The sequence below is a fragment of the Finegoldia magna genome (assembly GCF_002243175.1).
Classification (GTDB): Bacteria; Bacillota; Clostridia; order Tissierellales; family Peptoniphilaceae; genus Finegoldia; species Finegoldia magna_J.
This window is the reverse complement of record NZ_NDYF01000013.1, coordinates 1-57,671: the sequence shown is the minus strand read 5'-3', so window position 1 is coordinate 57,671 and position 57,671 is coordinate 1. Positions and strand designations below refer to the sequence as shown.

Below are 57,671 nucleotides of genomic sequence, written 5' to 3'. Positions count from 1 at the left end.
ATTGATATTTTGATTCCACAATTAAAAAACACGTTGATTTCTGTGTTTTTCCTAACATTTATTCGCTCAATCGCAGATTTTGGAACTCCTGCAATTATAGGTGGAAAGTTTAACGTATTGGCAAGTGAAGGTTACATGGCTGTCATTAGCAAAGGGGATATTAAAACTGCGGCAGTTATAAACATAATGATTTTGATTCCTTCTGTTATTATGTTTATCATTTATTCGAAATCTATGAGAAAAAGCAATGTTAATTCTAATTCGTCAGGCACACCAATTATCGATAAAAAGTCTGCTGTGTTTTATTTCTTGTGTGCAACCAGTGTTTTTTTGTTGAGTTGGCTTGTAATTCAATATGCGTCAATTATTTTATCAGCATTTACAAAAATGAAAAACAACGAACTTACATTTACTTTGGAAAACTTCAGAAATTCCAAATCGTACATTACAAACACAATCACAAGAAGTATCGTGTACTCTTTGATTAGTGCATTTTTCGGAAGTATGATTGGTTTGTTGATGGCTTATTATTCGATAATAAAAAAGAGCAAGGTAATTAAAATTGCAGATTATATATCTAATTTGCCTTATATTTTGCCGGGAACATTCTTTGGTTTAGGTTATTTGTTAGCGTTTAATCACAAACCATTGATGCTTGTTGGAACTAGCGCAATTGTAGTGTTGAATGTTTTGTTCAAACAAATGCCTTTTTCGACAAAAGTTATGAACAGCCACGTTTTGTCAATTAGCGAAGATGAAATCAATTCTGCACAGGATTTGGGGGCAAATTTCATTTATGTATTTAAAGACATCGTTCTTCCACTAACTAAGAAGGGATTCACAGTCACATTCATCAATGCATTCACTGCGACGATGACGACAATTGGATCGATTATTTTCTTGGTTTATCCAGGGCAAAAAGTTTTAACGCTAGTGATGTTTGATGTTATAAACAGTGGTAATTATAATATTGGTTCAGTAATTGCGTTAATAATAATTTTGATATGTCTTGTTGTAAATGGTGGATATTATTTGGCGACAAAAATAGGAGATAGAAAATGATTTTAAGTGTAAAAAATCTTACGAAAATTTACGAAGATAAAACCGTAGTAGATAATGTTGAATTTGAATTGGAAAAAGGAAAAATGTTGTGTATTTTGGGACCTTCTGGTTGTGGTAAAAGTACGATTTTGAATATGATTGGTGGTTTTGTGAAGCCTAATTCAGGGCAAATTATTTTGGATGGGGAAGATATCACACACTTAACCGCTGAAAAAAGAGACATCACCACTGTGTTCCAATCGTACGGGCTTTTCTATCACATGAATGTGTTCAATAATGTCGCCTATGGTTTGAAATTCAAAAACATGGACAAAGCTACAATTGAGAACAAAGTCAATGAAATGATTGATCTTGTTGGCTTAAAAGGTCATGAGAAAAAAATGATTGACGAATTATCTGGGGGACAAAGACAAAGAGTTGCCCTTGCAAGGTCTTTGGTTTTGAGTCCAAAACTTTTATTACTTGATGAACCTCTTAGCAATTTGGATCAAAAATTGAGAGTTAGCATGAGATTATTAATCAAAAATATTCAAAAAAATCTAGGAACTACGATGATTTTCGTAACACACGACCAAAACGAAGCTTTTGAGTTGGCAGATGATATTATTCTGATGAACAAAGGCAAAATCGAACAACATTCCTATCCTTTAGATATCTACAAAAATCCGAAAAATAATTTCGTGTTGAATTTTATCGGAGAAAAAAATATTTTTGAAGGATATTACGTTAGGCCAGAGGATGTGAAAATTTCAGACCAAGGAGAAGATGGAGTTATCAAGGATATTGTATTCCAAGGATCAAGCGTTAAAGTGGTTATTCAATTGGAAGATAAAACTATCGATTCATATATGCTCAACAATGATTTTACAAATGAAATTGGAGATGAAGTAAAAGTAATATATTCTAAAAGAAAATTGCCGACAAATTAGAGTAAAGCGCTTGAATTTTGGGTAAAATATAGTATAGAGATATTTTTAGGAGGTAACATGGGTAGAAAAAAAGTTTCTGAATATCCTTATACTATTCAAGAATTGAAAGAGATTACGATTCGCCAATTACAAGAAAGAGGCGTTGTGATAGAAGATATTTCAAAAATAGTGTTCACTTTACAAGAAAAATACTATCCGAATTTGACGATGGAATTGTGCACTGAAAATGTGGAGAGAGTTTTAGAAAAGCGTGAAGTGTTGCAATGTGTATTAACGGGGATTGCAATCGACAAAGCTTGTGATAAAAAGTTATTCGATGATCCTATTCAAAAAATTATCGAATCAGATGAAGGACTTTATGGAATTGATGAAGTGTTGGCTTTGTCAATAATCAATGTGTACGGGTCAATCGGATTTACTAATTTTGGGTATTTGGATAAGGAAAAGATCGGAATTATCAAAGAATTAGACGTAGAAAAAACAGATTGTGTTAACACATTTTTGGATGATATAGTGGCTGCGATTGCAGCGGCTGCGGCAAGTAGGTTGTCTCATTCGAGATTTAAATAGGAGATTTTATGTATACGATAGATAACATAAACAAAAAAAGAAGATTGAAAAAAATTGACCTGGATTGTAGCCTTGAAATAGAAGAAGGTTACATATATTTGTTTACAGGTCACGACAAAAACATTGATGAATTGTTTGATATTTTGGGATCTTTTACAACTAAATACAATGGAGAATTCTTGTATGGTTTTGAAGAAAAAGAAAACGTCCTAAAGGATCCAAAGCTAACAAACGAAGTTGAGTTTTCAACATTTTTACAAGATTACAATTCATCTATGAAGGTTAAGAAGTATCTTAAATTAAAAAAGAAGTTGAATCCTTATTTCGACGAAGAATTTGTGGATTCTGTGCTAAAAGGATTTGCAATTGATGAATTCGCAAGACTTGAAGATTTGAAGGAAGATTACTGCAACATCGTGCTTATGACTGCGGCACTTGCTACGAACAAAAAGATAGTATTACTTAAAAATTTTGAAATAGCAGACAGAAAGCTTTCTTTGGAATTTATAGATATAATGAAAAAGCGTCAAGAATTAATCAGAAATACGATATTGATTTCAGCTCCAATTGTGGAGGAAGTATTTTTTGATTATTTGGTGTTGATGCAAGATGGTAGAATTAAATTCAAGGATTCTAAGCACAACATACTTACCAAAGCAAACGTAGTTCGTGGACCTAAGGAAATCATCACTGCTATGAATTACAAGAGGATTTTGACGAGAACTTCTGATGGATTAGAGGATGAAATCAAAATGTTCGATGATATCAACGAAGACGAACGAATTTTACTTGAAAATAACGGCTGTGTAATCAAACAATTACCATTAGACGAATTAATTACAATGATTGAGGAGGGAAATTATGAAAAGACTGTTAAAACAGAAGTTGTCGAATAGTTTTGCGTACGCATTCTACACTCTTCTTGTATCTGTTGTGATATTAGCAATCATTGGAGGACTTTCCTACTTTAATATATGGAAATTCGATTTTGGTAAATTGCCACTATTCACATACGTTGTGCCGATGTTTTTATTCAATACTTTTTACTTTTTATTGGTAGCAAGTAAAGATTATTTCCAAGATTTTGGAATGAACATAGAATCATCTTACCACAGAAAACAAATCAAAAAAGCTACGATTTTTGAAAGAATTTTCAACGTCGTGTTGGTATTCGCAATTATAATTGGTGTAATTTATTTGACAAGAGTTTTGTCGGGATTCTTACACGCTAGACAAATCGAAATTTATTATGACAAGATCGGAGTGTTCACAAAAGGCTCATTGTTATCTTATATGCCAATAGTTTTTGTAATCACATCGGTGTGCAGCCTTGCATTTAATTCGTTGATATTCTTAGCGTATAAACTAGGTGCTGTGAAAATATTCATATTATTTACTGCAATTATTATCGCTATAAATGTATTCTTCTCAGAATATTTAATATCAGCATTCAAATTATTTAGTGGACTTAATATGTATATTTATTTGGGAGCTGGGGTAATAGCGCTTGTATTATCGATATTATTTACCAACTTCATCAAAGGCTTAAATGTAAAATAAAGGAGATAGCTCGGAGCAATCCGAGCTTTTTTATATGAGAGAAATTTACAAATCAAAAATAGGAAATATTCTTATAGAAAGTGACGGAGAAAATATAATAAAATGTGAATTTGTAGATTATTTTGTAGAACAGGGGACTGATGAAATAATTGAAAAATGTAAGAAATATTTGAACGATTATTTTTCGGGGAAAATTACTGGACAGTTTGACGATATACTAATCGACAAATCAGATTATGCAACTAAGATATTGAAATTAGTGTGTGAAATTCCGTATGGAACGACTACGACATACACTGACATCAAAGAAAAATATGAAAAAATTTACAACCTCAAAACATCAGCAAGAGCAGTTGGTAGAGCTGTTGGCTCAAATGATTTGATGATTTTAGTACCTTGTCACAGAGTGATCGGAAAAAGCAATGAGCTCACTGGATATAAATTTGGCATAGAAAAGAAAAAGTATTTATTAGATTTGGAACAAAATCACAAACCTTCTGTAAATATTTGAGCAATGTTTACGAAATTGCAACAAATGTTTTCAAGCGATTTTTAAGATATTTATCGTGATATAATATAGAAAAGCAGGAGGAAATTATGAGGTTAGATATTTTTAAATCGAAACTAAAAAACTTACAGAAAACAATAAAGCTATATCCAATGGTATTGTTTTCAATATTTGTTGCTACGATATTTGCAATTATGGGGATATGGTATATCGAAATAGGTGCATTAAATAGCACTTTGACAGCGGATTTACTTATTTCTTCGCTTTATTTTGCGATGAGCTATATGATTGTAAAGCTGATAATTACAGACAAAAACATAGAAATCACAAAGGGCAAAAAAGCTTTGGTGTATTTAATTGTTTCAGTGATTATGGGGTTAGTGTGCTATTTTCTAATAAAAAGAGTAGATAAGTCCTTCGTCCTTAGAAATGAAATCACGCAAATGGGATGGGATTATTTGTGACACTTTTTGTAGGAATGTTTGTAGCAGGTCACTTTAATAAGAGAAATGATTATGCCGACTACGCAGTAAAAATTGTTTTGTCGATAATAGAATCGTTAATTTATTGCGTGACGATTTTTATCGGAATTGTTGCAATTTTGTTTACGACAAAAGAACTATTTAAGCTACAATTTAATCTTAGTAATGTAATAGTATCATGCGCAGCGGTAATTTTCCTACTGCTCAACGCATCCATAATTTTATCCAAATTCCCGTTGAAATATAGTGACGAAAATCTGAAAATCAAATGGCTTTTGCCTTTTAAGTTCTTGTTTACCAGAATTATCGCACCGATATTTTTGATATACGGATCGATTTTACTTCTATATATAATAAAGGTAGTAGTTCTGAAGACAATACCTAACAATATCATCACAAATCTTATTTTGTGGTACGGATTGCTTTCGGTCGTGGTATTGTTTATATCAAAAACTGTGGAAGATAAGTTCATAAATGTTTACAACAAAATTCAACCTATAATATTGTTGATACTTTCAGTAATGATGTTCTACTCAATAGGCATCAGAATTTCGTATTATGGAGTTACAGAAGAAAGATATCTTGTAGTAGTTGGTGGAGTGTTTATTGTTATATCAATGATTTACTATTTGTTTTTCAACAAGAAGACATACATCACGATACCGACAACATTTTTGATATTGGCATTGATTTCTTCGGTGGGACCTATTTCTGCATATAACATCAGTAGAATAGATCAAAAAGCCAAATTAGAAAAAATGTTAGTTGAAGAAAATCTGCTTGTAGATGGAAAAATAAAATCTCAAAGCAATGTAAATCCAGCTAAAATAAAGGAAATAAAAGACAAACTTGACTATTTTGTAGTCAAACACAACATAAAAGAACTCCCTTATTTAGATGACAAATTTACAACTTCGCAAGAGGATATGAATCGTCTATTTGGATTCAGAGGAGATGAATTTGAGTCACTATACGGACAAATACGATCTTTTGTCAATGATAGGTTAGAAATTGATACCACAAACTACGATCGACTACTTGAAAATATTCAATTCCAGTATGATTCAAACACACAAAATATCGAAAATTTGGGAAATCAAAACGTTACGTTTTCCAAAAATTCAAATATTGTTGTTATAAAATACAAAAATGAAATAATTGGCAAATTCAACATAGACACATTTAATAACAGATTAGAAGAATTATGGAATCTACAAGGACCTGATATTAATACAGAAGACCCTGAACTTTTGATAAAAGATGAGGGCGTAATTAACAGTCATAAATACAAGACGATACTTGAAAGAGCAGAATGTATTTATGATAATGGACAAAAAATGACTTACTACATCAAATGCTTATACACAAAATAGGTGAATAATATTCTTTACAAAAAATTATCAAGTGTTATAATAAATCTGTATTTTAACAAATTAATTATTGTCAATTGAGGAGAAAAATTATGTATAATTTTAACTGTGATTATCTAGAAGGAGTTCACCCAAATATTATAAAAGCACTTGAAGAGACCAATATGGTTCAACAACAAGGCTATTGCAACGATGGATACACTCACCAAGCAAAAGAACTTATCAGAAAAAAGATTTCAGATCAAGACGTTTACTTCTTACATGGTTCTACAGCTTGTAACAAACTTGTTATTAAAACATCTTTGAGACCTTTTGAAAGTGTAATTGCATGTGATAATGCACACATTAACACATTAGAAACAGGCGCTATTGAAGATATTGGACACAAAATAGAAATTGTAGAAGATGAAGATGGACTTTTAATTCCAGAAGTAATAGACAAATTCGTCTCAGAAAGAATGAATGATCCAGCTTATTTTCATAAACCAATCCCTAAAATGGTTTACATAACCAACTCATCAGAATCTGGAACAATCTACACCAAACAAAGACTTTTGGAAATAAAAAAAGTTTGCGACAAGCACGGATTGTATTTGTTTATGGATGGCGCAAGACTTGCGTATGCATTAGCTGCAAAAAATAATGATTTAACATTAAAAGAAATTTGCGATATTGTCGATGCGACATACGTCGGCGGAACAAAATGTGGTGCGATGTTTGGAGAAGCGTTGATATTAAATAACGACGACTTCAAGCTACATTTTAAAAACTACATCAAAGGCTCTGGAATGTTGATTGCCAAATCAAGATTTTTGGGAATTCAATTTAGAGAATTATTTACTGACGATTTGATCTTCGAATTAGCTGAAAAGGCAGATGAACAAGCAGATAGAATTAGACAAAGATTAAAAGAACAAAATTATGTTCTGGCTACTCAATCTACAACCAACACAATATTCGTAAATATGGATTACGAAAGATATCACAGATTAAAACACAAATATAATTTTTGCGAAAACTATAAAACAGATGATTACATCAATGTAAGAATTTGCACATCATGGTCAACTCAAGATCACATGGTAGATGAATTGATAAATGATTTATAAATTTGCGACCTTAATTGGTCGCTTTTTTGATGGCAATTAAAAAAATAAAAAAATATTACAAAAAAGTTACAATGATTTACGAAAAATCACCAAATACTTTTGTGGTATAAATTCCTAAAATATCTAATCTTTTATTTGTTTAAATCCATGTATTAAATTTTTCAAACAAAAAACACAAAAATTTCGTGAAAAAATGTAAAAATATTTCACTGAGAACATATATGATAACTAATATCAAATGATAAATTTATGAAAACAATATTTCAATAAAATAGCGATTATTACGAAATATATACAATCGTGCAAAGATAAATTAAAACGAAAAATTTTATAAAAAAACAGAACAAGACAATTTAATAACAATTTAATATTAAAATATTTTGAAAAAACGTTGTTTATGTTATCATTTTCATAAATTCATGTTATAATGAAATTACGAAAAACGTGAAGACTAGAACTTATATATTTTCAAATATGTATTCACGATTAATTCGGATTTTCTCATATGATTAAAATATTTAAGGAGGAATTGTAAATGAGAAACAAGAAAAGGTTTGTTGCCTTGATGTTAGCCGGCCTTATGGTTGCTGGTACAGCATGTGGAAATGGAGGATCAAAAGACGGAGGAGCTAAGGGAGAAAACACAGTATACAATACTTTCGTAGCGGCTGATCCTGAATCTATCGATGCTCAAAAAGGTAGTGACGCTTATGGTAATACAATCGTAAATAATGTATATGAACCACTTATCAGATTAGTTCAAAACGACGATTTAACATTGAAACCAGAAGCAGCAGCAGCATCAGAATGGAAAGTTTCTGAAGATGCTATGACTTATACATTCACAATACGTGACGGCTTGAAATGGGATGATGGTCAACCATTAACAGCTAAAGATTTCGAATATGGTATTAAAAGAACTGCAGACCCTAAGACAGGTTCAGGTTCTTCATTCTTATTAGCTGATATCGCTAACTTCCAAGAAGTTAACTCAGGAAAAGCTCCATTAGACAAATTGGGAGTTAAAGCTCTTGATGACAAAACATTGGAAATCAAATTAGGTGCTCCAGCACAATACTTCATTAATATCGTACCTTTCAGAGTATGTTTCCCACAAAGAAAAGACATAGTTGAAAAACAAGGTGAACAATTCGGTTCAGAAGCTAACACAATCGTAGGTTGCGGACCATTCAAATTAACTGAATGGAGTCACAACTCTAAATTAGTTCTTGAAAAGAACCCAGACTACTGGAACAAAGATAAAGTTAAATTAGAAAAAGTAAACATCAGAGTTTTAACAGATGAAAACACTAGAATGAATGCTTTCCAATCTGGAGAAATTATGAGTGTAGGTACTAATAAACCAGAATGGACTTCTAAGTTCGATAAGAGAGAAGGAACTAAGACACAAAAAGTTGACCTTCCAGCTATAGACTATTTTGCAGTTAACCACCAAGATAAGTTATTCAAGAACAAAAAAGTTAGACAAGCATTCAACATCGCTTTAGACAGAGAAGGCTTCAACAATACAGTTCTTAAAGGTAAATCAGAACCTGCTTATTTCTGGGTACCAAAAGCTATTTCAATTAACGAATTGAAATACAGAGAAATGGCAGGTAATCCTGTTAAAGAAATGGCTGACAAATTAGGCGATCCTAAAGCTTTATTATCTGAAGGTCTTAAAGAATTGGGAATGGATCCAGATCCTTCAAAATTAGAAGTAAGCTTGATTATGACTAACTCTCCAGAATTAAAGAAAAGAGGTGAATATTTCCAACAAAACTTCCAAAACAAACTTGGTGTAAAAGTTAAATTGGAAATGATGGAATGGGCTATCCTTTCTGGTAAAATCAATAAAGGTAATTACCAAATGGGTTATTTAGCATGGACTGCTGACTACAACCACCCATCAGCAATGATGTCTCTATTCACTTCAAGTGCTAACGCAGTTAGAACTGGATGGAAGAGCGAAGAATATGATAAATTAATCAGAGACGCTGCCAAGGAAAAAGACGAAAACAAACAAGTTGAATTGTATAAGAAAGCTGAACAAATCTTAGCTGATGAAACAGTTATTATTCCAATTATATCTGGTTCTACTAATATTTATTACCAAGATTATGTAAAGAAAATTAACTTAAACCAATTCTCAACAGCAGGATACAAAGACACTTATTTAGAAAAAAAATAAAATAACTAGTAGCAAATGGCAGGCTGTTACAAATTATTTGTAACAGCCTACTAATTGTATATAGGAGGACTCATGTTAAAATATCTTATAAAGAGAATCTTGTACATGTTGCTAACTTTATTTATAATAACAACAGCAACATTCTTCTTGATGCATAACATTCAAGGGGATCCATTGTCTGCTATGGGTAAAACTCTTCCAGAGCAAACAATCAAAAACTACAAAGCTAGATACGGTTTGGATAAGCCAGTATCAACACAATATGCAATATTTTTAAAAAATGCATTACACGGAGACTTAGGTGCTTCATACAAATATCCAGGTAGAGAAGTTAAGACTACAATAGCTCAAACTGCTCCAGTATCTGGAAGAATTGGTGGACAAGCCATGGTAATAGGTATTACAATTGGTATTATCTTTGGCATTCTTGCGGCCTTAAACAGGGGTAAAGTGCCAGATTATATTATCAGTGTATTAGCTATTTTGGGTATTACGATACCTGTATTTATTTTGGGGGCTCTTTTACAATACGCTTTCGCAGTAAAACTAAATTGGTTTCCAACTTCAGGCTACGGAGACGAAGTAAAATATACAATACTACCATCTATCGCATTATGTTTTGGTTCAATAGCTACTTATGCTAGATATATGAGAAGTAATGTATTGGAAGTTTTGAACGAAGACTACATACTTACTGCAAAAGCAAAAGGTGTATCAGGCTTCAACGTAATTAGAAAACACGTTTTTAGAAATGCTATACTTCCTATCATCACAATTATAGCTCCACAAATTGTTGGTATCTTTACAGGATCTTTCATTATTGAAAGTATGTATTCTATACCAGGTTTAGGAAGTTACTTTGTAAACTCTATAACTGCCAGAGATTATCCTATGATTATAGGTACAACAATTTTCTATGCATTCTTGTTCTTAATCTCTCAATTAGTTGTAGATATTTTATACGGTATAGCAGATCCAAGAATTAAAATTATAGATTAGGGGATTAGTATGGAAAAAATAGATCAAAGCAAATTTCAAAGACTTTCAGATGAAGATAGAACATCTGAGTTTATAGCAAGACCTGTAGTAACATACTGGTCTGACGCTTGGAGAAGATTTAAAGAAAATAAAGCAGCTTTAGTTGCATTTATTATATTAATATTTTTAGTTGTAATGGTTATCATCGGACCGATGTTAACAGGATATTCTCACGAAGAATTAGTAGGAGAAATTAACTTATCACCAAGTGGAAAATTCTGGTTCGGCACTGACGAACTTGGAAGAGATATCTTCACAAGAATTTGGAGAGGTGGTAGAATTTCCATCATAATAGGTCTTGCTGGTGCTATCATTGGTACAGTAATTGGTTCTATTTATGGTGCGGCTTCTGCATTCTTTGGTGGAAGAGTTGATACAATAATGATGAGAATTGTAGAAATATTGATTTCTATACCTTACCTTTTATTAGTAATTATTTTAAGATTAGCTTTAAATTCAAATGGTGTAGGAACACTTATTTTGGCCATGACTATCACAGGATGGTGCGGTCTTGCAAGACTTGTAAGAGGTCAAATTCTTTCATTAAAAGAACAAGATTATATCATGGCAGCTCGTGTATTGGGAGTAAGCAACAAAGATATCATTATCAAGCACCTTATTCCAAATACTTTGAACGTAATACTTGTATCAATCTCATTTGATATTCCAGGATATATTTTCGGTGAAGCTTTCTTAAGTTACTTAGGACTTGGTGTACAACCTCCAGAAACTTCTTGGGGACTTATGTGTTCACAAGCACAACAAGTATTCCAATTTTATCCTTATCAATTGTTTTTCCCCGCTCTAATGATCGGGTTAACAATGCTTTCATTTACTTTGTTAGGTGATGGTTTGAGAGATGCGCTTGACCCTAACCTTAGACAGTAGGAGGAAAAAACATGAGCAAGAATAAATACAAAGATGTAGACGAATTAAAAAAAGAAAAAAATCTTTCAGAAGAAACATTGGTTGAAGAAACTGTAATTAATGAAAATAATGAAGTTGAAACTACAACTAAATATGTTTCCTCTGAAGTTGTAGAAGATAAAGTTAACGAAGAAAATAATATGAATGAAAAACAAAATTTATCAGAAGAAATCACTAGGACTGCTAGAGTAGCTAAAGATTACACTAACAGACCAAAAGTAATTGAAGTAGATAACTTAAACGTATCATTCAATACTTACGCTGGTGAAGTAAAGGCCGTAAGGGGCGTAAGCTTTGACATCTACGATGGAGAAGCTTTAGCATTAGTAGGAGAATCTGGATGTGGTAAAACAGTAGTAAGTAAATCTATACTTCAAATTTTACCTCAATCAGCAGTTATCAAGGAACCTTCTTCAATTAAATACATGGATGAACAAGTTCTTAAAATGGATAAGAAGAGATTGAGACAATACAAGGGATCTGATGTATCTATGATATTCCAAGACCCTATGACTTCTCTTAACCCAACTATGAAAATAGGTAAGCAAATTACAGAATCGCTTTTGTTACACACTGATTTATCAAAAGATGAAGCTAAAAAAGAAGCTATTAAGTTATTAAAGACTGTAAATATTCCTAATGCTGAAGAACGTGTTAAACAATATCCTCACGAATTATCCGGTGGTATGAGACAAAGAGTTATGATTGCAATCGCATTGGCTTGTAACCCTAATGTTATTTTAGCTGACGAACCAACTACAGCACTTGATGTAACAATTCAAGCGCAAATCTTGGATTTGATGAGAGAATTAAGAGATACTAAAAACACTTCTATAGTTCTTGTAACTCACGATTTAGGTGTAGTAGCAGACTTTGCCGACAGAATTCAAGTAATGTATGCCGGAGAAATCATGGAAACTGGTACAGTACAAGAAATATTTAAAGATGCACATCACCCATACACATGGGCATTATTGATGAGCGTTCCAAGACTTGACTCTTCAAAGGATAATGAATTGTATTCATTAGGTGGAACTCCACCAGACTTATTGATGGAAATTCCAGGATGTCCATTTGCGGCAAGATGTGATTATGCAATGCAAATTTGTAGAGAAAAGAAGCCACCTGAAACTAGATATTCAGACCATCATGTTTGCAGATGTTGGTTAACACATGAACAAGCACCAAAAGTTGAAAGACCTTATTAGGAGTGAATTATGTCAGAAACTAAAGTAATAAAAGAAAAGAACATAGATTATTCAAACAGAGAAGTGCTTGTTGATTTAGAAAACTTGGATAAGTTTTTCAAAGTTGGTAAGAACAAGACTTTAAAAGCTGTTGAAAATGTAAATTTAAAAATATATAAAGGGGAAACTTTCGGACTTGTAGGAGAATCTGGATGTGGTAAAACTACATGCGGAAGAACAGTTATTAATTTATACGAACCTACAAATGGTAAAGTTATATATGAAGGAAAAGATACTTCAAAATTGAGCGGTAAAGAAAAACAAGCTTTCAAGAAAAAAGCCCAAATGATTTTCCAAGACCCATACTCATCACTTGACTCTAAGATGACAATTGGTGATATTATTGGAGAAGGTATCAGAGTTCACTTCCCTGAAATGAAAGAGAAAGATATTCAAAACAGAATTACAGAATTATTAAAAACTGTAGGTCTTAACGCCGAACATGGAGCAAGATTCCCACACGAATTATCTGGTGGACAAAGACAAAGAATTGGTATTGCCAGAGCTTTGGCGGTAGAACCAGAATTTATCGTATGTGATGAACCTATCTCTGCGCTTGATGTAAGTATCCAAGCACAAGTTGTTAACTTACTTATTGAATTACAAAGAGAAAAGAAATTAACTTATTTGTTTATTTCTCACGATTTATCAATGGTAAAACACATTTCAGATAGAATAGGCGTAATGTATTTGGGTAGTATGGTAGAGGTATCTTCTAACACTAAGATTTATAATCAACCACTTCACCCTTATACTAAAGCATTGATTTCTGCAATTCCTATTCCAGATCCTGATGTTTCAAGCGAAGGACGTGTTAAATTACAAGGAGAAATTCCTTCACCAATTAATGCTCCAGAAGGATGTAAGTTCTGTACAAGATGTAATTATGTAATGGAAATCTGTAAAAAAGACAGACCTGTATTACAAGAAGTAGCAGATAAACACTTTGTAGCTTGTCACTTATTCGATAAGGGATTAGACGAAGGTATAAGAGCTATGAGAGAACAAGATGCTAAGCTTAGTCGTGCACCACAATCTGAAGTTCAAGAAAATGTTGAAGAAACAACAGCTGAAGCTGAAATGGACAAGAGAATAGATGACGAAGTACAAGCTAGAAATATCGACTCTACAGGAATGACAAAATAAATTATATTCCCCGCCATGTGCGGGGTTTTGTTTTGCCCAAAATTCAAACACAATATCAAATATATGATAAAATAATCATTGGTGTTAAAATTAATTTATAATTACACCACAGGAAATTTGCTATGATATAATAAATTGAGAGGGGAATTATGATTAAGAATATATTATTTGATCTTGATGGTACTATTACGAATTCTTATGAGGGAATAGTAAATGCTGTTAAGTTTAGTTTGGATAAAATAAATTTTAAATACGATGAAAGTAAGCTCATATCTTTTATTGGACCACCTTTAAAAGACAGTTACATGGAGTTGGGATTTAGTGAGACTGAATCCAAAGAAAGAATTGAAGATTTCAGGGATTACTATTTCGAAAAAGGCATGAAAGAAATGGAACTCTACGATGGAATTGTAGAAACTATAGACAAATTTTATGATGAGGGATATAAAATTTATTTGGCGACAAGTAAAGTTGAATCATCGGCTAGAAAAATTCTTTCGGATAATAATTTGTTGAAATATTTTTCGTATACTGCTGGTGCGACTATGGATCAATCTAGAGTTGAAAAAGAAGATGTAATTGCTTATTTGATAGATAAAACTGGCATAAAACCAGAAGAATCGATTATGGTTGGAGATAGACATCACGATATTGAAGGGGCAAGACTTAACAATATTAAATCAATTGCTGCAGGATATGGATTTGGAAATGCAGAGGAATATAAAAATGCGGTTTTTGTTGCAGATAATCCAATTGATGTGTATAAATTTGTGATTAATCAAAATGATAGGTGATTTGAATGGTTAATAATATTAAAAATACGGTTATGGAATTTTCAAAAGAAAATGAAGAAGTTAGAAGTCTTATTGAAACGGGAAGAAGACTTAATCCTACTTTAAAAAAAGACGAAAACACAGATTATCATTTTGTATTCGGAGTAAGTGATTTTGAAAAGTTTAAGGATTCACACTTCATTGAAAGTTTATTCGGTGATGTGTTAATGTTAGAAAAATCTGACAAATTAACCTACACAAATAAAATTAATCCTCACAATATCAGCTACACTATTGTGCTTAATGATATTTCTAAAATCAGAATATTTTTCATTAAGGAAAACACGATGCAAGCTTATATTAATGAAGATAGCCAAGCGGAAATTTTAGTAGACAAAGACCAAGTTTTAGTTGGCAATAGTACCAAATCAGATGTTTGTTTCAGACAATTAAAGCCAACTAAACATGAATTTGAATCGCTAGTTAATCAAATGTTCATCAATTCGTTAAATGTTGCAAAAGGTTTGTACAGAAAAGAAGAAATCTACGCCATTCAAATGTTTTATCATGTCAGAGAGAACGTAGATAAAATGACGGGTTACTATATTGGTAGTAATTACGACTTCAATGTTAATATAGGATACAATTACGAATATATCAAGACTTATCTTCCAAAAGATCATTATGAAAGATATTTGCAAACATATCCACTTCCTGAAATAGAGAATCTTTGGAGTACATTGTTCAAATCGTGTGACCTTTTTAGAAAACAAGGACTTCATGTCGCAGAGCTTCTTGGATATGAATATCCTAAGAGAGTTGACCGTGATATAATGCAAAAAATTAGAGATATATGGCAAAGATCATACGATTAAAAAAACTGGTTTATAAAAACCAGCTTTTTTTATCCCTTGAATATTTCCAAACCAAACATATCACACATATCGTTTAATCCTTGTAGGATTTCGTCACGACTGTAGTTTGATTTTTGAAGTTTTTCATCCGAAAGTCCTTTTAATTTGTCATAAAATCTCGTTGCGATTGTTGCATACATAAGATTATTTGTTTCTAGCTTTTCGAACAAAATATTTTCAGCATCGTTTATTCTATCTTCTTCGATTAGATTTTCCAACAATCTTTCAAATTCGAATGAATCTTTTTGGTATTGTTCATTCTCATTTAATTTTCTACCTTTTTCCATATCTGTAAATAATTTTTGCAAAAATTCACTGACCACATTGATTTGTTTTAGTAGCCAATCGTTTGATTCTATCATATTATCACTCTTTCTAAATTTCTCTACTTATATTATACTAAATTTCTTAGTTTTGATATACTATTAATAGAATAAGATTATCGGAGAAAATTATGATTGTAAAATTAAAAAGAAATCCTAACGAAAAGGAAGTAAAAAAACTAATAGATTTTTTAAATGAACAAAACGTCAGAGTTGATGAGACTGTTGGTGATAGATACACGATTATTTCTTTAATAGGAGATACTTCAAGCATTGATGAGAAGCTAATATCACGCTTTGATATTGTGGATAAGGTTATTAGAATTGAAGAACCTTTTAGTAAGGCAAACAAAAAATACCATCCACAACCTAAAATTGTCGATGTAGATGGTGTAAAAATAGGTGACGGAAATTTCTGCGTGATGGCAGGACCTTGTTCTGTTGAGAGCGAGGAACAGATTATTACCATTGCTAAAAGCGTGAAAGAAAACGGAGCAAATATCCTTAGAGGCGGAGCTTTTAAGCCTAGATCTTCGCCTTATGCTTTCCAAGGATTAGGCAAAAAGGGAATCGATTTGTTAATCCAAGCAAAAAAAGAAACTGGACTTCCAATTATTACAGAGATAATGGATTTGTCTGATTTGGATTATTTCAACGATGTCGATATGTTGCAAGTTGGAGCTAGAAATATGCAAAATTATTCCTTGCTTAAAGAGTTGGGACATTCAGATAAGCCAATTTTACTAAAGAGAGGTTTGAGTGCTACTTACAAGGAATGGATAATGAGCGCAGAGTACATTATGACTGGTGGCAACGAAAATGTCGTATTGTGTGAGAGAGGAATTCGAACTTTTGAAAATTACACTAGAAATACATTGGATATTTCTGCTATTTCTGTGATGAAGGAATTGTCACAACTTCCTATTATAATGGATCCATCACATGCGAGTGGTAAATACACTTTGATAGAACCGCTATCACTTGCATCGACTGCGGCAGGTTGCGACGGACTTATGATTGAAGTGCACAACGATCCAGAAAATGCTCTAAGCGATGGACCACAATCTGTCACTTGCGAAAGATTTAGAACTATAATGAGAAAAGTAAGGAAATTAAGGCAATGTATTCAGTAATAAATGTCAAAAATTACGATTTAATAGTTGGTCTTGATGCTTTGAATCTATCACGCGATTATTTGAAAAATTTCATAAAATCAAAAGCGATTATTATTACCGATGAAAATGTCGATAGGTATCACCACAAAACACTGGATATTTTATTAGATGAATTGGAGATTGAACATGAATTTTACGTTATAAAACCAGGAGAATCTTCCAAAAGCTTATCAGAGTACGAAAAAATAATGACTTACATGAGTATGTCTTATCACAGAAATGACACTGTGATTGCTTTTGGTGGAGGAGTCGTTGGAGATTTGGCTGGTTTTGTAGCTGCGACTTTTATGCGTGGGATTGATTTCATTCAAATTCCTACGACTGTTTTGTCAATGGTAGATTCATCCGTAGGGTCTAAAACTGGGATTGATTTGCCAACTGGGAAAAACTTGATAGGAGCGTTCAAGGATCCAAAGCTTTGCATTATTGATCCACTTTTGTTGAAAACTTTAGACGATTACGTGTTTGAAGATGGTTTCGGGGAAATTATCAAATACGCGATTTGTTTTGATGAAGAATTATTCGACATGATAAGTTCCAAAAGATACACTAAACAAAGCGATTTATCGGAAATTGTGGAGATTTGTGTGAGCATTAAAAAAGATATCGTCCTCCAAGACAAATTGGAGCAAAATTTGAGAAGATTATTAAATTACGGGCACACATTGGGACATGCTGTCGAAAAACTGTCCGATTATAATGTTATGCATGGACATGCCGTAGCTTTCGGAATGAAGTGTATGGCGAAAAAATACAGCAAGGATTACGACAGAATCTTGGAAGTTTTGAAAATGTATAATTTGAATTATAATTACGATTATTCTGAGGAAGATGTCTATGAAGTTAGCCTTCGCGATAAGAAAAACACAAAAGACATGATTAGTTTGATAGTTTCCGAAGAAATTGGAGATTGTACGGTTTTGAGTATGAACAAATCGGATTACAAAAAGGTTTTGAGTGATATTTATGAAGATTAAAACGGACAATTTACAAGGAACAGTGGATGCTATATCTTCCAAATCATTTGCACACAGGTTTTTGATTTTAGCAAGTGTTGCAGATACCGATACAACAATTATTATTAATGAATTCTCAAACGATATAATGACAACTATTGATTGTCTGAGAAATTTGGGAGTAGAAATCGACATAAACGAAAATGAAGTTACAGTTCATCCTTCGTTTTTCCAAAAAGATGTGTCTGATATTAATGTAAATGATTCGGGTTCAACTTTGAGATTTTTGCTTCCATTGGTGAGTTTCTTATCTCAAAAAACTAACGTAAAATGCACTGGAAGATTACAAGATAGGCCGATAAAAGAATTGATGGATCAATTGAAATTATCGGGTCTTACTTTTAGTGCAGATAAACTTCCTTTTACAGTTGATGGAACTTTTCATAAAATTGATTTCGAATTTCCTGGCGATGTATCCAGCCAATATATTTCTGCGATTATGATGATTGCACCACTTATTGGTGGCTGTGAAATCAAATTGACATCACTACTTGAATCTACTGGATATATCAAAATCACACAAGAATGTTTGAGATTATTTGGAGTAGATTCCGAGATTTTATTTGATAAAGTCATCGTAAAACCAGGGGCTTTAAAATCACCTGGGAAAATAATCGTAGAAGGAGACTGGTCAAACGCGGCGTTTTTCTTGTGTGCAAATGAATTGGGTGCAGATATAAACGTTCAGAACTTAAACATGGTCTCAGTTCAAGCAGACAGAAAAATAGTTGAATTATTAGAAAAAATAAATAAAAACAGAGATTACTGTGAAATAGATATATCACAAACACCAGATTTATTTGTAATTTTGGCAGTGGTTTTGTCTCAAAAATGCGACAAATCGGTGCTAAAAAACGCCAAAAGATTGAGACTCAAAGAATCGGATAGAATTCAATCAACTTACGATATGTTAACATCATTCGGCGTAAACTGCGAGATAGAAGGAGATAATCTCGTAATCTACAAATCAGAAATGAAACCTGCTGTTGTAAATTCTTGTGATGATCACAGAATTGTAATGGCTGCTGCAATAGCATCTATCATTACGAAAGAAATTGAAATTAAAGATTGGCAAGCTGTGAAGAAATCTTATCCATCGTTTTTTGATGAAATAGAAAGGTTGGGTAGCGATGTCATCGATAGGTAAATTAGTTAAGTTAACCGTGTGGGGAGAGTCTCATGGCTCGATGATTGGTGGAGTGATTGATGGAGTTGATTCAGGAATCAAAATCGACTACGAAAAATTGAGAGCACATATGAAAAGAAGATCTCCCGGCAAATCCAACACGACACTTAGAAAAGAATCCGATGAGGTTGAGTTCGTGTCGGGGATATTGAATGATACAACAACGGGTGCTCCATTATCTTTTGTGATTAAAAATTCAAATCATCACTCAAAAGATTACACAAATATCTACAATACGCCAAGGCCATCGCATGCGGACTATCCAGCAATTGTTAGATACAATGGTTTCAACGATATCAATGGAAGTGGACATTTTTCTGGAAGATTGACTGCAGTCATTAATGTGGCAGGATTTATTGCAAAAGAAATTTTGAAGCAACACGATATTTATGTGTTCAGCCACTTGTATTCACTCGGTGATATTGTAGATGAAAGATTTGATGATTTAAAATTTACAGACTACAGTTACTTGAAAAATAAAAAAATCGAAGTAATAAACGATGAAATAATCGATAAAATAGACAAGAAGATAGAAAGTTTAAGAGATAGAAAAGATTCCGTTGGATCAAGTGTCGAAACTGTTGTGTATAATTTGAGATCGGGAGTTGGAGATACGCTTTTTGATTCGATTGAATCTAGATTGTCACAAAGCTATTTTGGAATTGGAGCAGTAAAATCGGTTGAATTTGGTTTGGGGAAATCATTCGACAAATCAAATGCATCTGTTGTGAATGACTGCTATTATATAGAAAACGAACAAATCAAAACAAAAACGAATTATAACGGTGGAATACTGGGAGGAATTTCGACGGGAATGCCGATAATTTCCTTAGTTACTTTCAAACCACCAGCATCGATTGGAATAACACAAGATACGGTTGATTTGAGAAGTAGAACGAACACTACCTTGACTGTTGAAGGAAGACACGACCCAAGCATTGGTATCAGAGCCGTAAGCGTTATGGAGTCAATCACAGCTTTTGTGATTTACGATTTGTTAAAGGAGTATGGATGGAAAAATTTAGAAAAGAAATAGATAAAATTGATTCTGAAATCGCCGGATTATTAGAGAAAAGATTTGAGATTTGTTCTGAAATTGGAGATTTTAAATCAAAGAATAATATTGAGACAGAAGACAAATCGAGAGAAAAGGAAATATTTGAAAAAATAGAACAAACAAATTTAAAATACCGCGACAATATAAAGGAAGTTGAATCCAAAATTTTACTAGAATCAAAAAAAATTCAGGATAATTTGAAATGAAATACGGATTATTAGGAAAATCTTTAAAGCATAGTTATTCCAAAGAAATTCACGAACTATTAGGATACTACAAATACGAATATTTTGAAGAAGATGATTTGGATAAATTTTTCAAAAGAAAGGATATCAATGGAATAAATGTAACTATTCCGTACAAGGAAGACGTCATAAAATACTTGGACGAAATGAGTGAAGACGCGAAAAAAATCGGATGCGTAAATACGATTAAATTTTCTGATACTATCAAAGGATATAACACCGACATCGACGGAATGGAGTATATGATTAGTCGAATTGTCGATTTGAAAGGTAAGGAAGTCGTGATTTTAGGTGATGGTGCGACTAGTAAAACAGCCGTAGAGTGTGCGAAAAGACTTCAAGCAAGAACTATTAAAGTGATTTCACGAAAAGGTGAGCATAAGTTTGAAGATGTAGATTATTACAAAAAATGCGACGTTCTAATCAACGCAACTCCAGTGGGAATGTATCCGAATAATTTGAAATCAGTTATAAAATTAGGGAAAATCAGACCAGAAGCTGTGTTCGATGTGATTTATAATCCGAACAAAACTTCCCTTTTAATGGATTGTGATAGACTTAAAATTCCAAACGACAATGGTTTGCGAATGCTGGTGTATCAAGCTGTAAAAGCGTGTGAGATTTTTACTTCTAAAAAAATAGACGATGATGTTGTAGAAAATATCGTACAGAAAATTAGAACGAAAAATATGAATATTGCACTGGTTGGAATGCCTGGAAGTGGTAAAAGTACGGTTGCTAAAATCATCGCAAAAAACACTAACAAGAAACTTGTGGATATCGACAAAATCATCACGCAAAGATATGGAAGTATTAACGATATATTTGCAGTACAAGGCGAAAAATATTTCAGAAAAATAGAGTCTAAAGTTTTAGAAGAATTTTCCAAAGAAAAGAACTTGGTTATCGCAACTGGTGGAGGAGCTGTAACTGTGAAGAAGAATTTTTATTATCTTCATCAAAATTCAGTTGTTTATTGGATTGACAGACCGAACAGTAAATTATCCAGAAAAAACAGGCCGATTTACAAAACAAATACTATGCGTGAGATTAGACAAAACAGAAATTATTTGTATCGAAGATTCAGCGATAAATATTTCAACAATTACAACGCAAAAACAACTGCCAAATTAATCGTGGAGGATTTCAATGAAGCTATATATTATTAATGGACCCAATTTAAATATGCTTGGCATAAGAGAACCTGAAATTTATGGTAAGCTGACATTACAAGACATTGAATCCAAGATAAAATTATACTGTGCAAAAAATCAAATAGATGTAGAGTTTTATCAGTCAAATCACGAGGGAGAAATCGTGGATATTATTCAAAGTGCTTACAAAAAAGCAGACGGAATAATCATAAATCCTGCGGCATATACGCATACATCTGTTGCGATTTTGGACGCATTGAAAGCTGTGGATATTGATACAGTTGAGGTGCATTTGTCAGATGTTGATGAGAGAGAGGATTTTAGAAAGTTTTCATTTGTATCACTTTTTGCAAAAAAAGTTATCAAGGGAAAAGGCGCAGATGGATATATTGAGGCTATCGATTTTTTCTTAAATAGAATATAATATAGGTATGAAAAATCAAGGAGGAGCAATGGACGAATTACAAAAACGTGGTTTATTTAATGAACACGGAGATATTGAATTATCAAAGAGAAAAATAATTAATGGCAATACTACTAATTTGAACGATTTTAACAACATAAAGTACTCTTGGACAAGTGAATGGTACAGACAAGCTATGAATAACTTCTGGATTCCAGAAGAAATCAACTTGAATCAAGATATCAAAGATTACAGAAATTTATCGGAAGACGAAAAGATTGCTTACGATAAGATTTTATCGTTTTTGATTTACTTGGATAGTTTACAAACTGCGCAACTTCCAAATTTGGAAGCATACATCACTGCTAATGAAATAAACTTGTGCTTATCTATTCAAGCATTCCAAGAATCTATTCACTCACAATCTTACAGTTATATTTTGGATACGATTTGTTCTCCAGAAGAAAGAACAGACATTTTATACCAATGGAAAGATGATGAGTTTTTGTTAGAAAGAAACAGATTTATTGGAGATCAATACAACGACTTTTTTGAAGAAAAAAGCGAACGAAATTTCATGAAAGCTCTCATCGCAAATTATATCTTGGAAGGAATTTATTTCTATTCTGGATTTATGTTCTTCTATAATTTGGGAAGAATGGGCAAAATGCCAGGAACTGTACAAGAAATCAGATACATCAACAGAGATGAAAACACTCACTTGTGGTTGTTCAGATCTATGATTTTAGATTTGAAAAAAGAACGTCCAGAATTATTTACTAAAGAAAAAAATGCACAATACAAAGAAATGATAAAACAAGGCTCAGAAGCTGAAATTGAATGGGCAAAATACGTTATCGGTGAAAAAATCCAAGGGTTGTCTATCAAAATGGTTGAAGATTACATCAAATACTTGGGTAATTTGAGATCAACAGGACTTGGTTTTGGAGTTATCTATCCAGGTTATGAGAGAGAAATCCCTTCAATGAAATGGGTAAGCGAATATTCTGACCCAAATAAAATCAAGACAGATTTCTTCGAAGCAAAACCATCAGCTTATTCTAAGTCAGCGATAATAGAAGACGATTTATAAAATATACCCGGCATTTTTATACAGGAAATGCCGGATTATTTAATTTAAGAATATGAAAATACAATTAGAAGACAAAAGATATCAAAAAGAGTGCATAGATATTTTTACGATATTTGATTTCAAACAAAATCTAGAATTTGGTGAAAGTGATTTTGTCGTAGGAAAAGATTACGTAAAAAAAGAGAAAACTTATCCATTCACTACAAGATTAGAACTAAAAAGAATACTCTATACCATATTTTCAAGAAGATACAATTATACAAATGATTGGGGAATATTAACTGGAACGAAACCCTCTAAGATTTTAAAAAATCATACAGACGAAGAATTAAAACAAATGTATTTAATTAATGATGAGAATTTGAAATTACTTAGAAATATCGATGAAGTTCAGTCTAGCTTAGATTTTGATGAGAAAAACTACAACATTTACATCAATATTCCGTTTTGCCCGAGCCGATGCGATTATTGTTCCTTTCCTACTATTGTTTACAAAAATAACGACAGAAGAGAAGAATACTTGGGGTATCTACTAAAAGAAATAACCGAAGTCTCAAAAAGTATCGACAAAAACATAATTAAAACAATTTATGTTGGAGGTGGAACTCCGACTAGTTTAGACTACACAATGCTTGAAAAATTATTGAAAGTTATTGAAAACTGTTTTTTGTCAGAAAACTTGGTTGAATACACATTTGAAGCTGGACGAGAAGATAGCTTGGACTTTGATAAGCTAAAATTGTTAAAAAAGTACAACGTGACAAGAATTAGCTTGAACCCACAAACTTTTAACGAAAAAGCACTGAAAGCTATGGGAAGAATTCAAAATAATGAGAACTTGCTTGATTTGTACACTCAAGCTAAAGACTTGGGATTTGTGATAAATATGGATTTCATACTTGGATTATTGTACGATGATGTGAACAATACAGAAAAAAACCTCGAAATTCTAAGACAGCTCCAACCTGATAATATAACTTTTCACACACTGTCGATAAAAAAAGGAAGTAAATACTCGCAACAATACGACAAGGGAAATTTTAAAGAAAATATTGCTGAGAAACAAATGCAATTGATAAAAAAATGGACATTTCAAAATAATTACCGTCCGTATTATTTATATCGTCAGAAAAATATTCTGAATAACATGGAAAATATCGGATATTGCAGAGATATTCCTTCCAGATACAATATCGTAATCAATGAAGAATTAGAAAGCATAATAGGATTTGGAATGACTGCTAATTCTAAAATCATAAAAGATGATATAATAAAATACACAAACTACAAAAATTTAAGAGATTATTCAGAAAAATTAGACGAAATAATAAAAAGAAAGGTGGAAATTATCAATGGGTGAACTAAAGAAAAGAGAAGAATTCAGATCGGATAAAAGTAGAGTTTTCCAAACGATAAAAGATAGATTGTTAGACAATTCAAAACCAACAGGAGTTGAAAATCAGTACGTAATAGATAACTTGGGAGTTACAATGACCTACACTATAAAAGAAATCGTTGAAAACGAAAAAATGTACATCGATTTAAACTCCAAAAGCATAGATGGATATTTGAATTTTGATTTTGGAGATACAAATTCAGGAAGTTTTGTGGATGTTGATATGAAACTTCACAACAAATCATTATTCGGCGGATTGATGAATTTCGTAATGGATGTGGAAAAACTAGAGAATAAATTAGTGTATGAATTGAAAAAAGAATTGGGGGAATTGTAGAACTTCAATGTTTTCAATTGAATAATATATGACATAGTCCTCATGATTGTAATTCAAAATTTCTTGTTTTGGATAACTTTCATGGGGATTTTTTCGTTTTATAATGACAATTTTTTCTAAATCTAGTCAAAAGTACTTCAAATATTACAAAAATGTAATATTTTAGACTGTTGTACTCAATTAACAAATGAAATTAAAATTTGCTGTAACCTTTTTGTAACCCTTAATTTTCAAGCATTTAACAATTTTAAAATTTGAGCGAATAGATACAAAGAGTTCTAATGAAAACAAATATCGTTTAAATGGGCAAAAATATGTTCCTTTTTCTTGAATTATTTTTCTCGGTTTAATAAAATAGCCGAGTAGTAAAAATTAAACACAAAAAAATCTAAAAAAGAAAGAGGAGATACAAATGAATTTTAGAAAGTTAATTTTAAATTCTTCGGTTGTCATTATGACAAGTTTATTAGCATTTGTACCATCAAATTCACAAGCAAAAGATTTAAATAATGTTAAAGTAGAACAAAAATCAAGTGAAAATATACAATCAAAAAAATATTGGATAAATGATGATACAGATTTGTTTAAGGAAGAAAATGAACATAGTAAAATAATCGAAGTATTGGAACAAGGTGACAATGTAAAAGTTGAAAAAATCGGAGAAGTTTTTGCGAAAGTAAATTTCACAAGAGATGACAAAAAATTCGAAGGTTTTATTTTCAAATCATATTTGTCAGAAAAAGAAGTTAAACCAGATCCAAACAAATTTGAAGGATGGGTTAATGAAGAAACTAAAGTTTTCGATTCAAAAGAAAAGGAAGCAAAAGAATTGGGAGTAATCGACAAAGACTCAGAAATCAAAGGTCATATCGATGAAGATAATTTGAGAATTACTTATTTCGGAAGAACTGCTTATATTGCTGCAAAGAATACAACAAAGGAATCTCCAGAAGACAGAGATAAAAGATTAGCAAAAGAAAGAAAAATCCAAGCTCAAAAACTTGCAGAAAAAAGAAAAAAAGAACAAGAAGAAAGAGCTAAGAAGGAAAAACAACAAGCACAATCAGCTCCTCAAAATGTTTCAGGAAGAACTATCACAATGAGATCTACTGCTTATACTTCAGATCCTGCAGAAAATGGTGGATATTCTACAACTGCAATGGGAACAGCAATTAGATATGGTGTAGCTGCTGTGGATCCTAGAGTTATTCCATTGGGAACTAGATTGTACATTGAAGGTTACGGATATGCAAGAGCAGAAGATACTGGTGGAGCTATTAAAGGAAATAGAATCGACTTAGTATTTGGTTCAAAATCTCAAAGCAACAATTGGGGAAGAAGAACTGTTAGAGTTACAATTTTAAACTAATTAAATATTATTACTACGATAAAATGAGGCGATGAATTTCATCGTCTTTTTTAATTGACAAATACATAAGATATGATATAATTAAAAGTTTTGTTATTGAATTAAATTTGTGATTAAGCTATAATATATAGTGAGGTGATAGTATGTTTAAAATAGGCGATAAGATTGTTTACCCTATGCACGGTGCAGGCATAATTACCGAAGTTCAAAATAAAGAGGTCTTGGGAGTTAAAAAAGATTATTATATTTTGCAAATGCCAATGGGAGAAATGAAAATCTCGATACCCGTAGATAAGATAAATGATATGGGAATAAGATTTGTAGCACAAGAAGAAACTATTCATTCTTTAAGAGATATTTTAAAGAATAGTGAAGTTGATTTTCCTTCAAATTGGAATAAAAGGTACAAAGAAAATCTCGAAAAATTGAGAACGGGAGATATAAAAGAAACTGCCATTGTGTATAAGGGCTTGTATGAATTAGATTGTTCAAAAGGCCTATCCATGATTGAAAAGAAAGTACTTAATACCTCCAGAAAAATGCTTATTAGTGAAATAGCAAGTGGTTTGAATATCAAACCATCAAAAGCTGAAAGCATGGTGAACGAATTAATCGATTTAGATTAAAATATTTGTGAAAGGAGAAATGATTTGTTCAGACGAGGGATGTCAATACTGATATCTATCATCGGAGCTATTTTAGGAATTATATTTACTAATGTTATTTTCAGTAATTTTATTGAAAAATCAACTAGTGTTATTATTAAGATAGTCGCTATGATAATAGCGGCAGTCGTATTTGGATTCATATTTTATGCTTTGGCTCCGAAATTCATATCGGTAGAATTAAAATTGATAGAATCTATTGAAGATTCGCTTAAAAAGTTCTCTCTGGTCGATATTGTTATAGGGACAATTGGTCTGGTAGTAGGGCTGATATTAGCTTTTTTGATATCACAACCGTTGTTAAAATTAAATATTCCAGGGATAGGAACTGTATTGACGGTTATTTTTGAAATTGTGTTTTATATTGGAATGGGGTTTTTGGGAGCAAAACTTGCCCTTAATTATCACGATGATTTTCTCGCATTTTTCGATAGAATCAAAACCAAAGAAAAACCAAATCTAAAATTTTCAAACAAAGATAGCAAAGTTAGACCTAAAATCGTAGATACTTCAACTATTATCGATGGGAGAATTATCGATATATTAAAGACGGGATTTTTGGAAGGGAATTTAATAATTCCAATATTTGTTATCGAAGAACTTCAACATATCGCGGATTCTGATAATTATTTGAGAAGACAAAAAGGAAGACGTGGATTGGATATTTTAAAAACTATGCAAACTGAGTACAAGGACAAGGTTAAAGTGGTTGATAAGAGGTATCCTAATATTGATAAAGTCGATTCTATGCTTGTAAAAATGTCAGAAGAATTGAATGCAAATTTACTTACGAACGATTATAATTTGAATAAGGTTGCAGACTTGCAAGAAGTTTTCGTGTTCAACATAAATGATTTGGCAAATGCTATGAGACCTGTTTTTGTAGCGGGTGAGCCGATTAATGTGTCAATCATCAAAGAAGGACGCGAAAACAATCAAGGTATAGGATACTTAGATGATGGTACTATGATTGTAGTGGAAGATGGCAAAAAATATTTGGGACAAGTTATTGAATGTACTGTTACAAGTGTTCTTCAAACTTCTGCAGGTAAAATGATCTTTGCAAAGAAATCTGATGGGAAAGATCAGTAGTTTTATATTGTATTTATTATTTGAACTTATTAGAGAACTATTTGTGTAGTTCTCTTTTTTTATTGCAAGAGCAAATTTTTTTAATTAAATTGATTTTTTGATATAATAATAATGAGGTGTTATATGGATAAATATATTTCAGCTATTATAACTGCGGCTGGATCCTCTCAAAGAATGAATAAAAAAATTCCAAAACAATTTTTGAAAATCAAAGATAAAATGATTTTGGAGATGACTTTGGATGTGTTCCAGTCAATCGACGAAATCAAAGAATTCATTCTTGTAATTAGAGAAGAAGACGAAGAATTTGTACGAAATTTTATAAAAAATAAAAATTACAGAGATATCGTAATCGCTATCGGTGGCGACACAAGAGAAAAATCTACATACAATGGTTTGAATAAAGTAAATGAAAATTGTGATTTGATAATAAGCCATGATGCAGCAAGACCGTTTATTAGACGTGAAAAAATACTTGAAGCCATCGAATCTATCGGCGATTATGACGGGCTTGTGGTGAGCGTGGGAGCTAAGGATACAATAAAATACGTTGATGATGATATGAGAGTTGTGAACACTCCTAACAGATCACATTTGTATATGGCGCAAACACCACAAGTCTTCAAATATAAGTCTATCAAAGACGCATATAAACTAGTATTTGACGAAAAAATAAATGTGACAGACGATTCATCTTTACTTGAAATCGTCGGTAAAAAAGTAAAAATAATTAAGGGCGATTATTCCAATATCAAAATAACTACACAAGAGGATTTGCTATTTGGAGAGCTAATTGCTAGAAAGAGAGAAAACGAATGAGAATAGGTTTTGGGTTAGATGTACACAAACTTGTTGAAGATAGAAAATTGATATTAGGCGGGGTTGAAATTCCACACGATAAGGGACTTTTAGGTCACAGCGATGCGGATGTTTTGATTCACGCTATAATGGATGCTATATGTGGAGCGCTTTGCTTGGGAGATATTGGCAAGTTATTTCCAGACACCGATATGAAATACAAGGACATTGATTCCAGAGTGTTGCTTAGAAAAGTTTTTGAAATTATGGATGATATGGGATATGAAGTTGGAAATATTGACTCTACGATTTCTTGCCAAAAACCAAAACTTAGAGATTACATCGACACAATGCGTGAAAATATCGCACAAGATTTGCACACTAATACATTTAATATTTCAGTCAAGGCAACTACAACAGAACAACTTGGCTTCGAAGGCCGATGCGAAGGAATCACAGCTAACAGTGTCTGCATATTGAATAAAAAAGATTTATAGGTGATTATATGAATTTTCGAAGAAAAATAGCAATAGATTTGGGAACAGCGTCTGTTCTTGTGTATTTGCCAAACAAAGGAGTCATATTGAATGAACCTTCTGTTGTGGCGATGAATAGTTTTAATTCAAAAATAATTTCTGTTGGAAAAGATGCTAAGAAAATTTTGGGCAGGACTCCAGGAAATATTGTCGCCAAAAAGCCATTAAAAGATGGTGTGGTTGCAGATTTTAATTCAACAGAAAAAATCATTTCTTATTTACTCAAAAAAACTTTGGGTAAATCACTAATCAGACCAGAAGTTTTGATTTGTGTTCCAAGTCAAATCACACAAGTTCAAAGAAGAGCTGTCATTCAAGCTTCAAAATACGCTGGAGCGTACAACACATATTTAATAGAAGAACCATTAGCAGCAGCTATAGGCTCTGGAATTGATGTAACAGATGCAAGAGGTAATATAGTTGTAGATATCGGTGGAGGAACTACAGATGTTGCGGTGATTTCTATGGGAGGAATTGTAATTAATAAATCAATTCCTGTTGCAGGCGATGAGTTTGACAAAAAAATTCAAGATTTTGTCCAAACAAAATACAATATGATAATTGGGGAATCCACTGCGGAAAAAGTTAAAATAAATGTAGGCAGCGCATATCCTAGAGATGATGGAGAGTTGTACGAAATCAAAGGTAGAAATCTGGTAAATGGATTACCAATGCACATTTACGTTTCGTCAAAAGATATTTCAGTTGCATTGAAAAAGCCGATAGATAAAATTGTAGACACTGTACAAGAAGTTTTGGAACAAACACCAGCTGAATTAGCGGCAGATGTTTACGAAAGGGGAATCATCATGAGCGGCGGTGGATGTCTACTGAAAGGATTGGATAAATTAATTTCTGAAAGAATTGGTGTGAACGCTAGAATTGTAGATGGTCCAATCACGGCAGTTGTTAGGGGAACTGGTAAATCATTAATGTGGATGGATAAATTAAAAGAAGACAGTGATTCTCATCAAGATTTGAGAAGAAAAGTAATTGTTAGCAGAATGAGATAAAATTGTAATTATTACAAATTGTATTCATTGCTTGTTAACGATGTGGTATAATATATGTATAAAATAAAATAGGGGGTATTTTGATATGAAAATGATGACACAAACAAATTTACAATCAGCATTCGGAGGAGAATCTCAAGCAAGAAACAGATACAACATTTGGGGGAATAAAGCTGAAAAAGACGGTTTTAAAAATGTTGCAAGATTGTTCAACGCTACAGCTGACGCTGAAAAAATCCACGCTGCATTACACTTTGATGCATTAAAAGATGTTCACGGTGATTTCGCAGTAACTAGCATGGCTGGTTTCGGAATTGGAAGTACTTCTGAAAACTTAGAAGGAGCTAAAAACGGAGAAATCTTCGAAGCAACTGAAATGTATCCATCATTCATCGAAGTAGCTGAAATGCAAGAAGAAAAAGAAGCAGTAAGAGCTATGAGATTTGCTGTAGAAGCAGAAAAAGTTCACGCTGAAAGATTCGGAAAAGCAAAAGAATTTGTTGACGGTGGAAAAGACTTAGAAGTAGAAGAAATATTACTATGCCAAGTTTGTGGATACATAGGATTTGAAAAAATCGATGCATGTCCAATTTGCGGATGCAAATCCGAAAAATTCATAGAATATTAATTTTTTGATATAAGCCGGGTAATACCGGCTTATATTTTTAAAATCTGGAGGAAATTATGGTAGAGAGAAAGGTTTGTATTACAAACGAGATAGGACTTCACGCAAGAGCTGCATCCAAATTTTTGAATGAAGCAGTAAAATACAATTCTAATATTGAATTCATAAAAGACAATAAAACATACAGTGCTAAAAGTATTATAAGCATTTTGTCATTATCAGCGCATAAAGGATGTGAGCTTATTTTAAGATGTGATGGTGAAGATGAGCAATCAGCACTTGAAAAATTAAGCGAATTAATTGAAAACGGATTGGATTATTAAAATAGAGTGTGAAAATGTTTTTACGAATAAACAGTGCTATGATCGTTTAATTTTGCGAAAAATTGGTGATAATTTATGGTATCATATAATTAAAGAAGTATAGATGGGAATGATTAATTTGGTTTTTTTGGATAAATTTTTTAATATGATCAATACACTAAGATTTTTGGATATCATAGATATCGCTATAGTTGCGGTCTGTATTTACAAATTATATATGATGATAAAAGAAACAAGAGCCGAACAACTTGTAAAAGGCTTAGTAATCATATTTATTTTTGTAAAAATTAGTGATTCGTTGAAATTATACACTGTAAACTGGGTTTTGGAGAACATGATGACGGCTTTGGCTATCATGATAATAGTGGTATTCCAGCCTGAACTTAGAAAAATTTTGGAAACAATAGGTAGAAGTAATATTTTGACCAAATCATTTGCGGATATCAGAGGAGAAAAAGTGGATAAGTGCGTGGAAGAAATTGTACACGCTGTATTTTCACTTTCAAGACAAAGAATCGGTGCATTGATTATCTTCGAGAGAAGTACAGGTCTTGGAGATGTTGTAGAAACAGGCACAGTTTTAAATTCTGCGATTTCTAGCGAACTTTTGATAAATATATTCATACCTAATACTCCACTTCATGATGGCGCAGTTGTAATCAAAAATGATACTATCAAAGCGGCGGCATGTTTTTTGCCATTGTCCACAGAACAATCCATATCCAAGGAATTGGGGACAAGACACAGAGCAGCTATAGGAATGAGTGAAAAAAGTGATTGTCTGGCACTTATAGTTTCAGAAGAAACAGGTGGTATTTCAATAGCTGAACATGGTAAAATCAACAGATACGTTGATGAACCAACTCTAACAAAGATTCTGACAAAATTATACAATGATCAAGATTCTTATATTTTCAACAGAAAGGAAATAGAAGATGAAAGATAAAATAAAGAATAATTCATACTTAAAAAATATTGACTTCAAAGGATTTTATTCAAACAATCTTATAATAAAAATAGTCTGTCTTTTTTTGGCGATATTTTTGTGGTCCTTTGTAATGGAAAATAAAAACCCTGTAGTAACAAAAGATATTCCAGTAGTAAATGTTGAATATCGTGACATAGATAAGTTAAGGGAAAATGGAAGAGTGATAATATCACCGAAAACTCCGACAATATCTATGCGTGTGGAAGGAAGAAGAAACACAATAACCAAAATGAAAAATTCAGAAATAAAAGCTTTTGTCGATGTAAAATCCATAAAAGTGGATTCTGAAACATTACCTGTGCAAGTAAGTCTTCCTCAAGGAGTCAACGTAACTGATCAATCAGACGAAACTATTTTAGTAAAAACAGAAACAGTCGATACGGTTAAATTTCCTATAAGAATAATGAAGGTTGGGGATTTACCAGAAAATGTGGAAATTGACTCCATAAAACTAGATCCAAAAGATATAAAAGTATCTGGAGCGAAAACATATCTTAATTCAATTGATTACGCATCAGTCAAAATTGATCAGTCAAATATTGACAAAGATATCAACTTAGATTTACCGATTAATCTAAGCTTAAAAGACGACACGGCAAGATCATTCTTGACAAAATCATCTGAAAGCTGCAAAGTAATAATCGATGTATTGCTAAAAAAAGATGTCGAAATCAAACCAGTTGTGACTAATATTCCAGACGGATTGAAAGTTAAGAAAGTTACATTTAGTAGACCAACAATCAAGATAAAAGGTCAAGATGATATTATAAAATCACATTCAAATATAACAACCAAAGCAATAGATTTAAAAGATTTTAAAGAGGGAGAAAACACTGTAGATGTAACATTGGATTTACCGCAATCAATAGTCCTTGCAGAAGGCTCAAACGGAAGAATCACAGCAACAGTTGTTCTGGAAAAATAATATGAAAACTAAAAACAAAATCCCAATAATAACAATTATACTAGGTATAATTCTAACAGTAATTTCATTTTATATGCAAAGAGTAGCTGAAACATCGCCGGATTTGCCAAAATTACTGAGCCAAGTTGTATTTTTCTCATTGCCAATCACATCATTTATTGGTGTGTACTTTTCGTATAAAACTGAAAATTTTAAAACTTTAATAATAAATACATTGTTCTTGTTACCGATTACAAGTTTTATGTTTATATAAAAGCGAGTTTACACTCGCTTTTTGTTTGCAAAAAATGTACATTTTAATTGATTTTTACATTATGTGTTATAATTAGATTATAAAAATATGAGGGGGATATTGATGGGAAAATATTTCGGAACTGACGGCATAAGAGGCGTTGCGGGAGAAGATTTAACTGTTGAATTAGCTTATAAACTTGCGAGAGCAGCTTGTTATAAATTAAAAGATGTAGATAATAAATTAATTGTTATAGGAAAAGATACTAGAATTTCTGGGGATATGTTGGAAGCGGCTTTGATTAGTGGAATTACTAGCATGGGTTTTGATGTGTACAGATTAGGTGTGATTCCTACACCTGCTGTAGCGTATTTGACTAGATTTTATAATGCTTGTTGTGGAATTGTAATTTCTGCAAGCCATAATCCTTACGAATTTAATGGAATAAAATATTTTTCGAATGAAGGTTTCAAATTAAAAGATAGTCTTGAAGAAGAAATCGAATATTTGATTGATCATCAAGATGAAATCAACGTTAAAATTACAGGAGAAAAAGTAGGCAGAGTTTATGAAGAAGAATGTGCAAAGGATACATATATCAATTATCTTTTGAGCAGGGTTGATTTGGATTTGACTGGTGTGAAGGTGAGCTTGGATTGTGGTTTTGGAGCGACTTCTGAAATCGCACCAATTATTTTCAATAGATTAAACGCCGATGTAACTGTTACAAATACTGAATACGATGGGAAAAACATCAACTTCAAATGTGGCTCAACAAATCCTGAGGTTATAAGTAATTTGGTAAAAATTTCTGAATCTGACATGGGATTTTCATTTGATGGCGACGGTGATAGATTGATTGCTTGTGATGAAACTGGTGAAATAATGGACGGAGACCATGCTATTTGTGCAGTTGGACATTTCTTAAAAGAAAACAACAAACTTAAAAACAATGCGGTTGTGGGAACTGTTATGACTAATATCGGTCTTATCAAAAGCTTGAAAGAAATTGGAGTAGATGTTATCAAAACACAAGTTGGTGACAGATACGTTCTTGAAGAAATGAGAAAAAATGGCTACATTATAGGTGGAGAACAATCAGGACACATTATTTTTATAGAAGATAATACTACTGGTGATGGAATATTGTCGGCGATTAAATTAGCAGAAATAGCTGTGAAATCAAAACAAAAACTATCAGAAATGAATAACTTGATGACAAGTTTCCCACAAGTTTTGGTGAATGCAAAAGTCAATAACGAATACAAAAAAGTGTACAAAGATGATGAAGTCATTAATCAAAAAATAGCTGAGCTTGAACATGAATTCAAAGATGAAGGCAGAGTTTTGATTAGACCTTCGGGAACTGAGCCTTTGATTAGAGTTATGATTGAGGGAGAAAACCAAGAATATTTAGAGAAAAAAGCTATTGAATTAAAAGATTTAATAGAAGAAAGATGTGAGTTGATATGAGAACAATAGCGATTATTTCAGCATTAGAAAGTGAACAAGAGTATTTCAGAGAACAATTTAAGCCAGTCAAAACAGATAAGTTCAATCACTATGAAATATTTGTTTCAGAATTTGAAGACAAGAAAATTATAAATTGTGTTTGTGGAATTGGAAAAGTGAACTCAGCAGCTCTAACACAAAGAATTATCGATATGTACAATCCTGATTTGGTTATAAATTGTGGTGTGTGCGGTGGATTGGACAAATCACTTACTTTTGATGAGGTGATACTTGCAGATAAACTAAAATATCACGATATAAATGTGGATATTTTCAGCGACAATATCCCATACACTGATACTTTTGAAGCTGATAGTGAAACTTTGAAAAAATTAGACGAAATAATGACTCAAGAAAACCTAAAACACAGAATAGGTCTTATTGTAACAGGAGATCAGTTTATATCAACTACTGAAAAACAAGAAGAATTATTCGAAAAATATCACGCGTTGGGAACGGAAATGGAGGGATGCTCCATTGCTCATACCTGCTATCTAAATAATGTGAAGTTCTTGGTTATAAGAAGCTTGTCTGATTTTGCAGACGATGATGCAGATGATGAATTTTATAATAATTTGGAAGAAAAAACAAAAAAGGCTGCACACAGTGTAGTTGTGTTGATTAAAAATATGTAATGAATTCGTAGGATGAATGTAAATTTGTCCTACGTTTTTTATTTTGCTTAAAAATGAGCAAAAAAAATACATCTGTATAAAACAGATGTATTTTTTCATAATATCAATAACAAAAGGAAACAAAAAAATCACAAATATAATTTGTGATTATGGTCGGGGTGAGAGGATTTGAACCCCCGGCCCCATGGTCCCAAACCACGTGCGCTACCGGACTGCGCTACACCCCGACGTTTTTATTACTTGCTTATCTCAAGTACTTTATTAGTATACGATAGATTTCGGTTTAATACAAATCTGTTTATAACAAAATAAACGGAGATAAAACAAAATAATTTCAAATATCTCATTTTACCTCCGTTTTATTAAGATTTTAAAATTTTTTACTTTTTATTTACATTACTTTAATATTCGTAGTAATATTTAAATAATTCGTAGATATATTCGTTATCTTTGCATCCGCCTAATTCTCTTACTGAGTGCATTGACAAAATTGCATTTCCAATGTCTATAGATTGAATGTCCAAGTTAGATACAGTGATTGGTCCAATTGTAGATCCACCTCTCTTGTCTGATCTATTTGTGAATTCTTGACAAGGTATATTTTTATCTAAGCATAATTTTTTAAATATTGATGAGCTAACTGCGTCAGAAGTATATGCTCCATTTGCCGCATATTTTATAACAGGGCCATTGTTGATTAGTGGTCTGTTAGTAGGATCTGCCATTTCTGTGTAATTTGGATGCAAGCTGTGTGCTTGGTCAGCGCTTATTAGATAAGAATTGTGCAATACTTCGTAGAAGTTTTTGCTGTTATCTTCGACTATTTTTTTGAAGCAATCGCTTAGAAGTGTACTTCCTGCTCCTTGTTTTGTAGAAGATCCGATTTCTTCGTTATCAAAAACCATAGCTAAGGCTAATGTGTTTGTAACGTCGGAATCTATTAAGGATTTGATAGAATTAAAAGCCATTCCCAAGTTATCAATTCTTCCAACTGAATAAAATTCGTCATTTTCTCCGACAAATTCTCCTTTTTGTCTGTCGTATAAGAACAAATCAAAATCTAAAATATCTTCTGAATTTATTCCGGTATTTCTCGCTAAAATTTCTTTGAAAGAAATCTTTGAATCTTTTTCTGATAATGCTAAAAGTGGCAAAGTGTCCTTTTGTGCATTGAATTTGTATCCGTTATTTACATCTCTATTCATGTGGATTGCAACGTTAGGAATTATCAACAAATTCTTATCTACGTTAATGTGTTTGATTTCTGGTTTGAATGGATTATCTGATTTCAAAACAACTCTACCAGCTACAGACAATGGACGGTCGAACCATGTGCTTAGTATTGGTCCACCGTAAACTTCAGTGTTTAAAGTCAAAAATCCGTCTTTGTTTACGATAGAATTTGGTTTTATTCTAAAAGTTGGGCTGTCTGAATGAGACCCAATCAATCTGATATTATCGAAATCAGAACTTCCTTTAAAAGCGATAATTGATGAATCGTTATTTGTTACAAAATATCCTTTGCCATTTTCGATTTTCCAATTATCTTTAAATTTTAATTCAGTAAACCCGTTTTCTGTTAGTGTTTTTTTAAAATTATCGATAACGTGAAAAACAGATGGACTGTTATCGATAAAACTCATTAATTCTTTTGTTATGTTCATAAAATCACCTCAATAATAGTATACCCAAAAATAAAAATACTTAATAGCAAAAGTTTACAAAAAATATACTTAGTGGTATAATGAAGTTACTTCAGGGCGAGGTTGATTTCCTCACCGGCGGTTATAGTCCGCGAGCATTATGCATGAATTGGTGTAATTCCAATACCGACAGTAAAGTCTGGACGAAAGAAGTAAATGTAATAATTAACATTTAGCCCTAAATATAAGGGCTTTTTTATTTGCCCTTGAAAATCTTAGGAGGTAGGTTATGGAAACCACAAGAAAAAATTCTAGTACTCAAACTATGGTGAAAATCAGTATTTTAGGGGCAATAAGTGCATTGCTTATGATTTTTAAATTCCCTCTACCATTTGCACCACCATTTATGACAGTGGACATAGGAGATTTGGGAGTATTAATTTCAGGATTTGCACTAGGACCTGTAGCAGGTGTGTTAACTTCTGCAGTTAAGATTTTGTTGAACTTTATAATTAACGGAACAACTACTGGTGGAGTTGGGGAATTATCTAACTTTATATTATCATCAGTATTCGTTGTTGTAGCAAGTTCAATCTACAACAAAGGAAAAAGCAAAAAATCAGCAATCACTGGATTAGTTTTTGGTGTATTGGCGTACACAGTAGTTGCTTGTATTTCTAACTATTTTGTAATTTTTCCATTGTACGGAATTAATTTGGTTGATTTTACAAAAGAGTTTGCAAAAGTAAATTCATTGGCAGGAACTCCGTTGATGTTCGTGCTTTTCAGTATCGTGCCATTTAACATTGTAAAAGGTATCATCGTATCTGCAGTTACAATCGCACTTTACAAGCCAATTTCAAGATTTTTGAAAAAATAATCAATAACATACATGTAAAAATTCATAAAATATACAATGACTCATTAATCTAAGATAATGGGTCATTTTTGTTGTTGTTCAGTTGTGATATAATTTATTTGGTGATATTTATGGAATATATTTTAAATGATTTAAAAGATACTGAAAAATTCGGACAACTTTTTGCAAAAGTTTTAAAAAAACAAGATGTTATATCTTTGATTGGTGATTTGGGAGCTGGAAAAACTACTCTTACTAAATCTATTGCTAAAAGTTTTGGGATTGAAGAAAATGTAACCAGTCCAACTTTTTCATTGGTAAATACATACTACGGTGATGTTGATTTAAATCATATTGATTTGTATAGATTAGAAGATGAGATGGAGATAGAATCCTTAGATATAGATGAGTTGTTGTATCCAGAAGGAATTACTATCATTGAATGGGCAAGTAAAGCACAGTCTTATATGCCTAGAAATTTAATTGAAATTTACATTGAAAAAACTGGTGATGTTTCTAGAAAAATTAGAATTGACGGGAACAACAAAAGAGAAAAAGAAATTATAGAGGAATTAAATGAAAATTTTAGCGATTGATACTTCAACTATGATTAGCTCTTGTTCTTTGATGGAAGATGGACTAATCGTTGGAGATTATAATATAAATCAAAAGAAAACTCACAGCGAAACTTTGGTTTTGATGATTGAGCAAATGCTTGAAAAATTAGATACAGATATTGAAGATGTGGACGTGTTTGCGGTGTGCAAGGGACCTGGATCTTTTACTGGTCTTAGAATTGGAATGACCACTGCAAAGACTTTTGCACAAGTTTTCGATAAAAAAATCGTCGGCATATCTACCTTGGAAGCTTTGGCTAATATGATTAGCACTGACAAAATTATTATTCCTATTTTGGATGCAAGAGGTGGGAGAGTTTACTACTCGATGTTCGCTAACGATTCAAAATTAGAACGTTTGATGGATGATGATTTGATTTATTTTGAAGATTTGGTTAAACAACTTGACGATGATAAGGAATATATTTTCGTGGGAGATGGAGTGTATTCTTTCTTAGATGAAATCAAATCTAAGAAGAACTTCCACCTTGCAAATTCTTCGTTGAATAATTGTATTACAAGGTCGATTTGTGACTTGGCAAATAAAACTGAGACATTTGATAGCTATTACACTCTTAGTCCAGATTATGTGAGAAAATCACAAGCGCAACGAGATTACGAAAGAAGACACAGTAATGATAATTAGACAGATGGATTCCTTTGATTTGGATGATGTTGTAGAAATTGAAAGGGAAAGTTTTTCAGATGCTTGGAGCAAAATAGGATACGAAGCTTGTTTGAAAAATGAATGTAATCATTATTTTATCGGAGAAAAAGAAGGCAAAATCGTGGGGATTATTGGATTTTCAATAGTTGTTGATGAAGCTGAATTACAAACAATTTCTGTGAAAAAAAGTTGCAGAAACTGTGGGATTGCAACTGAATTTATAAAATTTATGTTAGATTTTTGCAAAAAGGAAAATGTCAAAAATATTTTCTTGGAAGTTAGAGAGTCTAACTTTGAAGCAATTAATCTTTACACGAAATTTGGATTTCAAAAAAACGGCAGAATTAACGGATATTACGAAACTCCAAAAGAGGACGCATTGAGGATGATGTTGAATATGGATGATATTAAAGAAAATATAATTACGCTTGCAATTGAAACATCTTGTGATGAAACAAGCGTTGCGATTGTAAAAAATGGAAGAGAAGTGTTGAGTAATGTGATTTCTTCTCAAATAGATGTACACAAAAGATATGGTGGTGTGGTTCCGGAAGTTGCGAGCCGTCTTCACTTAGAAGCAATGAACTCTATTTTGCAACAATCTTTGGACGAAGCAGGTTTATCATTGAAAGATATTGATGTAATTTGCGTTACAAAAGGTCCCGGACTTATTGGTGCATTATTAGTTGGGATTTCTTGTGCAAAATCATTGAGCTATTGTTTGAAGAAGCCTCTTGTAGGGGTAAATCACATGCAAGGCCACATTTGTGCAAACTACATTAGCCACAAAGAATTAGAACCACCATTTATTTCCTTGGTTGTATCTGGCGGACACACTTATTTAATAGATGTTATAGATTATCAAAATTACGAAATAATTGGCTCTACAAGAGATGACGCTTGTGGTGAAAGCTATGATAAAGTTGCACGTGCGTTGGGATTGGAATATCCAGGTGGGCCTGTTATTGACAGGCTTGCAAAACAAGGAAATCCAACAGCGATAGATTTTCCAAGAGTAATGCTTGAAAAAGACAGCTACGATTTTAGTTTTAGTGGATTGAAAACAGCTGTTCTAAATTATTTGAACAATAAAAATCAAAAAACCGAAGAAATAATAAAAGAAGATGTTGCAGCATCTTTCCAAGAAGCTGTCATAGATGTTTTGGTTGAAAAATCTTTTAGATTATTAGAAGAAAAAAATCAAAAAACTTTCGTACTAAGTGGTGGAGTAGCAGCAAATTCTAGATTAAAAGAGAGAGTTTTGGAAAAAGCAGAAGAAAAAGGAATACAAGTGTATTTTCCAGATAAAATCTTGTGCACAGATAACGCTGCAATGATTGCAACTGCTGGATACTATGATTATATCAACGGAAAACAAGATGGACTTGATTTGAAAGTTTATCCTAATTTAGAATTATAAAATGTAGCTATAAAATTAAATATTAACATTAAAAAAGGAGTTCTCACTTTAAAATGAGGACTCCGTATTTTTTATTCAACTGTTACTGATTTTGCTAAGTTACGTGGTTTATCTACATCTAAGCCTTTTTTTAAGGAAGTATGATATCCCAACAATTGTTCAGGGACTACTGAAAGTATTGGATACAATAATTCTAAAGTTTTAGGAATGAAGATGATTTCTTCTGAGAAATCTTTCATATTGTCATTTCCTTCAACTGTGATTGTGAATACTTTCGCTCCTCTTGTCACAACTTCTTGAACATTTGAAATTGTCTTTTCAGCTAATTTTGATTGTGTAATAACTGATAATGCTGGAGTGTTTTGTTCTATCAAAGCGATTGAACCGTGTTTTAATTCTCCTGCAGGGAATGCTTCAGTGTGAATGTAGGAAATTTCTTTTAATTTTAAAGCTCCTTCTTTTACACTCAAGAAGTCCAATCCACGTCCGATAAAGAACATCGATTTATCTTCCTTGATAGCTTCAGCTATTCTTTCAGTTATTGATTCTGATTTTAATGTTTCATCTATTTTTTCAGGCATTGTTTTTAATTCTTCGATGTATTTTGAATATTCAGAATCTTCAATTGTGCCTAATTTCTTTGCAAAATCCAAAGCCAACATTATCACTGTTACTAATTGTGAAATGTATGCTTTAGTACTAGCTACTGCAATTTCTGGACCTGCCAAAGTGTAGATAACCTTGTCAGCTTCTCTTGCTATTGATGAGCCAACTACGTTTGTAACTGCTAAGATTTTTGCGCCTTTGTTTTTGGATTCTCTAAGAGCTGCCAATGTATCAGCAGTTTCTCCTGATTGAGAAATCAAAATCACTAGAGTGTTTTCGTCGATAAATGGATCGTTGTATCTGAATTCTGATGCGATATCAGTAATTACAGGTATTTTTGCCAATTTTTCAATAGCAACTTTACCAACTTCACCCGCATGATAAGCTGTACCACATGCAACGATGTATACTTTGTTTATTTTCGATAATTCTTCTTTAGTTAATGAATTTTCTGCAAAATCTATTACGTTATTTTTTACATTAACCTCCAAAGTCTTCTTAACAACTTCTGGTTGTTCGTGAATTTCTTTTAACATAAAATGCTCATAGCCACCTTTACTAGCTTGATCAATTGTCATGTTTACAGTTTTAACTTCACGATCTACTTTTTCGAAATCTTTATCGTAAATTGTGTAATTTTTCTTATCTATTTCTACGATGTCTCCATTTTCCAAATACACGATGTCTCTTGTGTATTTTAAAACAGAAGGAATATCACTTGCTAGAATTATTCCGTCGTCACATTTTCCTAAAATCAACGGAGATTCTTTTCTTACAGCGATTAGTTTGTCTTTTTCGTATTCTGAAACAATTCCTAATGCATAAGCTCCCTTTAATCTTTTGATTGTAGATTTTACTGCTTCTAATAAATCGTCTTTATAGTACTGGCTAATCAATGCAACAACAATTTCTGTGTCTGTAGTTGATTTGAAAGTGTAGCCATTATCTTCTAATTCTTTTTTTAATTCTTTGTAATTTTCGATAATACCGTTGTGAACAACTGAGAATTTACCATCTTCACTTACTTGTGGGTGAGCGTTAATTTCATTTGGTTCACCGTGAGTTGCCCATCTAATGTGACCGATTCCGACACTTGCGTTGTTGTCGATTTCATCGATAGAATCTATTAAATTTTGCAATTTTCCTTTTCTTTTTACTGTTTCGATTTTATCTGTTACTACAGAAATACCGCTTGAATCATAACCTCTGTATTCCAGAGATTTTAATCCGTTTAATATGATTTCTACGGCTGATTTTTCGCCGTTATAACATACTATTCCGCACATATATTTACCTCCAAATTTTTTAGAGATACACTTCATTATTTTTGTTTCAAAATTGCTCTTGAACTTTGTTAAATGCTAAGGCTGTGTTACCTATAGAGCTCCCGCCGAAAAATTCGATAACTCTATCCCTCGTTAACCGTAAAGGTCTGGCGCTTTTTTGTTTTTATCTCTTGAGATATTATATCAAATATAAAATGTAGTGTAAATTTTATTAGCAAATTGCAATAATTTTGTAACAAATGAAAAAATAATAATGATTTTCACTTGACATTAATACTCTTTATCAATATAATATCAATGTAATAGATTTAAACGTTTAAATGAGGGTGATTAAATGAATTTGGCATTAGTGCCACTCAATGAAGATTTTGAAATCGTAAAAATAAAAAAAATAAAAAATGATTCACAAAAAAAACTGTTGAATAATATGGGCTTTGTTGAAGGGGCGCTCGTGAGTGTTGTTTCAGAAAGCCACGGAAATTTGATAGTTAAAATCAAAGGTTCAAGAGTGGCTATAGGAAAAGATATAGCTATGAGAATTATGGTAAATCATATTTAATGATATTTTATCAAGGAGGATACATAAAGTGGATAACGAAATGAATCTTAAGCATGCCGAAGTAGGAAAATACTACAGGATTGTTAAGATTTTAGGAAAAGGTCCTGTTAAAAGAAGAATAATGGATATGGGTATTACAAAAAATGTAGAAATCTATATCAGAAAAGTAGCACCGTTAGGAGATCCAGTTCAAATCAATTTGAGAGGATATGAGTTGAGTCTTAGAAAAGATGATGCAGAAAATATTTTAATAGAATTGATAAATAAATAATTAGGAGGACTTATGTCAATTAGAATTGCTTTAGCAGGTAACCCTAATAGTGGTAAATCTACTATGTTTAACGCATTGACAGGATCCAATCAATATGTTGGTAACTGGCCAGGCGTTACTGTAGAAAAAAAAGAGGGAACCTTAAAAAATAACAAAGATATTAAAATTACCGACTTACCGGGAATTTACTCGCTTTCTCCATATACTTTGGAAGAAGTTGTTAGTAGAAATTACTTAATAAACGAGAAACCAGATGTAATTATTGATGTTGTGGATGCTTCAAATATTGAAAGAAACTTGTATCTTACAACACAATTATCTGAAATTGGAATTCCAATGGTTTTGGCATTTAATATGATGGATGTCGTTAAGAAAAATAACGATAAATTAAACACAAAACTAATATCTGAAAAATTGGGAATTCCAATAGTTGAAGTATCAGCACTTAAAAAATTAAACTTGGATGAATTAATTGAAGTTGCACAAAAACAAGTGAAATCTCATCATGAATCGATAAAATCATTTAGTGATGAAATTGAAAATGTGCTTACTGAAATAGAAAATAGTGTAGAATCCATTAAAAATTCTGAATCAAAAAGATGGTTTGCTGTAAAAGCTTTGGAAAGAGATGAAAAAGCATTACAAGCTGTTCATATCACTGATGAAGAAAAAGCAAAAGTTGAAGAAATTGTTTCGAAAATTGAAGAAGAATACGATGATGATGGTGAATCCATAATTACAGATGAAAGATATACATTCATTACTTCAGTAATTTCAGATTCTGTACAAAAAGGAAGATCGGGATTAACAACTAGTGATAAAATCGACAGGGTGGTTACTAACAGATTTTTGGCATTACCAATTTTCGTATTGATAATGATAGCCGTTTACTTTATTGCGGTAAAGGTTGTTGGTGGTCCTCCATTCCACGATTGGTGGGCAGATACTGTGATGGGAACTGCATTAGCTGATTTAGCTACAAAAGGATTAGAAGCAATCGGAACTAGCGAATGGGTAACAAGCCTTGTTGTTGATGGTATTGTTGCCGGCGTTGGTGCAGTATTGGGATTCTTGCCTTTGGTTGCAACGTTGGAATTATTGTTAGCTATTTTAGAAGATATAGGATACATGTCAAGAATCGCATTTATGTTGGATAGAATGTTCAGAAAATTTGGTTTATCTGGTAAATCATTTATTCCAATCTTAATTGGTACTGGTTGTTCAGTTCCAGGAATTATGGCAACAAGAACTATTGAAAATGAAAACGACAGAAAAATGACTATCATCGTTGCATCATTCATGCCTTGCGGTGCAAAAACAGAAATCATAGCATTATTTGCAGCAGCGATTTTCGGTCAATGGTGGTTTGCTCCATTATTGTATTTTACAGGAATTTTGGCAGTAATAATCAGTGGCCTTATTTTGAAAAAGACAAAAGCTTTTTCAGGAGAACCTGCACCATTTGTAATGGAACTTCCTGAATATCACAAACCAACTGTTTCAAATGTTTTGCGTGTAACTTGGGATAGAACTAAATCATTTATCATAAAAGCAGGTACAATAATCTTAGTTGCATCAATTTGCGTTTGGATTTTACAAAATATTTCTGTTAAGGGAGAATTTGTTCATTTCGCTGATGATAGTACCGATACTATATTGGCGTTCATCGGAAAAATATTCGCGCCATTATTTGCTCCATTAGGATTCGGAAATTGGACTGCAACTGTAGCTTCATTCTTAGGAACTGTTGCTAAAGAAATGGTAGTCAGCGTTTACGGAATAGTTTCTGGTGTAGGTGATGATACAGCTAAAATAGCTGATTTGGTAAAAAGTAACTTCACTATAGCATCTGCTTTGAGTTTCTTGGTATTCAACCAATTAACAGTTCCTTGTTTTGCGGCAGTTGGTGCTATAAAAGAAGAAATGAATTCTTCTAAATGGACAGCATTTGCGATTATTTATCAAATTATATTTGCTTATCTAATTGCATTCATGGTATTTCAATTCTTAAATGTGTTGGTAGTAAAACAACCATTTACAATAATGACAGGAATAGCACTTGTAGTATTTGTTGGAATGTTGTATTTGATATTTAGAAAAGATAAATACAAAAACAATCAATCAAAAAGAGCAGTAGAATAGAGATAGAATTTAAAAGAAGGTGATTTTTTGAATATTGCAGATATAATAATATTAATAATAATTGCGACGGCAGTTGTTTTTGCAGTGCGTCGTATTATTAAAAAAGGTGGCAGCTGTGATTGCGGCTCCAGTTCTTGCCCTCATTCTAATAATTATAATAAATAATAAAAACAGCGTGGCCTTAATATAGGTCACGCTTTGTTATTGTTCTAAACTTTTTAGGTGTAATTTGTTTTATATTTTTGAATTGTTGACAAAAATATGAATCAGATTGAAACCCAACTTCTTTTGAAATCTCGCTAACGGATTTGTCGGTGTAAGTCAAAAGCAGTAGACTTTTTTCTATTCTAAAAGTAGTCAAAATATTTGGAAGATTGCTTCCCGTGTTTTGACAAATCAATGTCGACAAATAGCTTTTTGACACGTGCAAGTGATCAGACAGAATATCCAGAGAAATCTTCTGCTCACTGTTATTGTAAATGTAATCCAATGCCCTTCTGATTAATGGGTTTTCACAACCCTTTGTAAATATATTTTGGTTTGTAGTGTAATATTCTACGATTTCGTGAAGTATTTCACTGGTGTTTTCAGATTCATTATTTTCTACTTTATATAATAGTTTGTTTTTTTCATTTTCACAATATTTTAAACTTTGAGAATCGTTTATATTTTTCATCTGATTCCATGAAAATATCGCTAATAACTGAATAATTGTGTTCTTTTGGGATCTAATATTAGTTTCAGAATCTTCCCAATTTTTTAGTATTTCTTCAGCTAAATCATGTGCTTTTTTGTTTGATTTTATCTGAACAGCCTTTATTAACTTTGATTCCAATTCGAACATATAAAATTCCTTTCATTTTTTGAGTGTTACGAATTAATTATATAACTAATTTGCTTGAAATTGCAAGAAATGATACATTTTTGCAATTTGATTTGATTTTAATATATAATTAATGGAGAGGTAATTATGAAAAGAATTTTAATTTTGTGTATGTGTTTGTTGTTTTTATCGACAAAATCACTTGCGAATACGGATGTAGTTCTGGATAAAATAATTGAGAAAGACTGTTCCGATTTGTCAGAAAAATTGACTGAAGAAGTTTACGACAAAAACGCAAACTTAGTCATAGTAAATGAAAAAAAGGAAAGCGACATAATTTCAGCCCTAAGTTTTGCATATAAGAATAAGGCTGCGATTTTGCTTATTCAAAATGATGGAGCATATATAAAGAAAGAAAGTCCGATATTAAATGAAGCTAATAGGTTGAAAGCGAAAAATGTATATATCATAGGCGGACCAAAATCAGTTTCAGAAGAAATCTCTGATAATTTGAAATTGAGCGGTTTGTTGGTTACAAGAATTGATGGCAGAGATCGCGTCGAAGTGTCCAAGAATGTAATCAAAGAAAACACGAATTTGAATCCTACGGATACTTTAGTTATTAGCGATTTGTCCAATTTCAATTTTATTCAAGCAAAGATGGGTTACTATCTTAAAAATGGATACGCAATTACATTTGTACAAGGTAAGAAATTTGACGATTCAATTACAAAGTTTGCTATTGATAAGGGAATTTCAAATATTTTGATAGATCAACCTACATCGATTATAAGTAGTGAATACGACGAGAAATTAAAACAAAATGGCTTCAAGGTTACACGAAATGATTACAAATCGGTCTATGATGCAAATTATGTTCAAAACAGTGATATTAAGTATTCTAAAATTATATTTACCGAACACAAAGATATTAGAACATCTTTATTGGCATCGTATGTTAGTCTACAAAAAAATTACGTAAATATTTTAGTAAATGAAGGCAATGTAGACAAGACTACCAATAAACTTCTTACGACATCTATACAAAATGGTGTATATATCGGGAAAAAAGAAGAAAATTTCGAAAAATTAGCAAATAAATTGGATTTATACTACAAAGTTGAACAAAAATAACAGTTTTTTAATCATTTTAGCTAAAAAACTTTAAAAAAAATGGTATTTAGGGTATAATATTAGCTGGAATTTCTATTTTAAGTGAAATTAATTTAAGTTTTAAATAAAAATTAGGAGGAAAGTATGAGCGCAGTGCTTGTAAGTAAAGAAAATAATCAAGCGGTATTCACATGTGAAATACCTGCAGAAGATTTTAATAATGCAATTGAGGAAAGTTATAAAAAGAATAGATCTAAATTTAGTTTAAAAGGATTTAGAAAAGGTAAAGTTCCAAGAAAAATGTTGGAAAGAGCTTATGGTGAAGGTTTATTCTACGAAGATGCTGTAAATCTATTATTACCAGGAATTTACGAAAAAGCTATCGAAGAATTAGAATTAGAACCAGTTTCACAACCAGACATCGATCTTGATGACATTACTGAAAACAATGATGTAAAAGTAAAATTCACTGTTGATTTGAAACCAGAATTCGAATTAGGTGATTATTCTAATCTTTCAGCTGAAATCGAAGAATACAAAGTAACTGATTCTGATGTTGATTTGAAAATCAATCACGAATTAGAATCAAACGCAAGAGTTCAAGAAGTTGAAGGAAGAGAAGCTAAGGAAAATGACACTGTTTCTATCAACTTTAAAGGTTTTGTAGATGATAAAGCATTTGATGGTGGGGAAGCAGAAGATTACGAATTAGTTTTAGGTTCACACACATTTATTCCAGGATTTGAAGAACAAATCGTAGGTCACAATGTTGGAGATGAATTTGACGTTAATGTTAAATTCCCAGAAGATTACCACGAAGATTCTTTAAAAGGACAAGATGCTAAGTTTGAATGCAAAATCAATTCAATCAAAGAAAAAGTATTACCTGAATTAGATGATGAATTCGTAAAAGATGTTTCTGAATTCGATACTCTTGACGAATACAAGAAAGACATCAAAGAACACTTAGAAAAAGACAACGAACAAAGACAATTAGTTGAAAAACAAAACAAATCTGTAGAAGCTTTGATTGATGCTACTGAAATTACAGTTCCAGAATCAATGATTGACAACGAAGTAAATCGTCAATTCCAAGATTTTGCAAGAAGAGTTCAACAAATGGGCTTAAATACAGATCAATACTTCCAAATCACTAACACTTCAGAAGAAGATGTTAAAAACGAATTAAGAGCTAACGCTGAATTAAAAGTTAAAGGTGATTTGGTATTAGAAAAATATATCGAAAAAGAAGCAATCGAATCAACAGAAGAAGAATTAGATGAACAATTAAAAGAATTTGCAAAAGTATATGGACAAGATGATGAAGAAAAATTCATCGAAGAATTCAAAAATAGTCCAAACGTAGAATTCTTAAAAGAAGACATCAAGAGAAAAAAAGCTTTAGAAAAATTAGTAGAAAATACTAAATTTGAAACAAAGAAAGCTGAAGAAACAAAAGAAGATAAATAATATTTCAATATATTAGAATTAATAATAGGAGGTTATTATTATGCCATCTTTAGTACCAATGGTTGTAGAACAAAGTAATAGAGGCGAAAGATCTTACGATATTTTCTCTCGACTTTTAAAAGAAAGAATTATTTTCGTCACAGGCGAAGTTAATGATCAGATGGCGGATCTTGTTATAGCTCAATTATTGTTCTTAGAAAGTGAAGATCCAAAAAAGGATATTCAATTATATATCAATTCACCAGGAGGTTCTGTAAGCGCAGGATTAGCGATATACGATACTATGCAATACGTTAAACCAGATGTTTCAACAATCTGTGTAGGAATGGCTGCTAGTATGGGAGCAATCCTTCTAACAAGTGGTGCAAAAGGAAAAAGATATGCACTTCCAAATGCAGACACTTTAATCCATCAACCACTTGGTGGAGCACAAGGACAAGCTAGTGATATCGAAATTCACGCTAAGAATATTTTGAAGAAGAGAGAATTATTAAACAAGATATTATCTGAAAGAACTGGACAACCTCTAGAAAAAATTGAAAGAGATACAGACAGAGATTTCATACTAACAGCAGAAGAAGCAAAAGAGTATGGATTGATAGACGAAGTTATATATACTTCTAAATAAGGAAATATTTATGCCAAAGAATGAAAATCAATATAAATGTTCTTTTTGCGGTAAATCACAAGATGAAGTCAGAAAATTAATTGCTGGACCTGGAGTATTTATTTGCGATGAATGTGTTTCGCTATGCAATAGCATTATCGAAGAAGAGTTCAAAGATGTAGATACTATCCAAGAAAGAATTGATTTGCCTAAGCCAATCGAAATCAAGGATGTGCTTGATGATTATGTAATCAAACAGGAAGAAGGCAAAAAAGCCTTGGCTGTTGCAGTATATAATCATTACAAAAGAATTAATTCTAATCTAATGAATAATGATGTAGAATTACAAAAATCGAATATTTTATTGGTGGGTCCAACTGGAAGCGGAAAAACACTTTTAGCTGAAACTTTAGCCAAGATATTGGATGTTCCTTTTGCTATAGCCGATGCAACTAGCCTTACAGAAGCTGGATATGTCGGAGAAGATGTAGAAAATGTAATTTTGAAGCTTATTCAAGCGGCGGATTACGATATAGAAAAAGCAGAACAAGGAATCATCTACATTGACGAAATCGACAAGATTACTAGAAAAAGCGAAAATCCTTCCATCACTAGAGATGTTAGCGGTGAAGGTGTACAACAAGCTTTGTTAAAAATAGTGGAAGGTACAATTTGTAATGTACCGCCACAAGGTGGAAGAAAGCATCCTAATCAAGAATATATTCAAGTTGATACAAAAAATATTTTATTCATTGTCGGTGGAGCTTTTGACGGCTTAGAAAAAATAATCGAAAAAAGAACAGAAACAAAATCAATAGGTTTTGGGGCAGATTTGGGAGAAAATGAACATAAGAGAATTTCTGAATTGTTCAAAGATATTAGGCCAGAAGATTTGATTAAATTTGGTTTAATTCCTGAATTTGTAGGAAGAATTCCAGTTTTAGTTACACTTGATGAACTAGATGAACAAGCTTTAATTAAAATACTTTTGGAACCTAAAAATGCAGTTATCAAACAATATCAAGAATTATTCAAAATGGATGATGTTGAGTTGGAATTTGATGAAGAAGCATTGAAAGCTATCGCCAAGTTAGCTTACGATAGAAAAACAGGTGCCAGAGGTTTGAGAACAATAATAGAAAAATCTTTGATGAATATTATGTTTGAGCTACCATCAAGACAAGACATTTCCAAAGTAATTTTGACAAAAGAAAGTGTACTAGAAGGAAAAGACCCAAAACTTGTTTTCAAAACAAATAATAAATAACACAAATAGCTCACTTTAGGTGAGCTATTTTTATCAATAGATTAAATTCGAAAGAGGAGTTTGATGAAAGAATACTATACAATATCAGAAAAGAAACTTCCAATAATCGCGTTGCGTGGTTTGTGGTTGTTTCCAAATAATATCCAACATTTTGAAGTTGGAAGAGAAGTTTCATTAAATGCTTTAAATGCTAGTTTGCTCAGAAATTCTGAGATTTTTATTTGTACGCAAAAAGATCCAATTGTAGAAAACATCACAAAAGAAGATTTTTATCATACAGGAGTTCTTGCAAGTATCAAACAAACTATTAAAATGCCAAACGGAAATGTCAGAGTTTTGGTTGAAGCTTACGACAGAGCAAAAATCGTAGACTTTGTTGAAAACGACAGTTTCTTAGAAGCAAACGTTGAAGTTATGGAATACGATAAAACAAAATATCATCCTACGGATAAATCACTGACTATGATTAGGATGATTATTTCTTCGTTTGAAAGCTTGGCAGAAATTATCAAAAAACCATTACCACAAGATTTGCTTGGGGGACTTTTAAACGAAGAAGATCCAAGTTCTTTGATAGATACAATTTCAATGCTAATTTCATTAAACGATAAGGATTCAATTTTATTATTGGAAACTTTGGATATGGATGAAAGAATTGAGTTGGTGTACAAATTTGTAATAAAAGAAATTGAATTTTTGAAGATAAAAGAAGATATCGAACAAAGAACAAACAAGGAAATATCTGACACACAAAAAGAGTATTTTCTTCAAGAACAATTGCGTCAAATCAAGATGGAATTGGGTGAAGAATACGACATTGAAGACACAGATGATTATGCAAATAGAGTAAAGAAATTAAAACTTAAAAAAGATTCTGAAGAACACGTTTTAAAGGAAATCAACAGATTATCTTCGATGAATCCAAATAATCCCGAAAGCACAGTGATTAGAAATTATATCGATCAAGTATTGGATATTCCTTGGAACAAAAAATCAAAAAGTTCGATTGATTTAAAAGTTGCAGAAAAAGTTCTAAATGATGGTCATTTTGGATTAGAAGATGTAAAGAAAAGAATTTTGGAATATTTAGCTGTTAAGAAGATGACTGGATCATTAAAAGGACCTATCCTTTGTCTAGTTGGCCCTCCAGGGGTTGGTAAAACTTCAATTGCAAGATCTATAGCTGAAGCAACTAATAGAAAATTCGTATCCATGAGACTTGGTGGCGTACGTGATGAAGCAGAAATCAGAGGCCACAGAAAAACTTACATCGGAGCAATGCCAGGAAGAATCATAACTCAATTGCAAAAAGCTAAGAAATTAAATCCAGTTTTCTTATTGGATGAAATTGACAAATTAGCATCTGATTTTAGAGGAGATCCTGCAAGTGCTTTGTTGGAAGTTTTAGATCCGGAACAAAACAGTGAATTTACAGATAATTACATCGAAATTCCAGTTGATCTGTCAGATGTATTATTTATCACTACTGCAAATTCACAAGAACAAATTCCAGATGCATTGTTAGACAGAATGGAAGTTATCAGAGTTACAAGTTATACAGATTATGAAAAATTTGAAATAGCTAACAGATATTTGCTTCCACGTCAATTAAAAGAAAATGGAATGGACAAATCCCAATTCCACATCACAAGAGATGCTATCTATACGATTATAAACAACTACACAAGAGAAAGTGGAGTAAGAGAGCTTGAAAGAAATATTGGAAAAGTAGTCAGAAAAGCCGTTGTTAAAATCGTAAGAGATGATGTTAAAAAAGTTGTCGTCAACAATAAAAATCTAGAAAAATTCTTGGGATCAAAATTAGTTTTAGATGATGAAATTCCAAGGGAAGACACAATTGGAGTTGTGAATGGTTTAGCGTGGACACAAGTTGGTGGAGTTATCCTTACAATTGAAGCTAATGTGATGGACGGTACAGGCAAAACTCAACTTACAGGAAAACTTGGAGATGTAATGAAAGAATCTGCAATGGCTGCAATTTCATACATCAGAAGTAACCAAGAGGATTTGGGTATAAAAGGAGAATTCTACAAAGAAAAAGATATTCATATTCATGTTCCAGAAGGTGCTGTTCCAAAAGATGGACCATCAGCAGGTGTTACAATGGTTACAGCGCTAGTAAGTGCATTGACAGGAAGAAAAGTAAAACACGATTTTGCAATGACTGGAGAAATCACACTTACAGGAAGGGTATTGGCAATTGGTGGTGTCAAGGAAAAAGTATTGGCTGCTCATAGATACGGAATCAATAAAGTTTTCTTGCCAAAAGAAAACAAAAGAGATATCCAAGACATTGATCCTAAAATTAGACAAAAAATCAAATTCTATTTTACAAATAATGTAAAAGAAATTTTGGATGAGGTATTAATCTAATGAAAATAGGTGTAATAAGCGATACACATGGCTCTTTAGATAATACGAAAAAAGCTTTGGATATTCTAAAAGATTGCGACACGATTTTTCATTTGGGAGATGTTTTGTATCACGGACCACGCAATGCTCTTCCAGAAGATTACAATCCCAAAGATTTGGCAGTTATTTTCAAATCTATGGATAATGTGATATATACAAGAGGAAACTGCGATAGTGATGTGGATCAAATGGTTATTGAACACGATTTGACACAAAAACATAGAATCATAAATATTGGCAGATTTAGAATTTTCACAATTCATGGATATGAAGAAGATGAAGACAATAGAATTAGGATTGCTAAGGCGAATAATTGCGATATCGTAATAACAGGACACACTCATGTAAAAGTTTTGGAAGAAAAAGACGGAGTTATTTTGTTAAATCCAGGTAGTCCTTCTATTCCAAAAGACGGTGTAAAATCAGTTGCAATAATAGATGATGATGAAATCAAACTTATAGATATAGACTCAAACAAAGTTTTGTCATCTTTGAAAATATGAAGTCAATTAACTCAGAATTGAGTTGATTGACTGTTTAGTTAGGAAGTGAAAAAATGATTCTAATAGGTGCAAAAGACATAGAAAAATCTTTCTTAGATAAAAGTATCTTAGAAAATGTTACTTTTAATATTAACGACAATGATAAAATTGGAATCATAGGAATAAATGGTGCGGGTAAATCCACTTTGTTTAATATTTTGACAGGAGAATTGTCTAAAGACGGTGGAGACTTGTTCATCAAAAATGATATGAAAATAGGATACTTGAAGCAACATAATTCATTTGATTCGACTAATACTTTGTACGAAGAATGCTTGAGCGTTTTTTCAGAAGTATTGAGATTGGAGAACAAACTTCGAGAATACGAAAATCAAATGAAGGATACCGAAGATTTGGAAGATTTGATGAACAAATACCACAGAGATTTGGAAAGATTTGAATCAATGGGAGGATATCTCTACGATTCTGAAATCAAAGGCACACTAAAAGGTTTGGGATTTTCGGATGATGATTTGGATAAAAATGTCACTAATTTCAGTGGTGGTCAAAAATCTCGAATAATGCTCGCAAAACTTCTTCTACAAAAATGTGACGTATTGTTACTAGACGAGCCTACCAACCATTTGGATATCAAAGCTATCGAGTTTTTGGAAACTTTTCTGAAAAATTACAAGGGCGCTTGTGTGATAATTTCTCACGATAGATATTTCTTAGATGGAATTGTAAATAGGATTTTTCATATGGAAAATAGAACCATCAAAACGTACGAGACAGATTACACTGGTTTTATGAAACAGAGAAAAATCTATATGGATATCCAACGAAAGACTTACGAAAATCAACAACGTGAGTATAAGAGACAACTTGAAATCGTTGAAAAATACACTAGCACTGATAATGCTAAGAAGAATAAACAAGGACAATCCAGAAAGAAACTCTTGGATAAAATGAAGCTTATGGATAAGCCAACGTATGATGATGGAACTTTTGGAATTAAATTCAAAATATCTTCACCAAGCGGCAAAGACGTTTTGATGGTTGAAGATTTGTCCAAAAAAATCGACGACAAGCTTATTTTTGAGAACTGTAACTTAGATATATATAAGGAAGAAAGAGTTGGACTTATTGGAGCAAATGGAGTTGGAAAAACGACTTTATTCAATATTATAACCAAAAAATTAAAACCAACTTCTGGAAAATTCAGGTTAGGTTCCAATGTAAACATCGGATATTTTGACCAAGAACAGATGTATTTGAACGATAAAAACACAATTATAGATGAAATTTGGGACGAATACCCTAAAATGACTCACTACGAAATCAGAAGCGCTCTTGCTATTATGAATTTTGTAGGAGACGATATTTTCAAACTGATTGAAGATTTGAGTGGGGGAGAAAAGGCGCGTGTATCGTTGTTGAAGTTAATGCTTTCAAAATCAAATTTTTTGTTACTTGACGAACCTACCAACCACTTGGACATTGACTCCAAGGAAAGTTTGGAAGATTCTTTGATAAATTACGAAGGTACTGTTTTTGTAATTAGCCACGACAGATACTTCTTAAATAGAGTTTGTGATAAAATTATTGTGTTGGAAAAAGATAAAGCGACAACTTATCTTGGAAATTACGATTATTATCAAGAAAAAATCAACGATTTGAAAGTGGATAAAACAGAGGAAAGTTTGAACAAAACTGCCGCTTTGAAAGAAAAGAAAAAACAACGTGCTATTACTAATAATCTTAAAAAATTAAGGAAACAAATTGAAACGATTGAATCGAATATAGATAAAATTGACGAACGAATCAAAGAAATTGAAGATATGTTTTGTCAAAATGATATTTACGATGATCCTAAAAAAATTCTTCAATTAAATGAAGAATTGGAAAATCTTAACGCTGACAAAAATTCTTTGTATTCAGATTGGGAAGATAAACAATTGGAATACGAAGATTTTGATAAAAATTAAGGAGGGAAAACTTGGATTTTTTAGAAAAAAAATTTCGTCTATCTGAGAAAAAAACAGATGTAAAGACGGAATTAATGGCAGGATTTACAACATTTATGACTATGAGTTATATCTTGGCAGTGAATCCACAAATGTTGAGTCAAACTGGAATGGACAAGGGCGGAGTTTTTACGGCTAGTGTTGTTTCAAGTATCATTGCTATGATTTGCATGGCATTCTTAGCCAACTTACCATTTGGACTCGCTCCAGGAATGGGACTTAATGCATTTTTTACATTCACAGTCGTAAAAACTTTGGGCTATACTTGGCAATTTGCACTTACTGCTGTATTTTTGGAAGGTATTATATTTTTAATTCTTTCATTATTTAAAGTAAGAGAAATGATTTTTGATGCGATTCCAATTAATTTGAAAAAAGCTGTTAGCTGTGGAATTGGACTTTTCATAGCATTAGTTGGTTTGGTAAATTCAGGAATTATTATGCAAGGTGAAGGTACTGTATTACAATTGGGAAATCTTTTGAGTAGAGAAAGCGTAGTATTTATTGTAGGATTATTCATTATCGCTTTACTTTTAGCAAGAGAAATCAAAGGTGCGTTGATGTATGGAATTTTGGCGTCTACTATTTTGGCATTAATTTTGGGAGTGTCAAAATACCAAGGCGGATCTCCAATAACATTGCCACCATCATTGGCTCCAGTAGCTTTTAAAATACAATTCGATAAAATATTTACTTTTGATATGTTCACTGTAGTATTCACGTTCTTATTTGTAGATATTTTCGATACAGTAGGAACTTTGGTTGGAGTTAGTGCAAAGGCTGGTATGTTAGATGAACAAGGAAAATTAAAAGAAGCATCTCCTGCATTATTAGCAGATGCGATTGGAACAACAGCTGGAGCTTTACTTGGTACAAGTACAGTAACTACATTTGTTGAGTCAGCATCAGGAGTTGCAGAAGGTGGAAGAACTGGTCTAACAGCTTTGTCTACAGCATTCTTTTTCTTCCTAAGCTTATTCTTGTTCCCAGTATTCGGAATGATTCCTGCACAAGCAACAGGACCTGCACTTGTAATCGTAGGATTATTTATGCTTAGCTCAATCAAAGAAATTGACTTTTACGATTATTCAGAAGCAATTCCTGCATTTATCACAATAATTGCAATGCCATTTTGTTATTCAATCGCTGAAGGAATTTCTTTCGGAATGATAAGCTACGTATTGATAAAATTATTAGCAGGAAAAAGAAAAGATATTTCAATTTTGATGTATATTTTGGCAATAGTATTCGTATTAAGAATAATTTGGCCATTATTTTAAATGTTAAATTAAAATAGTAGTGCATTTTAAAAATGCGCTACTATTTTATTGTACACTTAAGTGTGTTGAGCGAACGAAGTGAGCGAAATAAAAAACCACCTGCTATGCAGGTGGAAGACATTAGCTTTAGCTTCAAGCAAAATACAACCTCCTATGATAAAATAGTTACGCCTGA

59 protein-coding genes, 1 tRNA gene, 1 pseudogene and 1 riboswitch (1 of these 62 running past the window's edge) are annotated in these 57,671 nt (G+C 32.2%); of the genes and pseudogenes, 56 read left to right on the top strand and 5 right to left on the bottom strand.

The annotated features are described in order from the left end of the window. From B9N53_RS05425 to B9N53_RS05355, 16 genes are all read left to right on the top strand, one after another. Positions 1-1,062, top strand: partial view of an ABC transporter permease gene (locus B9N53_RS05425; protein WP_094204027.1) — the 3' portion only. Its footprint begins 534 nt before the window's first position; the window shows 1,062 of its 1,596 coding nt (coding positions 535-1,596); the start codon falls outside the window, past its left edge; it ends in the stop codon at positions 1,060-1,062. Next, complete coding sequence (locus B9N53_RS05420; RefSeq protein WP_094204026.1) at positions 1,059-1,991, top strand: ABC transporter ATP-binding protein; 933 nt, start codon at positions 1,059-1,061, stop codon at positions 1,989-1,991. Before B9N53_RS05425 ends, B9N53_RS05420 begins: the two co-directional genes overlap by 4 nt. 57 nt (positions 1,992-2,048) lie before the next feature. Then, positions 2,049-2,561 (top strand): phosphatidylglycerophosphatase A, encoded by a 513-nt coding sequence (locus B9N53_RS05415; RefSeq protein ID WP_094204025.1) that lies wholly within the window; start codon positions 2,049-2,051, stop codon positions 2,559-2,561. Positions 2,562-2,569: 8 nt separating this feature from the next. Further along, entirely contained in the window at positions 2,570-3,457 is an 888-nt protein-coding gene (locus tag B9N53_RS05410) for an ABC transporter (RefSeq protein ID WP_094204024.1), read from the top strand. Next, complete coding sequence (locus tag B9N53_RS05405; RefSeq protein ID WP_242432410.1) at positions 3,423-4,121, top strand: hypothetical protein; 699 nt, start codon at positions 3,423-3,425, stop codon at positions 4,119-4,121. The genes B9N53_RS05410 and B9N53_RS05405 overlap by 35 nt, the downstream gene beginning before the upstream one ends. A gap of 34 nt (positions 4,122-4,155) precedes the next feature. Further along, positions 4,156-4,632 (top strand): methylated-DNA--[protein]-cysteine S-methyltransferase, encoded by a 477-nt coding sequence (locus B9N53_RS05400; protein ID WP_094204023.1) that lies wholly within the window; start codon positions 4,156-4,158, stop codon positions 4,630-4,632. An 86-nt stretch (positions 4,633-4,718) separates the two neighbouring features. Beyond that, the gene (locus B9N53_RS09325) at positions 4,719-5,093 is read left to right on the top strand and encodes a hypothetical protein (RefSeq protein WP_242432409.1); all 375 of its coding nucleotides are present in this window, start codon (positions 4,719-4,721) and stop codon (positions 5,091-5,093) included. Then, positions 5,090-6,484 (top strand): DUF4153 domain-containing protein, encoded by a 1,395-nt coding sequence (locus tag B9N53_RS05395; RefSeq protein WP_242432408.1) that lies wholly within the window; start codon positions 5,090-5,092, stop codon positions 6,482-6,484. Before B9N53_RS09325 ends, B9N53_RS05395 begins: the two co-directional genes overlap by 4 nt. 89 nt (positions 6,485-6,573) lie before the next feature. Continuing rightward, a complete protein-coding gene (locus tag B9N53_RS05390; protein WP_094204022.1) occupies positions 6,574-7,590 on the top strand; it encodes a threonine aldolase family protein in 1,017 nt (338 codons plus the stop codon). A 535-nt stretch (positions 7,591-8,125) separates the two neighbouring features. After that, the gene (locus tag B9N53_RS05385) at positions 8,126-9,781 is read left to right on the top strand and encodes a peptide ABC transporter substrate-binding protein (protein WP_094204021.1); all 1,656 of its coding nucleotides are present in this window, start codon (positions 8,126-8,128) and stop codon (positions 9,779-9,781) included. A gap of 72 nt (positions 9,782-9,853) precedes the next feature. Continuing rightward, the gene (locus B9N53_RS05380; RefSeq protein ID WP_094204020.1) at positions 9,854-10,780 is read left to right on the top strand and encodes an ABC transporter permease; all 927 of its coding nucleotides are present in this window, start codon (positions 9,854-9,856) and stop codon (positions 10,778-10,780) included. A 9-nt stretch (positions 10,781-10,789) separates the two neighbouring features. Then, complete coding sequence (locus B9N53_RS05375; protein WP_094204019.1) at positions 10,790-11,707, top strand: ABC transporter permease; 918 nt, start codon at positions 10,790-10,792, stop codon at positions 11,705-11,707. Between the two features lie 11 nt (positions 11,708-11,718). Continuing rightward, positions 11,719-12,954 (top strand): ABC transporter ATP-binding protein, encoded by a 1,236-nt coding sequence (locus B9N53_RS05370; RefSeq protein ID WP_094204018.1) that lies wholly within the window; start codon positions 11,719-11,721, stop codon positions 12,952-12,954. A gap of 9 nt (positions 12,955-12,963) precedes the next feature. Further along, on the top strand, positions 12,964-14,139 hold the full coding sequence (locus B9N53_RS05365; protein WP_094204017.1) for an ABC transporter ATP-binding protein: 1,176 nt from the start codon (positions 12,964-12,966) through the stop codon (positions 14,137-14,139). A gap of 149 nt (positions 14,140-14,288) precedes the next feature. Next, on the top strand, positions 14,289-14,933 hold the full coding sequence (locus B9N53_RS05360; RefSeq protein WP_094204016.1) for an HAD hydrolase-like protein: 645 nt from the start codon (positions 14,289-14,291) through the stop codon (positions 14,931-14,933). A gap of 5 nt (positions 14,934-14,938) precedes the next feature. Further along, complete coding sequence (locus B9N53_RS05355; protein ID WP_094204015.1) at positions 14,939-15,787, top strand: aminoglycoside 6-adenylyltransferase; 849 nt, start codon at positions 14,939-14,941, stop codon at positions 15,785-15,787. 29 nt (positions 15,788-15,816) lie between these two features. Here the strand turns inward: B9N53_RS05355 and B9N53_RS05350 are convergent, their stop codons facing one another. Continuing rightward, a complete protein-coding gene (locus tag B9N53_RS05350) occupies positions 15,817-16,188 on the bottom strand; it encodes a DUF6483 family protein (RefSeq protein WP_094204014.1) in 372 nt (123 codons plus the stop codon). Positions 16,189-16,280: 92 nt separating this feature from the next. Here B9N53_RS05350 and aroF point away from each other — a divergent pair, with 92 nt between their 5' ends. From aroF to B9N53_RS05240, 23 genes are all read left to right on the top strand, one after another. Then, on the top strand, positions 16,281-17,282 hold the full coding sequence (aroF, locus tag B9N53_RS05345; protein ID WP_094204013.1) for a 3-deoxy-7-phosphoheptulonate synthase: 1,002 nt from the start codon (positions 16,281-16,283) through the stop codon (positions 17,280-17,282). Next, positions 17,270-18,301 carry a 3-dehydroquinate synthase gene (aroB, locus tag B9N53_RS05340; RefSeq protein ID WP_094204012.1) on the top strand — a complete coding sequence of 344 codons (1,032 nt, stop codon included), beginning with the start codon at positions 17,270-17,272 and terminating at the stop codon, positions 18,299-18,301. The genes aroF and aroB overlap by 13 nt, the downstream gene beginning before the upstream one ends. Then, complete coding sequence (locus B9N53_RS05335; RefSeq protein ID WP_094204011.1) at positions 18,291-19,487, top strand: 3-phosphoshikimate 1-carboxyvinyltransferase; 1,197 nt, start codon at positions 18,291-18,293, stop codon at positions 19,485-19,487. The genes aroB and B9N53_RS05335 overlap by 11 nt, the downstream gene beginning before the upstream one ends. After that, positions 19,471-20,562 (top strand): chorismate synthase, encoded by a 1,092-nt coding sequence (gene aroC / locus B9N53_RS05330; RefSeq protein ID WP_094204010.1) that lies wholly within the window; start codon positions 19,471-19,473, stop codon positions 20,560-20,562. The genes B9N53_RS05335 and aroC overlap by 17 nt, the downstream gene beginning before the upstream one ends. Continuing rightward, positions 20,538-20,789 (top strand): chorismate mutase, encoded by a 252-nt coding sequence (locus B9N53_RS05325; RefSeq protein WP_094204009.1) that lies wholly within the window; start codon positions 20,538-20,540, stop codon positions 20,787-20,789. The genes aroC and B9N53_RS05325 overlap by 25 nt, the downstream gene beginning before the upstream one ends. Beyond that, positions 20,786-21,997, top strand: a complete 1,212-nt coding sequence (locus B9N53_RS05320) for a shikimate kinase (RefSeq protein ID WP_094204008.1) — start codon at positions 20,786-20,788, stop codon at positions 21,995-21,997. Before B9N53_RS05325 ends, B9N53_RS05320 begins: the two co-directional genes overlap by 4 nt. Next, positions 21,978-22,406 carry a type II 3-dehydroquinate dehydratase gene (gene aroQ / locus B9N53_RS05315; RefSeq protein ID WP_094204007.1) on the top strand — a complete coding sequence of 143 codons (429 nt, stop codon included), beginning with the start codon at positions 21,978-21,980 and terminating at the stop codon, positions 22,404-22,406. Before B9N53_RS05320 ends, aroQ begins: the two co-directional genes overlap by 20 nt. 28 nt (positions 22,407-22,434) lie before the next feature. Next, positions 22,435-23,478: a ribonucleotide-diphosphate reductase subunit beta gene (locus tag B9N53_RS05310; RefSeq protein WP_094204006.1), complete on the top strand. Its 1,044-nt coding sequence runs from the start codon at positions 22,435-22,437 to the stop codon at positions 23,476-23,478. A gap of 52 nt (positions 23,479-23,530) precedes the next feature. Then, entirely contained in the window at positions 23,531-24,838 is a 1,308-nt protein-coding gene (locus B9N53_RS05305; RefSeq protein WP_094204005.1) for a coproporphyrinogen III oxidase, read from the top strand. Then, on the top strand, positions 24,831-25,211 hold the full coding sequence (locus B9N53_RS05300) for a hypothetical protein (protein ID WP_094204004.1): 381 nt from the start codon (positions 24,831-24,833) through the stop codon (positions 25,209-25,211). Before B9N53_RS05305 ends, B9N53_RS05300 begins: the two co-directional genes overlap by 8 nt. Before the next feature lie 412 nt (positions 25,212-25,623). Further along, entirely contained in the window at positions 25,624-26,580 is a 957-nt protein-coding gene (locus B9N53_RS05295; protein ID WP_094204003.1) for a 3D domain-containing protein, read from the top strand. Between the two features lie 143 nt (positions 26,581-26,723). Then, entirely contained in the window at positions 26,724-27,206 is a 483-nt protein-coding gene (locus B9N53_RS05290) for a CarD family transcriptional regulator (RefSeq protein WP_094204002.1), read from the top strand. 24 nt (positions 27,207-27,230) lie between these two features. Further along, positions 27,231-28,337 (top strand): PIN/TRAM domain-containing protein, encoded by a 1,107-nt coding sequence (locus tag B9N53_RS05285; RefSeq protein WP_094204001.1) that lies wholly within the window; start codon positions 27,231-27,233, stop codon positions 28,335-28,337. Positions 28,338-28,460: 123 nt separating this feature from the next. Next, positions 28,461-29,156 (top strand): 2-C-methyl-D-erythritol 4-phosphate cytidylyltransferase, encoded by a 696-nt coding sequence (gene ispD, locus B9N53_RS05280; protein ID WP_094204000.1) that lies wholly within the window; start codon positions 28,461-28,463, stop codon positions 29,154-29,156. Beyond that, complete coding sequence (gene ispF, locus B9N53_RS05275; protein ID WP_002835155.1) at positions 29,153-29,632, top strand: 2-C-methyl-D-erythritol 2,4-cyclodiphosphate synthase; 480 nt, start codon at positions 29,153-29,155, stop codon at positions 29,630-29,632. Before ispD ends, ispF begins: the two co-directional genes overlap by 4 nt. A gap of 8 nt (positions 29,633-29,640) precedes the next feature. Next, positions 29,641-30,684: a rod shape-determining protein gene (locus B9N53_RS05270; protein ID WP_094203999.1), complete on the top strand. Its 1,044-nt coding sequence runs from the start codon at positions 29,641-29,643 to the stop codon at positions 30,682-30,684. A gap of 85 nt (positions 30,685-30,769) precedes the next feature. Beyond that, positions 30,770-31,312: a rubrerythrin family protein gene (locus B9N53_RS05265; protein WP_094203998.1), complete on the top strand. Its 543-nt coding sequence runs from the start codon at positions 30,770-30,772 to the stop codon at positions 31,310-31,312. 56 nt (positions 31,313-31,368) lie between these two features. Next, entirely contained in the window at positions 31,369-31,632 is a 264-nt protein-coding gene (locus B9N53_RS05260; protein WP_094203997.1) for an HPr family phosphocarrier protein, read from the top strand. A 103-nt stretch (positions 31,633-31,735) separates the two neighbouring features. Next, on the top strand, positions 31,736-32,578 hold the full coding sequence (gene cdaA / locus B9N53_RS05255) for a diadenylate cyclase CdaA (protein ID WP_002835149.1): 843 nt from the start codon (positions 31,736-31,738) through the stop codon (positions 32,576-32,578). Next, positions 32,568-33,545 carry a YbbR-like domain-containing protein gene (locus B9N53_RS05250; protein ID WP_094203996.1) on the top strand — a complete coding sequence of 326 codons (978 nt, stop codon included), beginning with the start codon at positions 32,568-32,570 and terminating at the stop codon, positions 33,543-33,545. The genes cdaA and B9N53_RS05250 overlap by 11 nt, the downstream gene beginning before the upstream one ends. A 1-nt stretch (position 33,546) precedes the next feature. After that, a complete protein-coding gene (locus B9N53_RS09130; protein WP_148131322.1) occupies positions 33,547-33,798 on the top strand; it encodes a hypothetical protein in 252 nt (83 codons plus the stop codon). A 102-nt stretch (positions 33,799-33,900) separates the two neighbouring features. Next, the gene (glmM, locus tag B9N53_RS05245) at positions 33,901-35,250 is read left to right on the top strand and encodes a phosphoglucosamine mutase (RefSeq protein ID WP_094203995.1); all 1,350 of its coding nucleotides are present in this window, start codon (positions 33,901-33,903) and stop codon (positions 35,248-35,250) included. Beyond that, entirely contained in the window at positions 35,247-35,924 is a 678-nt protein-coding gene (locus B9N53_RS05240; RefSeq protein WP_094203994.1) for a 5'-methylthioadenosine/adenosylhomocysteine nucleosidase, read from the top strand. The genes glmM and B9N53_RS05240 overlap by 4 nt, the downstream gene beginning before the upstream one ends. Before the next feature lie 150 nt (positions 35,925-36,074). Here the strand turns inward: B9N53_RS05240 and B9N53_RS05235 are convergent. Further along, a tRNA-Pro gene (locus tag B9N53_RS05235) sits at positions 36,075-36,151 on the bottom strand. 174 nt (positions 36,152-36,325) lie between these two features. Next, positions 36,326-37,588 (bottom strand): M18 family aminopeptidase, encoded by a 1,263-nt coding sequence (locus tag B9N53_RS05230; protein ID WP_094203993.1) that lies wholly within the window; start codon positions 37,586-37,588, stop codon positions 36,326-36,328. A gap of 83 nt (positions 37,589-37,671) precedes the next feature. Beyond that, positions 37,672-37,786, top strand: a riboswitch (FMN riboswitch). A 70-nt stretch (positions 37,787-37,856) separates the two neighbouring features. Here B9N53_RS05230 and B9N53_RS05225 point away from each other — a divergent pair. The 5 genes and pseudogenes from B9N53_RS05225 (at position 37,857) to tsaD (ending at position 41,130) form a co-directional block, all read left to right on the top strand. Beyond that, positions 37,857-38,447 carry an ECF transporter S component gene (locus B9N53_RS05225; protein WP_094203992.1) on the top strand — a complete coding sequence of 197 codons (591 nt, stop codon included), beginning with the start codon at positions 37,857-37,859 and terminating at the stop codon, positions 38,445-38,447. A 110-nt stretch (positions 38,448-38,557) separates the two neighbouring features. Next, positions 38,558-39,022, top strand: a complete 465-nt coding sequence (tsaE, locus tag B9N53_RS05220; RefSeq protein WP_094203991.1) for a tRNA (adenosine(37)-N6)-threonylcarbamoyltransferase complex ATPase subunit type 1 TsaE — start codon at positions 38,558-38,560, stop codon at positions 39,020-39,022. Beyond that, on the top strand, positions 39,003-39,689 hold the full coding sequence (gene tsaB / locus B9N53_RS05215; protein ID WP_094203990.1) for a tRNA (adenosine(37)-N6)-threonylcarbamoyltransferase complex dimerization subunit type 1 TsaB: 687 nt from the start codon (positions 39,003-39,005) through the stop codon (positions 39,687-39,689). Before tsaE ends, tsaB begins: the two co-directional genes overlap by 20 nt. Then, positions 39,679-40,086 (top strand): annotated as a pseudogene (gene rimI, locus B9N53_RS09320) (ribosomal protein S18-alanine N-acetyltransferase); the annotation flags it as partial. The gene tsaB and the pseudogene rimI, both read left to right, overlap by 11 nt. 21 nt (positions 40,087-40,107) lie before the next feature. Then, positions 40,108-41,130 (top strand): tRNA (adenosine(37)-N6)-threonylcarbamoyltransferase complex transferase subunit TsaD, encoded by a 1,023-nt coding sequence (tsaD, locus tag B9N53_RS05210; RefSeq protein ID WP_241684740.1) that lies wholly within the window; start codon positions 40,108-40,110, stop codon positions 41,128-41,130. Positions 41,131-41,201: 71 nt separating this feature from the next. On the opposite strand, the gene glmS is transcribed toward tsaD, so the two are convergent. Further along, complete coding sequence (glmS, locus tag B9N53_RS05205; RefSeq protein ID WP_094203988.1) at positions 41,202-43,022, bottom strand: glutamine--fructose-6-phosphate transaminase (isomerizing); 1,821 nt, start codon at positions 43,020-43,022, stop codon at positions 41,202-41,204. Between the two features lie 334 nt (positions 43,023-43,356). Here glmS and B9N53_RS05200 point away from each other — a divergent pair, with 334 nt between their 5' ends. Genes B9N53_RS05200 through B9N53_RS05185 form a run of 4 tightly spaced genes read left to right on the top strand, consistent with a single transcriptional unit; the run spans position 43,357 to position 46,159 of the window. Then, positions 43,357-43,581, top strand: coding sequence for a FeoA family protein (locus B9N53_RS05200; protein ID WP_094203987.1), 225 nt, complete (start codon positions 43,357-43,359; stop codon positions 43,579-43,581). 40 nt (positions 43,582-43,621) lie between these two features. Beyond that, positions 43,622-43,852: a FeoA family protein gene (locus tag B9N53_RS05195; RefSeq protein WP_012290900.1), complete on the top strand. Its 231-nt coding sequence runs from the start codon at positions 43,622-43,624 to the stop codon at positions 43,850-43,852. Between the two features lie 12 nt (positions 43,853-43,864). Beyond that, complete coding sequence (gene feoB / locus B9N53_RS05190; RefSeq protein ID WP_094203986.1) at positions 43,865-45,994, top strand: ferrous iron transport protein B; 2,130 nt, start codon at positions 43,865-43,867, stop codon at positions 45,992-45,994. Positions 45,995-46,021: 27 nt separating this feature from the next. After that, entirely contained in the window at positions 46,022-46,159 is a 138-nt protein-coding gene (locus B9N53_RS05185) for a FeoB-associated Cys-rich membrane protein (protein WP_094203985.1), read from the top strand. 16 nt (positions 46,160-46,175) lie between these two features. Here the strand turns inward: B9N53_RS05185 and B9N53_RS05180 are convergent, their stop codons facing one another. Next, complete coding sequence (locus B9N53_RS05180; RefSeq protein ID WP_094203984.1) at positions 46,176-46,838, bottom strand: helix-turn-helix transcriptional regulator; 663 nt, start codon at positions 46,836-46,838, stop codon at positions 46,176-46,178. A gap of 126 nt (positions 46,839-46,964) precedes the next feature. On the opposite strand from B9N53_RS05180, the gene B9N53_RS05175 reads away from it, so the two are divergent. The 8 genes from B9N53_RS05175 (at position 46,965) to B9N53_RS05140 (ending at position 57,496) form a co-directional block, all read left to right on the top strand. After that, the gene (locus B9N53_RS05175; protein WP_094203983.1) at positions 46,965-47,951 is read left to right on the top strand and encodes a cell wall-binding repeat-containing protein; all 987 of its coding nucleotides are present in this window, start codon (positions 46,965-46,967) and stop codon (positions 47,949-47,951) included. Between the two features lie 123 nt (positions 47,952-48,074). Beyond that, the gene (gene tig / locus B9N53_RS05170) at positions 48,075-49,400 is read left to right on the top strand and encodes a trigger factor (RefSeq protein WP_094203982.1); all 1,326 of its coding nucleotides are present in this window, start codon (positions 48,075-48,077) and stop codon (positions 49,398-49,400) included. Between the two features lie 40 nt (positions 49,401-49,440). Beyond that, positions 49,441-50,028, top strand: coding sequence for an ATP-dependent Clp endopeptidase proteolytic subunit ClpP (clpP, locus tag B9N53_RS05165; RefSeq protein ID WP_002835127.1), 588 nt, complete (start codon positions 49,441-49,443; stop codon positions 50,026-50,028). A 10-nt stretch (positions 50,029-50,038) separates the two neighbouring features. Continuing rightward, positions 50,039-51,274: an ATP-dependent Clp protease ATP-binding subunit ClpX gene (gene clpX / locus B9N53_RS05160; RefSeq protein WP_094203981.1), complete on the top strand. Its 1,236-nt coding sequence runs from the start codon at positions 50,039-50,041 to the stop codon at positions 51,272-51,274. A 63-nt stretch (positions 51,275-51,337) separates the two neighbouring features. Further along, positions 51,338-53,668 carry an endopeptidase La gene (lon, locus tag B9N53_RS05155; RefSeq protein WP_094203980.1) on the top strand — a complete coding sequence of 777 codons (2,331 nt, stop codon included), beginning with the start codon at positions 51,338-51,340 and terminating at the stop codon, positions 53,666-53,668. Next, positions 53,668-54,210, top strand: coding sequence for a phosphodiesterase (gene yfcE / locus B9N53_RS05150; protein ID WP_094203979.1), 543 nt, complete (start codon positions 53,668-53,670; stop codon positions 54,208-54,210). Before lon ends, yfcE begins: the two co-directional genes overlap by 1 nt. Before the next feature lie 53 nt (positions 54,211-54,263). After that, positions 54,264-56,177, top strand: a complete 1,914-nt coding sequence (locus B9N53_RS05145; RefSeq protein ID WP_094203978.1) for an ABC-F family ATP-binding cassette domain-containing protein — start codon at positions 54,264-54,266, stop codon at positions 56,175-56,177. Between the two features lie 11 nt (positions 56,178-56,188). Then, positions 56,189-57,496: an NCS2 family permease gene (locus B9N53_RS05140; protein WP_094203977.1), complete on the top strand. Its 1,308-nt coding sequence runs from the start codon at positions 56,189-56,191 to the stop codon at positions 57,494-57,496. Positions 57,497-57,671 lie beyond the last annotated feature (175 nt).

Excerpts from the sequence above, each read along its gene's own strand:
- B9N53_RS05420 (WP_094204026.1), top strand. The coding sequence starts at position 1,059 with ATGATTTTAAGTGTAAAAAATCTTACGAAAATTTACGAAGATAAAACC.
- B9N53_RS05415 (WP_094204025.1), top strand. The coding sequence starts at position 2,049 with ATGGGTAGAAAAAAAGTTTCTGAATATCCTTATACTATTCAAGAATTG.
- B9N53_RS05410 (WP_094204024.1), top strand. The coding sequence starts at position 2,570 with ATGTATACGATAGATAACATAAACAAAAAAAGAAGATTGAAAAAAATT.
- B9N53_RS05405 (WP_242432410.1), top strand. The coding sequence starts at position 3,423 with ATGAAAAGACTGTTAAAACAGAAGTTGTCGAATAGTTTTGCGTACGCA.
- B9N53_RS05400 (WP_094204023.1), top strand. The coding sequence starts at position 4,156 with ATGAGAGAAATTTACAAATCAAAAATAGGAAATATTCTTATAGAAAGT.
- B9N53_RS09325 (WP_242432409.1), top strand. The coding sequence starts at position 4,719 with ATGAGGTTAGATATTTTTAAATCGAAACTAAAAAACTTACAGAAAACA.
- B9N53_RS05390 (WP_094204022.1), top strand. The coding sequence starts at position 6,574 with ATGTATAATTTTAACTGTGATTATCTAGAAGGAGTTCACCCAAATATT.
- B9N53_RS05385 (WP_094204021.1), top strand. The coding sequence starts at position 8,126 with ATGAGAAACAAGAAAAGGTTTGTTGCCTTGATGTTAGCCGGCCTTATG.
- B9N53_RS05380 (WP_094204020.1), top strand. The coding sequence starts at position 9,854 with ATGTTAAAATATCTTATAAAGAGAATCTTGTACATGTTGCTAACTTTA.
- B9N53_RS05375 (WP_094204019.1), top strand. The coding sequence starts at position 10,790 with ATGGAAAAAATAGATCAAAGCAAATTTCAAAGACTTTCAGATGAAGAT.
- B9N53_RS05370 (WP_094204018.1), top strand. The coding sequence starts at position 11,719 with ATGAGCAAGAATAAATACAAAGATGTAGACGAATTAAAAAAAGAAAAA.
- B9N53_RS05365 (WP_094204017.1), top strand. The coding sequence starts at position 12,964 with ATGTCAGAAACTAAAGTAATAAAAGAAAAGAACATAGATTATTCAAAC.
- B9N53_RS05360 (WP_094204016.1), top strand. The coding sequence starts at position 14,289 with ATGATTAAGAATATATTATTTGATCTTGATGGTACTATTACGAATTCT.
- B9N53_RS05355 (WP_094204015.1), top strand. The coding sequence starts at position 14,939 with ATGGTTAATAATATTAAAAATACGGTTATGGAATTTTCAAAAGAAAAT.
- B9N53_RS05350 (WP_094204014.1), bottom strand. The coding sequence starts at position 16,188 with ATGATAGAATCAAACGATTGGCTACTAAAACAAATCAATGTGGTCAGT.
- aroF (WP_094204013.1), top strand. The coding sequence starts at position 16,281 with ATGATTGTAAAATTAAAAAGAAATCCTAACGAAAAGGAAGTAAAAAAA.
- aroB (WP_094204012.1), top strand. The coding sequence starts at position 17,270 with ATGTATTCAGTAATAAATGTCAAAAATTACGATTTAATAGTTGGTCTT.
- B9N53_RS05335 (WP_094204011.1), top strand. The coding sequence starts at position 18,291 with ATGAAGATTAAAACGGACAATTTACAAGGAACAGTGGATGCTATATCT.
- aroC (WP_094204010.1), top strand. The coding sequence starts at position 19,471 with ATGTCATCGATAGGTAAATTAGTTAAGTTAACCGTGTGGGGAGAGTCT.
- B9N53_RS05325 (WP_094204009.1), top strand. The coding sequence starts at position 20,538 with ATGGAAAAATTTAGAAAAGAAATAGATAAAATTGATTCTGAAATCGCC.
- B9N53_RS05320 (WP_094204008.1), top strand. The coding sequence starts at position 20,786 with ATGAAATACGGATTATTAGGAAAATCTTTAAAGCATAGTTATTCCAAA.
- aroQ (WP_094204007.1), top strand. The coding sequence starts at position 21,978 with ATGAAGCTATATATTATTAATGGACCCAATTTAAATATGCTTGGCATA.
- B9N53_RS05310 (WP_094204006.1), top strand. The coding sequence starts at position 22,435 with ATGGACGAATTACAAAAACGTGGTTTATTTAATGAACACGGAGATATT.
- B9N53_RS05305 (WP_094204005.1), top strand. The coding sequence starts at position 23,531 with ATGAAAATACAATTAGAAGACAAAAGATATCAAAAAGAGTGCATAGAT.
- B9N53_RS05300 (WP_094204004.1), top strand. The coding sequence starts at position 24,831 with ATGGGTGAACTAAAGAAAAGAGAAGAATTCAGATCGGATAAAAGTAGA.
- B9N53_RS05295 (WP_094204003.1), top strand. The coding sequence starts at position 25,624 with ATGAATTTTAGAAAGTTAATTTTAAATTCTTCGGTTGTCATTATGACA.
- B9N53_RS05290 (WP_094204002.1), top strand. The coding sequence starts at position 26,724 with ATGTTTAAAATAGGCGATAAGATTGTTTACCCTATGCACGGTGCAGGC.
- ispD (WP_094204000.1), top strand. The coding sequence starts at position 28,461 with ATGGATAAATATATTTCAGCTATTATAACTGCGGCTGGATCCTCTCAA.
- ispF (WP_002835155.1), top strand. The coding sequence starts at position 29,153 with ATGAGAATAGGTTTTGGGTTAGATGTACACAAACTTGTTGAAGATAGA.
- B9N53_RS05270 (WP_094203999.1), top strand. The coding sequence starts at position 29,641 with ATGAATTTTCGAAGAAAAATAGCAATAGATTTGGGAACAGCGTCTGTT.
- B9N53_RS05265 (WP_094203998.1), top strand. The coding sequence starts at position 30,770 with ATGAAAATGATGACACAAACAAATTTACAATCAGCATTCGGAGGAGAA.
- B9N53_RS05260 (WP_094203997.1), top strand. The coding sequence starts at position 31,369 with ATGGTAGAGAGAAAGGTTTGTATTACAAACGAGATAGGACTTCACGCA.
- cdaA (WP_002835149.1), top strand. The coding sequence starts at position 31,736 with ATGGGAATGATTAATTTGGTTTTTTTGGATAAATTTTTTAATATGATC.
- B9N53_RS05250 (WP_094203996.1), top strand. The coding sequence starts at position 32,568 with ATGAAAGATAAAATAAAGAATAATTCATACTTAAAAAATATTGACTTC.
- B9N53_RS09130 (WP_148131322.1), top strand. The coding sequence starts at position 33,547 with ATGAAAACTAAAAACAAAATCCCAATAATAACAATTATACTAGGTATA.
- glmM (WP_094203995.1), top strand. The coding sequence starts at position 33,901 with ATGGGAAAATATTTCGGAACTGACGGCATAAGAGGCGTTGCGGGAGAA.
- B9N53_RS05240 (WP_094203994.1), top strand. The coding sequence starts at position 35,247 with ATGAGAACAATAGCGATTATTTCAGCATTAGAAAGTGAACAAGAGTAT.
- B9N53_RS05230 (WP_094203993.1), bottom strand. The coding sequence starts at position 37,588 with ATGAACATAACAAAAGAATTAATGAGTTTTATCGATAACAGTCCATCT.
- B9N53_RS05225 (WP_094203992.1), top strand. The coding sequence starts at position 37,857 with ATGGAAACCACAAGAAAAAATTCTAGTACTCAAACTATGGTGAAAATC.
- tsaE (WP_094203991.1), top strand. The coding sequence starts at position 38,558 with ATGGAATATATTTTAAATGATTTAAAAGATACTGAAAAATTCGGACAA.
- tsaB (WP_094203990.1), top strand. The coding sequence starts at position 39,003 with ATGAAAATTTTAGCGATTGATACTTCAACTATGATTAGCTCTTGTTCT.
- tsaD (WP_241684740.1), top strand. The coding sequence starts at position 40,108 with ATGGATGATATTAAAGAAAATATAATTACGCTTGCAATTGAAACATCT.
- glmS (WP_094203988.1), bottom strand. The coding sequence starts at position 43,022 with ATGTGCGGAATAGTATGTTATAACGGCGAAAAATCAGCCGTAGAAATC.
- B9N53_RS05200 (WP_094203987.1), top strand. The coding sequence starts at position 43,357 with ATGAATTTGGCATTAGTGCCACTCAATGAAGATTTTGAAATCGTAAAA.
- B9N53_RS05195 (WP_012290900.1), top strand. The coding sequence starts at position 43,622 with ATGAATCTTAAGCATGCCGAAGTAGGAAAATACTACAGGATTGTTAAG.
- feoB (WP_094203986.1), top strand. The coding sequence starts at position 43,865 with ATGTCAATTAGAATTGCTTTAGCAGGTAACCCTAATAGTGGTAAATCT.
- B9N53_RS05180 (WP_094203984.1), bottom strand. The coding sequence starts at position 46,838 with ATGTTCGAATTGGAATCAAAGTTAATAAAGGCTGTTCAGATAAAATCA.
- B9N53_RS05175 (WP_094203983.1), top strand. The coding sequence starts at position 46,965 with ATGAAAAGAATTTTAATTTTGTGTATGTGTTTGTTGTTTTTATCGACA.
- tig (WP_094203982.1), top strand. The coding sequence starts at position 48,075 with ATGAGCGCAGTGCTTGTAAGTAAAGAAAATAATCAAGCGGTATTCACA.
- clpP (WP_002835127.1), top strand. The coding sequence starts at position 49,441 with ATGCCATCTTTAGTACCAATGGTTGTAGAACAAAGTAATAGAGGCGAA.
- clpX (WP_094203981.1), top strand. The coding sequence starts at position 50,039 with ATGCCAAAGAATGAAAATCAATATAAATGTTCTTTTTGCGGTAAATCA.
- lon (WP_094203980.1), top strand. The coding sequence starts at position 51,338 with ATGAAAGAATACTATACAATATCAGAAAAGAAACTTCCAATAATCGCG.
- yfcE (WP_094203979.1), top strand. The coding sequence starts at position 53,668 with ATGAAAATAGGTGTAATAAGCGATACACATGGCTCTTTAGATAATACG.
- B9N53_RS05145 (WP_094203978.1), top strand. The coding sequence starts at position 54,264 with ATGATTCTAATAGGTGCAAAAGACATAGAAAAATCTTTCTTAGATAAA.